The sequence below is a fragment of the Lacibacter sp. MH-610 genome, assembly GCF_045780045.1.
Classification (GTDB): Bacteria; Bacteroidota; Bacteroidia; order Chitinophagales; family Chitinophagaceae; genus Lacibacter.
Genome location: NZ_CP116002.1, coordinates 1670244 through 1727914 on the forward strand (window position 1 = coordinate 1670244; position 57671 = coordinate 1727914).

The 57671-nt window shown below is 40.9% G+C and carries 41 protein-coding genes (1 of these 41 only partly in view); 27 read left to right on the top strand and 14 right to left on the bottom strand.

The features are described 5' to 3' along the window. The 10 genes from ccoG to PDL71_RS07770 form a co-directional block, all read right to left on the bottom strand. On the bottom strand, nucleotides 1-1132 hold the 5' portion of the coding sequence (ccoG, locus tag PDL71_RS07725) for a cytochrome c oxidase accessory protein CcoG (protein ID WP_407527634.1). It extends 281 nt beyond the left edge of the window; 1132 of the gene's 1413 nt are visible here — the first part of the coding sequence; the start codon lies at nucleotides 1130-1132; its stop codon lies off the left edge, out of view. A gap of 8 nt (nucleotides 1133-1140) precedes the next feature. Then, a complete protein-coding gene (locus tag PDL71_RS07730) occupies nucleotides 1141-2295 on the bottom strand; it encodes a cbb3-type cytochrome c oxidase N-terminal domain-containing protein (RefSeq protein WP_407527637.1) in 1155 nt (384 codons plus the stop codon). A 47-nt stretch (nucleotides 2296-2342) separates the two neighbouring features. After that, nucleotides 2343-2501 carry a CcoQ/FixQ family Cbb3-type cytochrome c oxidase assembly chaperone gene (locus PDL71_RS07735; RefSeq protein ID WP_407527640.1) on the bottom strand — a complete coding sequence of 53 codons (159 nt, stop codon included), beginning with the start codon at nucleotides 2499-2501 and terminating at the stop codon, nucleotides 2343-2345. 17 nt (nucleotides 2502-2518) lie between these two features. Beyond that, the gene (gene ccoN, locus PDL71_RS07740; RefSeq protein ID WP_407527642.1) at nucleotides 2519-4660 is read right to left on the bottom strand and encodes a cytochrome-c oxidase, cbb3-type subunit I; all 2142 of its coding nucleotides are present in this window, start codon (nucleotides 4658-4660) and stop codon (nucleotides 2519-2521) included. Nucleotides 4661-4670: 10 nt separating this feature from the next. After that, nucleotides 4671-4829 (bottom strand): cbb3-type cytochrome oxidase assembly protein CcoS, encoded by a 159-nt coding sequence (ccoS, locus tag PDL71_RS07745; RefSeq protein ID WP_407527645.1) that lies wholly within the window; start codon nucleotides 4827-4829, stop codon nucleotides 4671-4673. Nucleotides 4830-4963: 134 nt separating this feature from the next. Then, a complete protein-coding gene (locus PDL71_RS07750) occupies nucleotides 4964-7351 on the bottom strand; it encodes a heavy metal translocating P-type ATPase (RefSeq protein ID WP_407527647.1) in 2388 nt (795 codons plus the stop codon). A 343-nt stretch (nucleotides 7352-7694) separates the two neighbouring features. Then, the gene (locus tag PDL71_RS07755) at nucleotides 7695-8141 is read right to left on the bottom strand and encodes an Hsp20/alpha crystallin family protein (RefSeq protein WP_407527650.1); all 447 of its coding nucleotides are present in this window, start codon (nucleotides 8139-8141) and stop codon (nucleotides 7695-7697) included. Between the two features lie 120 nt (nucleotides 8142-8261). Further along, a complete protein-coding gene (locus PDL71_RS07760) occupies nucleotides 8262-8549 on the bottom strand; it encodes a hypothetical protein (RefSeq protein ID WP_407527653.1) in 288 nt (95 codons plus the stop codon). Further along, nucleotides 8530-8910, bottom strand: a complete 381-nt coding sequence (locus PDL71_RS07765; RefSeq protein ID WP_407527655.1) for a hypothetical protein — start codon at nucleotides 8908-8910, stop codon at nucleotides 8530-8532. Before PDL71_RS07765 ends, PDL71_RS07760 begins: the two co-directional genes overlap by 20 nt. Before the next feature lie 15 nt (nucleotides 8911-8925). Beyond that, nucleotides 8926-9393, bottom strand: a complete 468-nt coding sequence (locus PDL71_RS07770) for a pyridoxamine 5'-phosphate oxidase family protein (protein WP_407527658.1) — start codon at nucleotides 9391-9393, stop codon at nucleotides 8926-8928. A 122-nt stretch (nucleotides 9394-9515) separates the two neighbouring features. Here PDL71_RS07770 and PDL71_RS07775 point away from each other — a divergent pair, with 122 nt between their 5' ends. Further along, nucleotides 9516-10688 carry a phospholipase D-like domain-containing protein gene (locus tag PDL71_RS07775; RefSeq protein WP_407527660.1) on the top strand — a complete coding sequence of 391 codons (1173 nt, stop codon included), beginning with the start codon at nucleotides 9516-9518 and terminating at the stop codon, nucleotides 10686-10688. A 64-nt stretch (nucleotides 10689-10752) separates the two neighbouring features. Here PDL71_RS07775 and PDL71_RS07780 read toward each other — a convergent pair whose 3' ends face one another. Then, nucleotides 10753-11577 (bottom strand): hypothetical protein, encoded by an 825-nt coding sequence (locus tag PDL71_RS07780; protein WP_407527663.1) that lies wholly within the window; start codon nucleotides 11575-11577, stop codon nucleotides 10753-10755. 206 nt (nucleotides 11578-11783) lie between these two features. On the opposite strand from PDL71_RS07780, the gene PDL71_RS07785 reads away from it, so the two are divergent. The 19 genes from PDL71_RS07785 (at nucleotide 11784) to bglX (ending at nucleotide 41436) form a co-directional block, all read left to right on the top strand. Further along, nucleotides 11784-12359, top strand: a complete 576-nt coding sequence (locus PDL71_RS07785) for an RNA polymerase sigma-70 factor (RefSeq protein ID WP_407527666.1) — start codon at nucleotides 11784-11786, stop codon at nucleotides 12357-12359. Nucleotides 12360-12411: 52 nt separating this feature from the next. Next, complete coding sequence (locus tag PDL71_RS07790) at nucleotides 12412-13539, top strand: FecR family protein (protein ID WP_407527669.1); 1128 nt, start codon at nucleotides 12412-12414, stop codon at nucleotides 13537-13539. 179 nt (nucleotides 13540-13718) lie between these two features. Continuing rightward, a complete protein-coding gene (locus tag PDL71_RS07795; protein ID WP_407527672.1) occupies nucleotides 13719-17042 on the top strand; it encodes a TonB-dependent receptor in 3324 nt (1107 codons plus the stop codon). Between the two features lie 42 nt (nucleotides 17043-17084). Beyond that, a complete protein-coding gene (locus PDL71_RS07800; protein WP_407527675.1) occupies nucleotides 17085-18593 on the top strand; it encodes a RagB/SusD family nutrient uptake outer membrane protein in 1509 nt (502 codons plus the stop codon). Nucleotides 18594-18638: 45 nt separating this feature from the next. Continuing rightward, nucleotides 18639-19538, top strand: a complete 900-nt coding sequence (locus PDL71_RS07805) for a LamG domain-containing protein (protein WP_407527678.1) — start codon at nucleotides 18639-18641, stop codon at nucleotides 19536-19538. A 125-nt stretch (nucleotides 19539-19663) separates the two neighbouring features. After that, nucleotides 19664-22918, top strand: a complete 3255-nt coding sequence (locus PDL71_RS07810) for a VCBS repeat-containing protein (protein WP_407527681.1) — start codon at nucleotides 19664-19666, stop codon at nucleotides 22916-22918. A 33-nt stretch (nucleotides 22919-22951) separates the two neighbouring features. After that, nucleotides 22952-24403 (top strand): glycoside hydrolase family 30 protein, encoded by a 1452-nt coding sequence (locus tag PDL71_RS07815; protein ID WP_407527684.1) that lies wholly within the window; start codon nucleotides 22952-22954, stop codon nucleotides 24401-24403. A gap of 16 nt (nucleotides 24404-24419) precedes the next feature. After that, nucleotides 24420-25889, top strand: a complete 1470-nt coding sequence (locus tag PDL71_RS07820; protein ID WP_407527687.1) for a glycoside hydrolase family 30 protein — start codon at nucleotides 24420-24422, stop codon at nucleotides 25887-25889. Further along, nucleotides 25889-27550 (top strand): glucoamylase family protein, encoded by a 1662-nt coding sequence (locus PDL71_RS07825; protein WP_407527689.1) that lies wholly within the window; start codon nucleotides 25889-25891, stop codon nucleotides 27548-27550. Before PDL71_RS07820 ends, PDL71_RS07825 begins: the two co-directional genes overlap by 1 nt. A gap of 3 nt (nucleotides 27551-27553) precedes the next feature. Next, the gene (locus tag PDL71_RS07830) at nucleotides 27554-28885 is read left to right on the top strand and encodes a glucoamylase family protein (protein ID WP_407527692.1); all 1332 of its coding nucleotides are present in this window, start codon (nucleotides 27554-27556) and stop codon (nucleotides 28883-28885) included. 152 nt (nucleotides 28886-29037) lie between these two features. Continuing rightward, nucleotides 29038-30468, top strand: a complete 1431-nt coding sequence (locus tag PDL71_RS07835; RefSeq protein WP_407527695.1) for a glucoamylase family protein — start codon at nucleotides 29038-29040, stop codon at nucleotides 30466-30468. A gap of 204 nt (nucleotides 30469-30672) precedes the next feature. Beyond that, the gene (locus tag PDL71_RS07840; RefSeq protein WP_407527697.1) at nucleotides 30673-31842 is read left to right on the top strand and encodes a Gfo/Idh/MocA family protein; all 1170 of its coding nucleotides are present in this window, start codon (nucleotides 30673-30675) and stop codon (nucleotides 31840-31842) included. A gap of 1 nt (nucleotide 31843) precedes the next feature. After that, nucleotides 31844-34333: a glycoside hydrolase family 31 protein gene (locus PDL71_RS07845; protein ID WP_407527700.1), complete on the top strand. Its 2490-nt coding sequence runs from the start codon at nucleotides 31844-31846 to the stop codon at nucleotides 34331-34333. Between the two features lie 39 nt (nucleotides 34334-34372). Next, on the top strand, nucleotides 34373-35200 hold the full coding sequence (locus PDL71_RS07850; protein ID WP_407527702.1) for a phytanoyl-CoA dioxygenase family protein: 828 nt from the start codon (nucleotides 34373-34375) through the stop codon (nucleotides 35198-35200). Between the two features lie 24 nt (nucleotides 35201-35224). Next, nucleotides 35225-35635: a DoxX family protein gene (locus PDL71_RS07855; RefSeq protein WP_407527705.1), complete on the top strand. Its 411-nt coding sequence runs from the start codon at nucleotides 35225-35227 to the stop codon at nucleotides 35633-35635. A gap of 9 nt (nucleotides 35636-35644) precedes the next feature. After that, on the top strand, nucleotides 35645-37405 hold the full coding sequence (locus tag PDL71_RS07860) for a family 43 glycosylhydrolase (RefSeq protein WP_407527708.1): 1761 nt from the start codon (nucleotides 35645-35647) through the stop codon (nucleotides 37403-37405). Continuing rightward, complete coding sequence (locus PDL71_RS07865) at nucleotides 37406-38056, top strand: GDSL-type esterase/lipase family protein (RefSeq protein ID WP_407527711.1); 651 nt, start codon at nucleotides 37406-37408, stop codon at nucleotides 38054-38056. 6 nt (nucleotides 38057-38062) lie between these two features. Beyond that, nucleotides 38063-39100, top strand: a complete 1038-nt coding sequence (locus PDL71_RS07870) for an alkaline phosphatase D family protein (RefSeq protein ID WP_407527714.1) — start codon at nucleotides 38063-38065, stop codon at nucleotides 39098-39100. Between the two features lie 38 nt (nucleotides 39101-39138). Continuing rightward, entirely contained in the window at nucleotides 39139-41436 is a 2298-nt protein-coding gene (gene bglX / locus PDL71_RS07875; protein ID WP_407527716.1) for a beta-glucosidase BglX, read from the top strand. Nucleotides 41437-41509: 73 nt separating this feature from the next. Here the strand turns inward: bglX and PDL71_RS07880 are convergent, their stop codons facing one another. From PDL71_RS07880 to PDL71_RS07890, 3 genes are read right to left on the bottom strand one after another with little or no spacing between them, the layout of a single operon-like run. Then, nucleotides 41510-41866: a hypothetical protein gene (locus PDL71_RS07880; RefSeq protein ID WP_407527718.1), complete on the bottom strand. Its 357-nt coding sequence runs from the start codon at nucleotides 41864-41866 to the stop codon at nucleotides 41510-41512. A gap of 24 nt (nucleotides 41867-41890) precedes the next feature. Continuing rightward, nucleotides 41891-42703, bottom strand: coding sequence for a sugar phosphate isomerase/epimerase family protein (locus PDL71_RS07885; protein WP_407527721.1), 813 nt, complete (start codon nucleotides 42701-42703; stop codon nucleotides 41891-41893). Between the two features lie 30 nt (nucleotides 42704-42733). After that, a complete protein-coding gene (locus PDL71_RS07890) occupies nucleotides 42734-45619 on the bottom strand; it encodes a triple tyrosine motif-containing protein (protein ID WP_407527724.1) in 2886 nt (961 codons plus the stop codon). Between the two features lie 199 nt (nucleotides 45620-45818). Here PDL71_RS07890 and PDL71_RS07895 point away from each other — a divergent pair, with 199 nt between their 5' ends. The 7 genes from PDL71_RS07895 to PDL71_RS07925 all read left to right on the top strand — a co-directional run bounded on the left by PDL71_RS07895 (nucleotide 45819) and on the right by PDL71_RS07925 (nucleotide 56666). Beyond that, complete coding sequence (locus PDL71_RS07895) at nucleotides 45819-48932, top strand: SusC/RagA family TonB-linked outer membrane protein (RefSeq protein WP_407527727.1); 3114 nt, start codon at nucleotides 45819-45821, stop codon at nucleotides 48930-48932. A 20-nt stretch (nucleotides 48933-48952) separates the two neighbouring features. Continuing rightward, a complete protein-coding gene (locus tag PDL71_RS07900) occupies nucleotides 48953-50455 on the top strand; it encodes a RagB/SusD family nutrient uptake outer membrane protein (RefSeq protein ID WP_407527729.1) in 1503 nt (500 codons plus the stop codon). Between the two features lie 25 nt (nucleotides 50456-50480). Continuing rightward, nucleotides 50481-52523: a hypothetical protein gene (locus PDL71_RS07905; RefSeq protein WP_407527731.1), complete on the top strand. Its 2043-nt coding sequence runs from the start codon at nucleotides 50481-50483 to the stop codon at nucleotides 52521-52523. A gap of 12 nt (nucleotides 52524-52535) precedes the next feature. Next, nucleotides 52536-53429 (top strand): PKD domain-containing protein, encoded by an 894-nt coding sequence (locus tag PDL71_RS07910; RefSeq protein WP_407527734.1) that lies wholly within the window; start codon nucleotides 52536-52538, stop codon nucleotides 53427-53429. 69 nt (nucleotides 53430-53498) lie between these two features. Beyond that, nucleotides 53499-54521 carry a family 16 glycosylhydrolase gene (locus PDL71_RS07915; RefSeq protein WP_407527736.1) on the top strand — a complete coding sequence of 341 codons (1023 nt, stop codon included), beginning with the start codon at nucleotides 53499-53501 and terminating at the stop codon, nucleotides 54519-54521. A 318-nt stretch (nucleotides 54522-54839) separates the two neighbouring features. Then, the gene (locus tag PDL71_RS07920) at nucleotides 54840-56060 is read left to right on the top strand and encodes a hypothetical protein (protein WP_407527739.1); all 1221 of its coding nucleotides are present in this window, start codon (nucleotides 54840-54842) and stop codon (nucleotides 56058-56060) included. 525 nt (nucleotides 56061-56585) lie between these two features. After that, nucleotides 56586-56666: a hypothetical protein gene (locus tag PDL71_RS07925; protein WP_407528401.1), complete on the top strand. Its 81-nt coding sequence runs from the start codon at nucleotides 56586-56588 to the stop codon at nucleotides 56664-56666. Nucleotides 56667-57671: the final 1005 nt, after the last annotated feature.

Genomic DNA, 57671 nt, shown 5'->3' on the forward strand with positions numbered 1-57671 from the left:
CTTTGCCCACTTCCTGGAAGAGCATGCCGGGTGTACGTATTACAGTAGCCTTCACATCTTTTAATGAAAAGATCATTACACCTAATAAACCCAACAAGCCAATGAGTAATACAGTGTACAACTTCATTCTTGTAGTGTAATGTTGTTTTTCACCACTGGCAATATTGTTTTCGCTGGCAAATCGTATAAGACCTTTTTTAAAACCTACACTTTCCATCATATGATCGCAGGCATCAATACAGGCAGTACAGTTAATACATTCCAATTGTGTGCCGTTGCGGATGTCAATACCGGTAGGGCATACTTTCACACACTGGTGGCAGTCAATACAATCGCCGGCTGCACGTTCTTCATTCTTTTTAAACTTTGCTCTTGTTTCACCCCGTTTGTAATCATATGCAACCACTACTGAGTTTTTATCCAGCAAAACACCCTGTAACCTTCCATAAGGACAAACTACTGTACAGGCCTGCTCCCGGAAGAAAGCATATACAGCGTAGAATACATAGGTAAAAACAATCAATCCTGCCAATGTTCCCAGGTTGGTAAAAGGGCTTTTCATCATCGCCCATAATTCTTCAACACCTATTATGTATGCTAAAAAATAATTGGCAATAACAAATGAAATCAAGTAAAACACAAAGTGCTTGAGTGCTTTCTTAACAATCTTTGTACTGTTCCATTCGCTTTTGGCCAATGCTTTTTGCTGCGGTGCATCACCTTCAATGGCATACTCAATCCTGCGGAAAAGCATTTCCATGAAATTGGTTTGCGGGCATACCCATCCGCAGAACAAACGGCCAAAGGCTGCTGTAAACAAAACAATGAACACCACAAAGGCCACCATGGTAATGCCGAAGATGAAAAAATCCTGCGGCCAGAATACTTTACCCAGAATGATGAACTTTGCTTTGGGAATATTAAAAAGAAACAAGGGTCTGCCGTTTACATAGATAAACGGCAGCGCCATAAAAATGCCAAAGAAAAAAAGACTTACAATAGTTCTGGCATTGTACAAACGGCCTTTTGGCTTTTGTGCATACACCCAGTTGCGTTTTCCTTTTGCATCAACAGTTGCAATACGATCACGAAACGATTCATTCACTTCTTTCTTTTTATCTATTGCCTGCATTTCCAAAATCAATTCATTTTAGCGGTTGAAGTACTATCCGGTGCTTTGGTAGAGTCAGCAGCAGGGGCTGTTGCATTTTCTTTATACAAATCACCTTGTGGTGCTTTGGGATTGGGCGGGTTACTGCCCTGTAATGATTTTACGTATGTTGCTAACTGTGCCATCTGTACCGGTGAGTACTGATCTTTCCAGCTTTGCATTCCTTTTTCAGGATAGCCGTATTTGATGGTTTTAAAAATGTCTTTGATGCTGCCGCCATGTATCCAGTATTCATCCGTAAGATTGGGGCCTACGGTATTTCCCTGTCCTTCAGGGCCATGACAGGCAGCGCAGGTTTGCTTAAATATGGCGCCACCGGCACTGATAGCAGCATCCTCTTTTTTATAGGTGATGGTGTTTTCATCTACCAGGTTGGCTGCTTTTGCAAGGAAGGCAGCTTTCTGTTCTTCACCTTTTACCATTGCAATTTTTAATTCCTCTTCACTCAATGGTGCGGTATGTGTTACATGATAACGCCATAAATAAATAGCGGAGAAAAGAATGGTAGCATAAAAGCCATACAACCACCAGCCCGGCAAACGGTTATTTAATTCACGGATGCCATCATAACTATGACCCATGTCAATTTTTGATTCTTCTGTAATGGGACGAAAACTGTTGAGTTTGTCCCACAATTGCTGCCAGTTGGTTTCTTTTTGCACAGCTGTTTCTACTGCCACTGCAAGCTTTGCTTTTTCTTTTGTAAGAAAGGAACGAACAAAAAATGCAAGCACGAGGATCACTACCAATTCCACACCAATTACTGCAAGCAATAAAAAGAAGGTGGTTGATGAAAGTCCGCCATAGCTTACAGGAGCCGCAACAGTTGTTGCCGTTTCCTGAGCAAAACTGAGCGCCGGTAATCCTAAGCTTATCAGCAGGGCAATTGCTTTAGTTGTTACACTGCCGGTTTCTTTTTTGAAATACCATTCTGCAGTTCCTAATACTACATTCGCCAGTAAGGCGATTACGAGCAGTAATACGAGAATGATTGCCAGCATAGCAAGTGCCAGCGGGTTACTCCAAACAGAAGGAGGAACAGCACTGCCGGCAGCGGAAGCAGTTTGTGCCATTACTGCTGCTGATAAGGGCAGCAACAACAGCATCAGCAGGAGATGCTTCATATATCTTGGGTTTTTTAAACTGAACATGTTGTTTATATTTTTATGAGTTAGTCTAATGGAATACGGCTGATTTTTTTCAGCTCTTTACTGTCACTCTTCCACACCCATGTTAACACGGCGCAGAAGAAGATGAAAAAGATCATAAAGGAGGTAAGACCATAAATGCTTACATCGCTTATTTTTTCGAGATAGTGAATGAATTTCATTTCTTACTGTTTGCGTGTTATTGAATAGATGCTGTTTTGTTTTTGCTTTCTGTTTGAATGTCCTTGCCCAGGCGTTGCAGGTAAGCAATCACAGCAATGATTTCTTTATTGGCAGGAGTTTCAATCTTGTCAATTTTTAAATTAATACGGATACCGTTGGCCTGTGTCATCAGATCTTTGTTGGCGATTTTATCATATCCTTCAGGGTAAGGAACGCCTAAAGTTTGCATCGCTCTTATTTTAGCAGGAGTGCTGGTAGTATCGAGGTCATTATCCAGCAACCAAACATAACGTGGCATTACAGAACCCGGGCTCATCAATGTTGGTTCCATTAGGTGATTATAATGCCAGGAATCTGATTTTTTCAATTTATCAGTTCCTTCTCTTGCTAAGTCCGGTCCTGTACGTTTACTGCCCCATTGGAACGGATGATCATACACAAACTCACCGGCTTTGGAATATTCACCATAACGTGCTACTTCATCACGGAACGGACGAACCATTTGTGAGTGACAGGTATAACATCCTTCTCTGATGTAAATATCTCTTCCCTGTAACTCCAGTGGTGTATATGGTTTTACGGCTGCAATGGTGGGTACATTCTCTTTCACCAGGAAGGTGGGAATCAATTCGAGCAGACCACCTATTGCTACGATGATTAAACTCAGTACCAGCATCATTACAGGTTTGCGTTCAATCACACGATGCCAGTATTCTTTTCCGTGAGAAGCTGCTTTTTCAAGAGCAGGAGCTTCTGCTTCTTCATTGGCAATAAAGGAACCGGATGCGGCTGTTTTATAAAGGTTGTACACCATCATAATGGCACCAATGATGTATAAAGTGCCACCTATACTCCTGGCAATGTACATGGGTATGATACTGTTCACAGTTTCAAGGAACTGGAATTTGATTAAACCTTCTTCTGTAAACTGTTTCCACATATCAGCCTGTGCAAAACCTGCCCAGTATAAAGGAATGGCATAGATAACAATACCGATTGTTCCTAACCAGAAGTGGTTGTTCGCAAGACGTGTAGAGTAAAGTTTGGTGCCCCACATTTTAGGGAATAACCAATACAAAATACCAAAGGCCATAAATCCGTTCCAGCCTAAGCCTCCGATATGTACGTGTGCAATAATCCAGTCAGTGAAGTGAGCAATGGCATTTACGTTTTTCAAACTCAGCATCGGGCCTTCAAACGTACTCATACCATAACAGGTAATGGCTACTACAAAGAATTTCAACATCGGTTCTTCACGTACTTTATCCCAGGCGCCACGCAGTGTAAACAAACCATTGAGCATACCGCCCCAGCTGGGTGCAATCAACATCACACTGAATACTGTGCCGAGTGATTGTGCCCAATCAGGCAATGCCGTATACAGCAAATGGTGCGGGCCTGCCCAGATGTACAAAAAGATCAATGCCCAGAAGTGTATGATGGAAAGACGATAAGAATATACGGGACGATTTGCTGCCTTCGGCAAGAAGTAATACATCAAACCTAAAATGGGAGTAGTTAAAAAGAAGGCAACCGCATTATGACCATACCACCACTGTACCAATGCATCCTGCACACCGGCATACCAGCTGTAACTCTTCATCCAACTGAACGGAAGTTCAATAGAGTTTACAATGTGCAGCATGGCAACGGTAATCCAGGTAGCGATGTAAAACCAGATAGCCACATACAAATGACTTTCTCTCCTCTTGATGATCGTACCAAACATGTTAATACCAAACACAACCCAGATGAGGGTGATGAGAATATCAATCGGCCACTCCAGCTCTGCATATTCTTTACCGGTGGTATAACCAGAAAATAAAGTAACAGCTGCCAATACAATAATCAACTGCCAGCCCCAGAAATGAATTTTACTGAGTACATCACTGAACATTCTTGCTTTACACAAGCGTTGCAGGGAGTAGTACACACCCATGAACATACTGTTGCCCACAAAAGCAAAAATCACTGCATTGGTGTGAATGGGGCGAAGACGTCCGAAAGTTGTACCCGGAAAGTTGAGGGATGTTTGTGGCAGGTAGAACTGAAGGGCTACCCATAAACCGACAATCATACCTACCAATCCCCAAATTGCAGTGGCGATGGCGAAGTTTTTTACGATCCGGTTGTCATAAGCGAATTTTTCCATTTGCATATGGTTCGTTTTAAGATTTAGGTTTTTGAATTGTATCGTCAAAGAGAATTCTGCGGGGAGGTGAGTAATCGTCATCCATCTGGCCATTACGGATGCTCCAGATGAACGCTACCAGGAACAGTGCGGCAACACTGATGCTGGCAATGAGAAGTATGATAATTACACTCATGTGGTGCGTTTTTAGTACGAGGCAAAACTATTTTCAGCAGGTGAGGGCTACAGTGATGGGTATCAAAGCCATCAATGATATTTATCAGCGCATGTGTGATTGCAAAGGTTTGCAGTGAACAGATGTTCAGTTATTTACGTCTTCATTGCGGGCAGTAACCATTTGCCTAACAAACTGCTGCTGCCGAAGGTGATGAGTAAAATACTGATGGAACTGGAGGGCATTAAGATGGCAGCAACCAGTGGTGATAACACGCCCTGCAAGGCAAAGAATAATCCCACAACATTATATACGATTGATAAAATGAAGGCTGCCAGGATGATTTGTTTATTGGCTTTGCAAAGTTTTATAAACGATGGCAGCAGGTGCAACTGCCGGGCATCCAGCACGGCATCACTGGCAGGCGTAAAATTATTGGTGTCTTCTGTTACGGCAATGCCCACATTGCTTTGCTGCAGGGCACCGGCATCATTGAGCCCATCGCCAATCATCAGCACTTTTTGATTTTTGCTTTGCAATTGATGAATATAGTTGAGCTTTTGATGCGGCTGTTGCTGAAACAGAAGTTTGGTTCCGGCGCCGAATAAATGCTGGAGATGCAGTTGTTCCGCATTGCTATCACCACTGATGATGGATAAGCGGAATTCTTTTCTCAACGAATCAATCATGGGTTCCAGTTGCTCCCGGTAGTGATTGCTGAATACAAAATATCCCAGGTAATCATCATTGATCACTGCATGCACTTTTGTGCGGTTATCCTGTTGGTCCGTAGTAACAGGAGAGGAGCCCAATACTACTTTCTCATTTCTAACAACACCTTCAATGCCTTTGCCCGGGGTTTCACGAAAATCAGAAACAGATGTAGTTCTGCTGCGCCCCAGGTGCTGCACTAATGCTTTACTCAACGGATGTGTAGATTGAGCTGCAAGAGCGCTGATTTGTTCCTTTTGTTCATTCGTCAACACTTCTCCCGAAAATTCAATATCCTGTTTGTTGGCACTGGTGAGGGTTCCTGTTTTATCAAATACAATATGATCAACAGCGGCCATATCTTCTATTACCTGTGCATTGCGCAGGTAGAGTTTTCTACGGCTTAACAGGCGAATGATATTACCATTGGTAAAACTGTTACTCAGCAATAAAGCACAGGGGCAGGCAACAATAAGTACTGTGGTGATTACATTCCATGCTTTGGTGCTGTCGTAAAAACTCCAGTAAAGCGCTCCTGCTGCTGCCAGTGCCAGCACAACCCAGGTAAACCAGCGGCTGAGTGCATGCACAAATGATTTTTGTTCTTCACCTGCTTTTTTATCACCTTCTTTGTTCCAGAGTTGGGTGAGATAGCTTTGAGTTACTTCTTTTATGGTAAGCAGTTCAATATTGCTGCCGGTTTGCCGGCCACCTGCATAAATAATTTCACCCATTTCTTTTACTACAGGTACACTTTCGCCGGTTACAAAACTGTAATCAATCAAGGCTTTACCACGGGTAAGAATACCATCAGCCGGAATAATTTCATCATGATGAATTAATAAAGTGTCATTCACTTTTACCTGTGGTAATGCTACCGGTGTTTCAAGATCATTTTTAATGACTGTAACTGCTAAAGGAAAATAAGAAGTGTAATCCCGTTCAAATGAAAGTTGCTGGTATGTTTTATTCTGAAGAATGCGGCCCACGAGCATGAAGAATACAATACCCGTCATACTGTCAAAATACCCGGCACTGATATCATTATAAACCTCATACAAACTGCGGAAAAAGGTGATCAGAATTGCTAAGGCGACGGGCGCATCAATGTTCAGGAATTTATTACGGAGCCCTTTCCACGCACTTTCAAAAAATGGCTGGGAACTGTAAAGTAATACAGGTAGTGCAAGAATGATATTCAGTATTCTGAAGGTGGATTGCAATGCCTGTTCGTCGCCTTCAAAACCTAAGTACTCTGGAAAACTGAGTAACATAATATTGGCAAATGCAAAACCTGCTACGCCCAATTGATAAATCATCGATTTGGGGAAGGCCGGTTTTTTATGTTCCAGGTCGTGCAGGCTGATGTAAGGTTCATAACCTACTGAACTGAGCAATGTAGCCAGTTTGCTCAATGCAAGTTCATTGTGATTAAAAACAACTGTTACTTCTTTGGCCGGGAAATTGACACGGGATGAAATGACATGCGGATTAATGCGGTGCAGGTTTTCCAACAGGTACAAACAACTGCTGCAATGCATTTGCGGCAGGTAAAAGGTGATATGTGTTTGTGATGCGTCCTGAAATTGAATGAGCTTTTGTTGAATGGTTTTGTCTTCCAGGAACAGGAATTTATCAGTTCTGATTTCTTTTTGAAGATTAGTGCCGGGTTGCTCGTTCAGGTTGTAATACTCACAAAGCCCGCTTTTATTAAGAATGGAGTAAACGGATTTACAGCCCTGGCAGCAAAACGTTTTTTCATCAAAACGAACAGCCGTCAACACTTCTTCGCCGCAGTGGTAGCATTGCACCTGGTTGGTAGTTGTATGCATAGCGGCTGCAAAATAGATTTTGAGGAAGCAGTGTATGCTGATGAAAGTCAATAGCGAAAATGACAATACTCACTATGGCATTGTAGCATTCATTAACCCTCACTTTTAAGACAGGGTTACAAGAGTTGGAAATTGGCTTTAGCCTTAAATTCTTAAGATGATTAGCTCTGATCATGTCAAGGCTAAAGTCAAACCTTTTTATTTTTTGCCCCTCACTTAAAAGTCAGGGTTATATTTTTTGAAGCGTATTTTTTTCCATGGTCTGACGGTTTATAACCGTGCCGACCAAGAAAAAGCCCCGCTTAAAAGCGGGGCCGTTCATCATCAATCACCAGCTTGTTCACTACTTCACAGGTATGTGTTTACCTGTTTCTGTGATTCTTGCTTTTTCTGTTTTGGGTAACATGAGTTTCAATTCGCCGTTTTCATATACCGCATCAATTTTTTCTTTCATCACTTCTTCCGGCAGGGTAAAGCTGCGGCTGAAAGATGAATAGTTGTACTCTTTGCGGTTGAATTCCATTTCTTTCTCTTCTTTGGTTTCTTCCTTCTCACAGCTGATGGTGAGCATGTTTCCGTCCATTCTGATGTCAAAATCCTCTTTCTTCATTCCCGGTACGGCCAGTGTTACCATAAAGTTTTCTTTGGTTTCGGTTACGTTTACTGCCGGTACAGTAAGCATACGGTTGAAAATAGTACTGCCATTATCAAACCATTCATTCCAGGGTTTGAAAAAATCATCAAAAAATACAGGCAGTTTTCCGGTTCTCTCGAGAGCTTTTGTTGCCATATACACCTCCTTTTTAGGATTGTTAAGAACCTAAATAATAACGGCTTAAAGCTACAGCTAGGCACAAAGGGAATCCTATGACAATTGTCACATGAATGATTGAGGAAAGTCAAAAGCAGCTTAATGCTTTTTATTCATTCGTTCAGCCAGCCATTCCTGCGCCTGTTCTACGGCTGCTTTAGTGGCGGCTGCCGCCAGTTGACTCAAGGCGTCTGCAATAGTGTTTTCATTACTGTCAGTATTTTTCTGAAAAGCTGCAGCAATAAATTCACCTGCAATATTTTTTGGTTTGAAGCTGTGTTTGAGTTCAATCCAATGGGCATGCATCAGCAACTCCAGCTCCTGCTGCCGTTTGCGGAGTTGCTTTTTTTTCTTTTGTAACTGCTTATCAGATTGAATCTTCTTCATCATTTTCCTCCTGTTCTTCTTCTGTAAATAAATGTTTGAGCAGCGCATTCATTAACGGGTATTGAATCATCTGTTTTCTGAAGATCCAAACGATCATACCCAACACTAAAATAACAGCGGCAGTAAATAAAAAGCCAAAGTAAAGCGCTCCAAAAATTTCACCCATGTACACAGAAAGAGCAATGGCAAGAAACAAAACTGCAAACACAAAAAATGCAGCGATGATCATGGCTGCCAGCAGCAGCGATACTAACACGGCTGTTTTTTCGGCGGCAGTAAGTTTTAACTGATCGGTGCGGTTGTTAATATACTCCCGGATGGTTTTGCCCAGTTCTTCTGCTTTGGTCCATGTTTGTTCCATACTCATTTTTTTACATCACATAGAATCGTTTCCTTCTTTTTCAAAGCGTCCTGTTTTTTCTGTTAAAAGGATGCGGTATATCACGGCTCTTACTGTTTGCTTTGTGGTTAAATGCCTTGCGGGTTTGTTTTCAGGTGGGTGAGCTGTTGTGCTTACTTTCAGTTTCATCATTCGCTCTACAAATAATTTCATTGCTTCATAGCGCTCCCGTTCATCTGTAATTTCATGATAGCTTCCCCAACTGATGACGGTTTTCCAGTTGCAGTTATCTTTTATCTGTTCTACTTCAAAACAAACCAGCGGGTTGTTACGCATTAAAAAAATCTTTTCACCTTCTACGGAATGAGCAATCACATATTTTCCATCATATACATAGTTGATGGGCACTACATAGGTTTTGCCCTCTTTGCAACAGCCGATGCGGCCTACTGTTGCCTGCAGCAGCACTTCTTCAATTTCTTCCGGTTTTAAAATACCCAGCATGGTTTTGTTTGAAAGTTAAAACTACACTGTACGGGAGTCTTTGGTTATGAGTGGGGTCAACAGGTAGCTTGATGCCTGTCAGTTAATGTGTAACTATCAAACTTCAAAGCGTAAATTAGCTGATGCTGCAAACGGCCCCACCATTCCTGCATCCGGTATATGCCTGCTCACAGGTACAACTTATACGTGGCGGTAAAGCGTATTTTGATTTACTGCAGCAATTAATTGATACGGCTGTTACCTCTATTCATTTGCAGACTTACATTTTTGAGGATGATGAAACAGGAATGGAAATAGGAGCAGCGCTTATCAATGCAGCACAGCGGGGAGTAACGGTACAATTAATGGTAGATGCTTATGCTTCCAAAGAACTTTCAGACGCCTTTGTAGAGCGGCTGCAACGAAAGGGAGTTGAGTTTAAAGAGTTTGAACCTTTTTTTAAAAACCGGAATTTTTATTTTGGCAGAAGGCTGCATCATAAAGTATTTGTAGCGGATGGTTTACGAAGTCTTGTGGGCGGCATCAACATCAGTAACCGTTACAATGATATGCCCGATGAGAAAGCTTGGCTGGATTGGGCTTTGTATGCAGAGGGTGAAGCCAGTGCTCAGTTGGAGCAGGTTTGTAAAGAAGTGTGGAATACGCCGCAACTTTTTAAGAAGAAAACTTCCGTTAAAACTTTTTCAACTAAGTCTGACACATCATCCTACCTGGTTCGTGTGCGACGTAACGACTGGGTGTATCGTAAAAATCAAATCAGCCGTACCTATCTTGAAATGTTCCGTCATGCAAAATCATCTATAACTATTCTCTCCAGTTATTTTTTGCCCGGCAGGGTATTTCGTAAACATATTGAACGGGCCCTTCAGCGTGGTGTGCAGATAGAAGTGATTACGGCAGGTAACAGTGATATTACTCTTTCAAAAAATGCAGAACGTTATCTGTACCGGTGGTTGCTCAAACGAGGTGTTCGAATTTATGAGTACCAGCCATCTGTGTTGCATGGAAAGCTGAGTTTGTGTGATGATGTATTGGTTACCGTAGGTTCTTACAATATCAATAACATCAGTGCCTATGCCAGCATTGAATTGAATCTTGATGTGCTGAGTAAACCATTTGCCATTGAAACAAAAGCTGTTTTAAAGCAGTTGATGGAAGAAGATTGTGTGCCGGTTACAACAGAGAGTTATGAAATGAAATTTAACCGATGGCAACGCATGGTGCAGTGGGGCAGTTATGTATTATTCCGTTTTATCTTTTTCCTGTTTACTTTTTATTTCAAACAAAAAGAGTAGTTGTTTTCGCCACCATCAATAAAAGGAAAAGCCCCGAAGAATCGGGGCTTTCTAACCAACCAAATCAAGACCTGTGTGCTATGAATACAGGTATTTTGTGTGCTCCGATAATGCTTTTGATAAAGCTCTTACGCAGCACTTGAGAAATTGTACTTCTTCCATAAGCGCCCGCCACAAGGATGGCTCCTTCTTTATTATTCATCCACGCAGCAAAATACTTAGTGGGGTTAATTTCCAGTTTCATCATGGTGAGATCCTGGAAATGACGGGCAGCTAATTCTTCAATATTGTTTTCATGGGGGAATTCAATTTTGTCGTCCTCATGTGCATACACTAACAGCGTGGGTTGCCGGCTCAACTCCGGAAACAGGTAAGCAAACTGTTTGATGGCATACACGGAAGATGCAGAGCCATCATAACTGAGTACGGTGGTGTTTGGGAATTCAAAAGTTTCGGGTACAACAATTACGGGGCATTCAACTTTTTGCAATACCTCCTGGAGGTATTCGTTGATGCCTTCTTCATGACTTTCATAAAAAGATTCACTGCCTATTACCAGCAGGTCGGCAAATCTTGATTCGGTGATCAGTTCAGGCAAGGCAAAATCGTACGCATCTTCATGAACCCTGTACTCAATACCACTCTTTTGACAGCGGGTTTCAAATTCTGTTTTACAGGCTGTAAGAACGGCGGGATCAGTTTCAGGAAGTACCGGCACCAGTACGGTTCCGGTCATGGCATCTGTATAGCTCCATAAAGAAGAAGCAATACTCTGCGGCAGAAATACACCGGTTACCAATACATGTTCCAGGTTATTCAACTGGCGTACAAAATCAAAAGCGCCCTTTGAAAAATGAGCACCATCAAACATCAGTAGCACCTTTTTCATAACCATATGTTTAGAAGTTAAAGTTCAACAATCAGTATGCCAGTGATGATGATGGCGGAGAGGAACGTGGGTGATCTTCATCAGTAGTACTTGTTTTTTGCGCTGCGTTTTATTGCCGATAAAACATTCGTTTTCACGCAGATGAACAGAAAGTTTTTTTTGGTTTCAAAAAAATACTGGTAATTTGAACCTGATTATTGATTGCATTGGCCCACGATTTATCATACGGACGGTTAGAAGAACTGCAGCGCCGGCTGGCAGTTTATGAAGATGAAGCAGCGTATAAAGAAATTTTTATGATGCTGTTTTCATCGCTCACCCGTTTTGCAGCCTCCATCGTTCAATCAAGGGAAACGGCTGAAGAAATTGTATCAGATGTTTTTATTCAACTCTGGAACCAGCGTTCCCGTATCGGCGAAATCAGCGATCTGCGTTTGTATCTTTTTATAGCGGTTAAAAACAACTCTGTACGAAAACTTAAGCAGCAACTGAAATCAACATCCATTTCCATTGATGAGTTGAATATTGAACTGGATTCCAGCTATCTCTCGCCGGAACATCAAATGCTTTCTGCTGAAGCTGTCCGTTCCATCGAATCGGCTATTCATCACTTGCCGCCCCGTGCCCGTTTGATTTTTAAACTGGCCAAGGAAGACAAAATGAAGTATAAGGATATTGCTTCCCTGCTCAATATCTCCGTAAAAACGGTAGATCATCAACTCTCCATTGCCCTTAAAAAAATAGGGGCTGCCATTGGCAGTACCATCCGCAAAAAAAAGTGAAATTATCTTTAGGGGATTTTTCTGTTTTTGTACTCCTGCACTTATAACGCTTATGACAAAGGATAAAATCTGGCATTTGGTTGCCCGTAAACTGAACGGTGAAGCAAGCCCCGAGGAGCTGAAGGAGTTAGAACTCCTGCAGCAGGAAGGTTCGCTGCTTCATTATGAACTGCAGCTCCTGGAGCAGTTCTGGCATACGGAACCTGAAGCCGACACCGACTACCTGGAAGCAACCTATTTACTGCATCATTCCAAAATGAAAAAGCTGGGCATTGAACCCGGCGCCGCAATTTCAGTAACAGAGGAAGCAGGTCTTCATCCATCAACCCGTTTCTCCGGCCGTAAACTTCTTGTGTTTTCATTACTGGCTTTATTAGTTATAACAACTGCTTACTTTGTTGTAAGGCAGCCGGCCCGCAAAACAGACCTGGTACAGGTGCCTGAAAAGAAAGCGGCAACACAGGGTGTAGTAGAAACCAAAAAAGCTTCCAAAACAAAACTGGTGTTGCCGGATGGTTCAACGGTTTGGCTTAACAGCGGCAGTAAATTATCCTACCAGAACATGATGAGTAAGGCTGATAAGCGGGAGGTTACTTTAACCGGTGAAGCTTATTTTGATGTAACTCGTAATCCCAAACGTCCTTTTATTATTCATACCTCAAGCATTGATGTAAAAGTGCTGGGTACAGAGTTTAATGTAAAAGCGTACCCTGATGACGCCACAGTAGAAACCAGTTTGATACATGGAAGCGTGCAGGTGTATCTTAAAAATGATCCTTCTAAATCATACCTGCTCAAGCCCAATGAAAAACTCATTCTTTATAAGCCGGGAGATGTGGTGAATACAACCAAGCGAAGCAGCAGCGATCTTAAATCTTTTGGCAGCATACCCAAGGTGGCGGTTGAAAAGCTCAATTATATCAATGGATCACCGGTGGCTACAGAAGCAGCATGGGTTAAAAACCAACTGAGTTTTAATGATGAATCATTTAAAGACATTGCCGTGAAACTGGAGCGTTGGTATGATGTGGAGTTTGAATTTAAAAACAACCAATTAGAGTTAGAGCGTCTTACGGGCTCTTTACCATCAGCGTCATTAAAACAGGCACTGGATGCATGGAAGTTTACAACCCCCGGATTTAATTACCGGATTGAAGATAAAAAGGTCATTATTTATTAAGTCACCCAAAACAACGATTGCGTATGAAACAAACTGATAATTCTTCATAACCGCTTTCTTATAAAAAAGGAGGATGCTGCAACATCCCCCTTGGAAAGTAGTACATTCTTTAACCAGGAAACCGCTGTCATTTGAGTTGAATAACGGCTTCCGCATTTATACTACCAAAACCCAAAAGTATGGAAAAAAGATTGTCGATTGCCGGGCTTACAAAAGCCTTACAAAAGCCACTATTGATTATGAAACTGACCTTGTTCCTGGCTGTTTTTTGTACCATACAGGCAACAGCTGGTCTTAATGCACAAAGCGTAACCCTCAATGCGAACAACTCTGAAATATCACAGGTGTTGAACAGTATTGAGAAACAAGGTTACTACCGGTTTTTGTTTAACAGCCGGTTAAAAGATTTAAAGCAAAAGGTATCTGTAACATTTACCAATGCTGATATTAAAGAAGTATTGCAGTTTTTATTTAACGGCACTACACTTACCTGGTTGCAATTAGATAATAACCTGGTAGCTATCCGCTCTAATAACCCGGGTGAAGCAGATATTCGTGTTACCGGGCGTGTTACCGGTGATAACGGGGAAGGAATCGCTTCTGCCTCTGTTACTGTAAAAGGAACATCCCGTGGTACCGTAACTGACCTCACCGGAAACTTTGCCATAACTGTTCCTGAAAATGCTACACTCGTTGTTTCTGCCATTGGCTATAACACTATTGAAGTGCAGGTGAATAACCAGCAGGTAATTAATGTAAAGCTGGAACAATCCACTAAAAAGATGGATGAAGTAGTGGTGATTGGTTATGGTGCTGCCAGTAAAAGAGATCTTACCGGTTCTATTACAAAAATTTCCGGTAAAGAAATTGCTGATAAGCCAAACGTAAACCCCATTGCTTCTTTGCAGGGTAGAGTAGCCGGTTTGTATATTGTGAATAACGGAACCCCCGGTGCTGCTCCTGATATTCGCTTACGTGGTACATCCAGTTTTGGACAAGTACGTCCTTTATTTATCATTGATGGAATCTTCAATGATAATATTGACTTTTTAAATCCCAACGACATTGAGTCTATTGAAGTATTGAAAGATCCTTCATCACTCGCCATCTTTGGTATCCGTGGTGCTACCGGTGCTATTGTTATCACTACTAAGAAAGCAAAGGCCGGTCAGATTAATATCAATTTCAGTTCTACAGTTGGTGCAAAGTACCTGGCTCAGCGGGACCGGATTGCTATGGTTGATGCCAATGGGTTTAAAACATTATGGGATGAAGAGCAAGCTAATAACGGCGTGCCGGTAAACCAGCGTTTTAACTACACCCCATGGACCGGTAATACTGATTGGGTAAATGAAATGCTCCGTACCGGTTTCTTTAACTCTAATAACCTTAGTGTTACTGCCAGCACCGAAAAGAATAAATTTTACATGGGGCTTGGTTATGTGATTGATGAAGGTGTGGTGAAAAATGAGCGTCTTACCCGTATGTTCATCAACATTAATGATGAATTGAAGCTGAATAAGTTTCTGAAAGTTGGATTTACATTGAACACTATGCGTCAGCGTCTTCCCTTCAGCCAGGCTAATGGTTTGTTGTTTGATGCAAGACGTGTGCTGCCCATCACCCCTGTAAAAAATGCAGATGGAGATTGGTATGACCTTGCGATCCAGGGCGGACAGATTGCCAACCCTATAATGAACCTCGAAGAAAAATGGGATAAAGAAAGAAGATATGAATTCCGTAATGTAGGAAGTGTGTATGCTGAAGTTAACTTTTTAAGAAGCTTCACTTTCCGTTCTACATTCTATGCAGATATGTCGAACCTGGAATCAAGAACCTATGCTCCATTGATCAATATTTATAATCCTGTACTTGATTCTACTTTCATTTCGGGTTTCAACTTTCTTACCAGTGTGAATCAGAACAACGAACGCTGGAGCAAGTTTCAACAAGACCATGTGTTAACGTTTAAAAAGAATTTTGGTGAACATGGGTTAACAGTAACAGGAGGTTTTACAACTTTCTTTGAAAGTTATCGTGGTTTGTTTGGCCGGGTGCAACAATCACCAACTACCGATCCTATACCTGATGATTCACGTTTCTGGTATGTATCAAGCGGATTTGGTGATCCTCAGTCTTTGAGAAGCAGCAGCAGCCAGTGGGAGCGTGCTAACGTAGCTTTCCTGGGCCGTGCCTTGTATAATTATAAGGGTAAGTACCTGTTGAATGCTTCTTACCGTCGTGATGGTTCTTCAGCCTTCCCTAACAACTACTGGAATAACTTTTTCTCAGTGGGCGCAGCATGGGAAATAACAAAAGAAGATTTCATGTCCAACCAGAAGTTCTTCAACTTCTTAAAGTTGAAAGCATCTATTGGTACTTTAGGTGTTCAAAACACTTTAGGTCTTGCATACCCTGCATTCCCTGCTATCCGTACAGCTAACTCTGCTGTATTCGGAAGCAATCTCATTCCTTCTTATACACGTTCTTACGAACCCGACAGAGATTTGAACTGGGAGCGTATTAAAGCAAAAGAAGTAGGAGTAGAATTTGTGGCATTGAATAACCGGTTTTCTTTTGAGGCTGCATGGTTTGACCGTTTAACAACAGATCTGCTTGCATTTCAATCATCACCTGTTACAGGCACAAGACTTGGAAATATTGGTGATGTGCGTAACCGTGGTATTGAAGCAACTGCCAGCTGGACACAGCAGTTCGGTAAAGATCAGTCTTTAACCATCAGTGGTAACATCACTACACTCAACAATAAAGTGGAATCACTTCCTTCTGATGGTAGACTTACTTCAGGCGAAGAGCGTCCGAGTGTGACTGAAATCGGTTTCCCCATTGGTTATTTTTATGGCTATGTTGTAGAAGGTGTTTACCAGAGCTATGCAGATAAACTTGCTTCGCCTACGGTAGTTGGTTATGATTACCAACCCGGGGATTTAAAATATAAAGACCTCAATGGCGATGGTAAGGTTGATGCCAATGACCGTCAATTAATCGGTAATCCTACACCTGACTTTATCTATGGAATTTCACTCAACTATAAGTACAAAAATTTTGATGCGGGGATAGACTTCCAGGGTGTTTACGGTAATGAAATTTACCGCTATTGGGGAAGTTCTGAATTACCTTTCACCCGTTTCAATTATCCGGAATTCCGTTTAGGAAGATGGACAGGCCCCGGTACCTCTAATTTTGAACCTGCCGTTTCTAACCGACCTATCAACCGCCTGCCTTCTACCTATGGTGTTGAAGATGGAAGTTTTTTCCGCATCAGAAATGTACAGATTGGTTATAACATCAGCCCCAATGTGCTGAAGAAAATCAATATTAAGAGCTTCCGCATTTTTGCCAATGCTCAAAACCTGATTACATGGAAACGCAACTCCGGTTACTCACCTGAGTTTGGAGGCAGCCCCACACAGTTTGGTATTGACAATGGTGATGGACCTATTCCTGTAATTATAACAGCAGGTATTAATGTGAACTTTTAATTGCCAGATATGTTAAAAACAAAAAAAATAAAACTGAAACCTATGCGTACAATCAAACAAACAATGCAGGTGCTTTTGCTAAGCGTCACTGCAATATTGATGTTCTCCGGGTGTTCAAAATTTCTGGATCGCAAGCCATTAGAGGCTACGCTTGATGATCTGAACCAGGGAGGTTTGGAAGGACAGATTTATGGTCTTTACGGAGCTATCCGTAATGGCGATGTAGCCGGCCAGGCATTTGGCGGTATTCCTTGGATGGCGCTTCATAATTTCCGTTCAGATGATTCTGAAAAAGGAAGTAGTCCTGCTGATGGTGCTGACTGGGAAGTGATTCATGATAATTTCCAGTATGTAAAAGATCACTGGAGTGCAACCATTTACTGGGATCAGCATTACACATTGATTGCATTGGCTAATACAGCTTTGCAAACTGCGGACTCATTAAAGCTTAATGACCCAGCCTCACAGGTAAATATAGGCGAAGCCAAGTTTTTCCGTGCGTTGGCTTATTTTGACCTGGTTCGTGTTTACGGACAAGTTCCAAAAATTGACTTCCGTGTTTATAATCCTTCTGAGGCAAGAAGACCCAAAGTATCAGAAGCTGAAATTTATGCATTGATTGATGCAGACCTGCAGGCTGCAATTACCGTGCTGCCACCTACATGGGCAACAGGTAGCGGTAACCGTTTCCCCGGCCGTTTAACCAATTTTGCAGCCAAAGCACTTCGTGCAAAAACTTTGTTGTACCGTCAGCGTTGGGCTGAAGCATTGGCTTTATGTAATGATATTATCGGGTCTAATCGTTATGCACTCACAGATGATTATTTTAAAGCCTTTAGCATAGAGGGTGAAAATAACAGCGAATCCATTTTTGAAATCCAGGCAGACCAGGGAACTCAATATGGTACGAATGAACCATTTTCATGGACAGGTATTTGCCAGGGTGTGCGTGGCTCTGCTGAGTGGGATTTAGGATGGGGCTGGAATGCACCTACAGCCAATCTTGTAAATGCTTATGCTGCCGGTGATAAACGTAAAGATGGTACCATTCTTTTCTCCGGTCAGTCAGATGGTGTGTACGGAAGAACAGTTCCTGCATTCCCTGCTGTAGTGCCCCGTGCTTACTGGAACAAAAAAGTGTATCCTAATCCTGCCACACAGGCCTCAAAAGGTCAGCGCCAGGCAGGCTGGTACAATCATAAAGTATTACGTTATGCAGATGTTTTGTTGATGGCGGCAGAAGCTGCTAATGAAGTGGGAGGTGCTGCTAACCAAACACTGGCAGTAAATCTTGTAAATCAAATAAGAACAAGAGCCGGTTTGGGCAACGTAACATTCACAACCCAGGCAGCAATGCGTACTATTATTCAAAATGAAAGAAGATTTGAAATGGCGCTGGATGGCGAACGTTTCTTTGATGTGGTACGTTGGGGTCTTGCTCCAACTGTGCTGGGGCCATTAGGTTATCAAGCCAGAAACAGATATTATCCTATTCCGCAGGCAGCGATTGATTTTGCAAATGGTGTGTTGGTTCAAAATCCTGATTATTAATCGTTGAATGTTATTTCATTCTTCTAATCAACAAAACATAAGAACATGCTTAAACGAAATATAATTACAAAAACCATGGCAGTTGCTGCTGCTGCGTTTGTGATGGTAGCCTGTCAAAAAATAGACAGACCTGAGTTAGGCGAATATATTAAGGATGCCAATCCTCCCGGTGGTCCTTTAAAATTTTATGTGGCATTTGATGGAACTACAACAGATCCATTACGTAATGCGGTGGATAGTATGCGTGCCAACTTTGCATCAAGCAATCCGCTCACTTTTGTTCCGGGTATATCCGGCAGGGCAATACAAGGTGCCGCTACAAAAGATAAAGCTGTAAAATATGCAAGCCCTAATGATTTTGCTGATGCGAGCAGCTTTACCGTTTCATACTGGCTCAAACATAGTCCTCAAACGGATGGAGAACCTGAATTCCATTTTTCATTGCCATCTAAAGATTATTGGCATTCAAGTGCTATGTTTTTACTGGTTGAAAAAGCCGGTCCTAACCCTGATAACAGTACACCTACACAAATGGCTTGTACGTTTGCCGTTCAGGATCGTTGGGTTGAGTTCAGAGGCCCTAACCGTTTGCCTAATGCACTGGATGGTAACTGGCACCACCTTGCATTTACATACGATCAAACTACTTCAAAGCTCACTGCTTATGTTGATGGTGTTGCTGTTCCTTATACCGGTACGGGTAACATTGTAGGTGGTGCTGCTACTCCTATGGGTCCTGCTAAATTCTGGAACAGCTCAAGGGATAACCTGAGCAGTTTTGTAATTGGCGGCTGGAACAAACATGTAGGTGGTATGGGTGATGCCTTCAAAGGTCCGCAGGATCCCTGGATTCATTCTTATTCCGGTGCTATGGATCAGTTCCGTTTGTATAATAAAGCTTTAACTGCATCAGAAGTAACTGCTTTGTTTAATTCAAAGCGTTAAACCAATGTGCAGTTGTTTTGGGTCATAATCAATAGTACGGGGCTGCATGTTTATGCAGCCCTTTTTAAAATAGTTATTCCTGTTTTTTTTGATTCTCGTTTGCCATGATTTGTAAAAAGTATTCCTTGTTTTTTCTTTGTTGTGCAGTGTTGTTGTCGGCTTGTAAAAAGAAAGAGCTTGCCCTCTTTGAAAAAATGAGCCCGGCGGCTACGGGTATAAGTTTTGAAAACAGGTTGACTGACAGGGAGCATTTCAATATCTTATACTACCTCTATTATTACAATGGCGGCGGAGTAGCCATAGGTGATATTAATAATGATGGATTGCCTGATCTTTATTTTACAGCAAACGCTAAAGGCAAAAACAAACTCTATCTTAACAAAGGAAATTTTCAGTTCGAAGATATTACAGATAAAGCCGGTGTGGCAGGCACAGCTGATTGGTGCAGCGGTGTTACCATGGCCGATGTAAATGCTGATGGCTATCTTGATATTTATGTATCAGCAGTTTCTCAGTTCCTTGGATTAAAAGGACACAATCTTTTGTACATCAATAAAGGGGATGGCACATTTAACGAGCAGTCAGAAAAATACGGGTTGAATTTTTCAGGCCTTTCCACTCAAGCTGCTTTTTTTGATTATGATCATGATGGCGACCTCGATTGCTACCTGCTCAATCATTCCAAGCAACCACATGCCAATATTGTTGATACCTTCAACCGGAGAAAACCTGATTCTATCAGTGGTGATCGTTTGTATCGGAATGAATTAAATACAGGCGTACAAATGTTTAGTGATGTAAGTGCTTCAGCCGGTATTTATCAAAGCAATCTTGGTTATGGATTGGGAATAAGTGTTGCTGATTTTAATAACGATGGTTGGGAAGATATTTATATCGGCAACGATTTTCATGAAAATGATTATTACTATGTAAATAATGGCAACGGCACATTTGCCGAAAGCGGCGCTCAGCATTTTGGTCATTACAGCCGCTTTAGTATGGGCAATGATGCCGCTGATTATAACAACGATGGTCAATTGGATATTGTAACTGTGGATATGCTGCCGCCCGATGAAAAAACATTAAAGACTTACGGCAGCGATGAAAATCCTGATATCTACAAAGTAAAACTGGAGCTGAACGGTTACCAGCAGCAGTTTTCAAGAAACTGCTTACAGCAGAATCTTGGTAACGGAAATGCATTCAGTGATGTGGCGTTGATGAATGAAGTATCAGCAACGGATTGGAGCTGGTGTCCCTTGTTTGCTGATTTTGATAATGACGGTAAAAAAGATTTGTTCATCAGCAGCGGTATAGTAAAACGACCGGTTGACCTGGATTATGTACGTTTTGTATCGGATCTGCAAATGAAAAAAGGTGCTAACAGTACAGATGCTTATGATGCTGAATCAATCAATGCTATGCCGGACGGTGCCAGTCATCCTTTCTTCTTCAAAAACAACGACACATCTTTTGCTGATGTAAGTAATGAATGGGGAACCGGTGAATTAAAAGGATATTTTAATGGAGCAGCTTATGCTGATTTGGATAACGATGGTGATATAGATATAGTCATCAACTCTATCAATGCACCTGCATCTGTTTTAAGAAATAACAGTACAGGTAAAAATCAATTGACAGTTTCCTTTAAAGGGGATTCATTAAATCAGAATGGCATCGGCACAAAAGTGTATCTCTTTACAAAAAAGGGAATGCAATACCAGCAACTCATGCTCACAAGAGGATTTCAATCATCTTCTGAAAGCAGGTTGCATTTTGGGTTGGATTCATTATACGGAGTGGATTCCGCTTTGATTATCTGGCCGAATCAAAAGTTTGAGGTAGTAAAAAATATTGCAGCAAATAAAGGAGTTATTGTTGATTATAAAAACGCAGGTGGTGAGTTTGTGTACGATCTATTTTTCAAAAAACCTGCTCCGGTACTCTTTAAAGATGTTACCAATTCTGTAGTGTGCAACTGGAAGCATATAGAAAATGATTTTGTGGATTTTAATGTGCAATATCTCATTCCGCATGCACAAAGTACACGTGGCCCTAAGATTGCTGTGGCTGATGTGAACGGAGATGGACTTGATGATTTCTATGCCTGTGGTGCTAAAGACCAGCCGGGTGCATTAATGATACAGCAGGCGAATGGTTCATTCATCGCCGGCAATCTTACTTTGTTTGCTGCTGATGCTAATTGTGAAGATGCGGATGCAGTATTCTTTGATGCTGACGGAAACGGTACGCAGGATTTGCTGGTGGTGAGCGGAGGTAACCAGATTCCCACTAAGAGCAGTGATTTTGCAGATCGTTTGTACATCAATGATGGCAAAGGCAATTTTGTAAAAAAGGGAAATCCCTTTACCATCCAGTATGAAAATAAATCCTGTGCAGCGGTAGCTGATGTTGACAAAGATGGAGATCTTGATTTTTTTCTTGGCAACCTTGCAAGTCCCACAGCATTTGGCTTGCCTAAAACATCTTATCTCTATCTGAATAACGGCGATGCAACATTTACACTGGCAGCGCCTGATAAAATTGATCTTAACAATATTGGCACCGTTACAACAGCCGCATTTGCTGATCTCAACAAAGATGGATGGCAGGATCTTGTTGTTACGGGTGAATGGATGTCTGTAAAAATTTATTTCAATCAAAAAGGAGTGTTTCAATTAACGGATATTCCTGCTTCCACCGGGTTGTGGCAAACAATTTATGTAACTGATGTCAATCAGGATGGAGCACCGGATTTGTTAGCAGGTAATTGGGGACAGAATTCCAAACTTTGGGAACGTAAAACAGGACCTCTTAAATTATACATAAGAGATTTTGATAATAATGGTAAAACGGAACAGATACTGGCTTATACTGTTAACGGAGAAGAATTTCCTTTCCTTCCAAAAGATGAACTGGAACGTCCGCTTCCGGTGTTGAAAAAAGCTTATGTAACTTATGGTGAAGTGGCAGGTAAAACAGTACAGTATATTTTGTATGATCTGTTTAAAAATTATACGGAACGTAAAGCAGAGGTTTTGAGTAATTCTGTTTTTGTAAATGATGGTAAAGGTGGATTTACACGGAAAGATCTTATAAAAGAACTGCAGTATGCGCCGGTGATGAGTTTTGCTGATGCAGGAAGTAACAGTTGGTTAGCAGGCGGAAATTTTTATGGTGTTACTCCTTATGAAGGAAGATATGATGCATTGTATCCAACCTTTTTTAACTGGAGTAAACAGGAAACTGCTGTACAAGCCTTGCTTCCCGGTATTAAAGGTGAAGTAAGGGATATCAAATCAATCAAAACAAAAAACGGGACAATATTAGTAGTGGCAAGAAATAATCAACCATTGTTATTTTTCCGGAAAGAAAGCTGATTTATTTAAATAATAATTTTTTAATAAAGTATGATGACACACAATAACCTTTTGAAAAGAAGTTCAGTACTTGTAGCATTTATTACCGTTGCATTTCTCTCATTGCACTTTAATTGCAAAAAGAAAGGGGGTGGAACTACACCTGGTCCCGAACCGCAGGGCGTTGCTATTAATTCGTGGTTAACAAGAGGCAATGCAACAGCCTTACTGCAAAAGCAAAACGTCTTTAATTTTTCAGGCGGAGCAGCTGCAACACCCTTAATTATTGATGTAGACAGTACGCAACGTTTTCAAACTGTTGATGGTTTTGGATTTACCTTAACAGAAGGCAGCGCTTATCTTATCAATCGTCTGTCTGCAGCACAACGTTCAGCTTTGCTGCAGGAATTATTTGGTAAAGGTGAAAATGATATCAGCATCAGTTACCTGCGCCTCGGAATTGGTGCTACTGATTTAAGTACCAAAGTATACAGTTATAATGATTTGCCTGCGGGGCAAACAGATATTACTTTATCTCAATTCAGTTTGTCGCAGGACACGGTTGATCTGATACCTGTTCTCAAACAAATACTGGCTATCAATCCTTCCATTAAGATAATGGGGAGCCCATGGAGTCCGCCCGTATGGATGAAAGATAATAATAACAGTGTAGGAGGAGGTCTGCTGCCGCAGTATTACAGTGTGTATGCACAATACTTTGTAAAGTATATTCAGCAAATGCAGGCGAGAGGAATTATCATAGATGCCATTACTCCGCAAAATGAACCCTTGCACGGTGGTAATAATCCCAGCCTGGTAATGACAGCAGCTCAACAAACTGATTTTATTAAGAACCATCTCGGTCCGGCTTTCCGTGCAGCGAATATCAACACCAAAATTATTGTGTATGATCACAACTGCGATCGTCCTGATTATCCGATTGCAGTTTTGAATGATGCAGCTGCCAAACAATTTATTGATGGATCAGCATTTCATTTGTATGCAGGAGATGTTGCAGCGCTTTCTACCGTTAGAGATGCACATCCTGATAAGAATATTTATTTCACGGAACAATGGACCGGTGCCGGTGGAAGTTTTGATGGTGATTTAAAATGGCATCTGCGTAACGTGATCATCGGCTCAATGCGTAACTGGAGTAAAGTAGCATTAAACTGGAACCTTGCAAATGATGGAGGCTATCGTCCTTTCACACCGGGTGGGTGTAATCAATGTAAAGGTGCTGTTACATTAGACGGAGCGGTGAACAGGAATGTGGGCTATTACATTATTGCACATGCATCCAAGTTTGTTCCTGCCGGTTCTGTACGTATTGCCAGCAATACTGTTGGCAATCTGTATTCAGTTGCTTTTCTTACACCCACAGGAAACAAAGTATTGGTATTGCTGAATGATGGTACTAATAATGTCAACTTCAGCATCAGGTTTAAAGGTCAGTCGGCTGCAACCTCTATTACAGCAGGCTCCGTTATAACCTATGTTTGGTAACATTTAAATTGTTTTTATGAAATACTTTTTAACCCTTAGCCTTTTAGGTTTACTCTATGCCTGCAGTGAACCATCCGGCAAAACAAAAACCAATTCGGTAACCACCTCTTTTAATGCGGCAGGTAAGAAAGTTGTTGTGTACACCACTGCTGATAGCAGTGATTGGCGCTTGTCGGCAACTGATACACTTTCGTTTACACAAAAAGAACAGCCTTTTGAAAACGAAGTACTGGTATTTGTTGACCCTGGAAAGAGTTTTCAAACTTATATGGGTGTAGGAGCTGCTTTAACAGATGCTTCGGCTGAAGTGTTTGCCAAACTTTCCAAAGAAAAGCAGCAGGAATTTCTAGCTGCACACTTTGATAAAGAAAAAGGGTTGGGTTATACCATTGCACGTACCAATATCAACAGTTGTGATTTCAGCAGTGATATGTACACGTACGTGGCGGATGGTGATAAAGAATTAAAATCATTTAACATTGAACACGATCGTAAGTTCAAAATACCTTTAATCAAAGCTGCTATGAATGCAGCCGGCGGCAAATTGAATTTGTTTGCAAGCCCGTGGAGTCCTCCGGCCTGGATGAAAACCAACAATGACATGCTCCATGGCGGCAAACTCAAACCGGAGTTTTATAACAGTTGGGCTTTGTATTATACAAAGTTTATCAAGGAGTATGAAAAAGAAGGTATTCCGGTGTGGGGCATCAGTATTCAGAATGAACCAATGGCTACTCAAATCTGGGAAAGTTGTTTGTACACGGCTGATGAAGAAAAAGATTTTCTGAAGAATCATCTGGGTCCTACCATGGAAAAAGAAGGACTAAAGGAAAAGAAAATCATTCTGTGGGATCATAACCGGGATTTGATTTACCAGCGGGCTACTACTTATCTCAATGATCCGGAAGTAGCAAAGTATGCATGGGGAATTGGATTTCATTGGTATGAAGACTGGAGTGGCGGCGACCAGATGTTTGACAATGTGCGTCGTGTACATGAAGCATTTCCGGATAAACCTTTGTTGTTTACAGAAGGTTGTAATGGTCCATACAAATACGACCAGATGAAATTATGGAAATGGGGTGAGCGGTATGGTCGCAGTATGATCAACGATTTCAATAACGGAATGACAGGGTTTACTGATTGGAATATTTTGCTCGATGAAACAGGTGGTCCCAATCATGTAAAAAATTTCTGTTTTGCGCCGGTGCATGCAGATACCAGAACAGGTGAACTGATTTATACCAATGCTTATTATTACATTGGTCATTTTTCCAAATTCATTCAACCCGGTGCTAAACGCATCAGTGCTGCTGCCAGCAGGAGTCAGTTGCTCACCACTGCTTTTCAAAACCCAGATGGAAGCATTGCTGTAGTAGTAATGAACCAGACAGCGAAGGCAACACCTTTCTTTTTGTGGATTAACGGGGAAGCCGTTCAATCTGTTTCGCAAGCTCATTCCATTAACACTTATATGATTCAATAATGAAATCGCTGTTGTACATATTGGTGGGATTGCTATTGGTGCAGGGCTGTAAAAAGAAAGATCCCCCTTCGCCACCGGCGCCACCTTCACAATTAACAGTTAGCAGTGTGCAATTGAATGGTGCTGCTATGGCAGACAATGCGATTAATATAAGCAGGCAACCATTGATAAGGGTTCAGTTTTCAGAAGCAATAAACCGATCAACACTTCCTGCTGCTGTAAAGCTTACTGCAGCAGTTGGGTCACCGGCTTTGAGTATCAGCTATGAAAATAATGATGCGGTGGTATTGATTCAGCCAACAGCTCCGCTCAATGCATTAACCCGTTATAATTTTTCGATTGATAACACGGTGAAGTCGGCTAAGGGTGGTTTGTTTATTTCAACAGTAAATTACAATTTCACCACGCAGATTGATTCCTCAAGGAAATTTCCTGTCATAAGTGAGGATGCATTATTAACATTGGTGCAGCAGCAAACATTCAAATATTTCTGGGACTTTGCACATCCTGTGAGTGGTTTGGCCCGAGAGCGAAATACTTCCGGTGATGTGGTAACGATGGGCGGAAGTGGTTTTGGTGTAATGGCGATTGTTACCGGAATCAATCGTGGTTTCATTACACGTCAGCAGGGATTAACAAGAATGCAAACCATCGTATCATTCCTAAAAAACAATGCTCAGAAATTCAAAGGTGCTTTTCCGCATTGGATGAATGGAGTAACAGGAGCCGTTGTTCCATTCAGTACAAAAGATAATGGTGCAGACCTTGTAGAAACATCCTTCCTCATGATGGGTTTGCTAACGGCACGACAATATTTTGACGGCGCCGATGCTGCGGAAACAAATCTTCGCAATGATATTACTGCACTATACAATGGTGTAGAATGGAACTGGTTCCGTAAAAGCAATGAAAATGTGCTGTACTGGCACTGGAGTCCCAACTTTAACTGGGATATGAATCTGCAGATAAGAGGTTGGAATGAATGCCTGGTAACTTATGTGCTGGCAGCCTCTTCATCAACTTTCGGTATACCGGCATCTGTTTATACAAACGGGTTTACTAATAACGGAAATGCTCCTTTTAAAAATGGCAACAGTTATTATGGCTACCAGCTACCCTTAGGTGAAGCAAATGGCGGTCCTTTATTCTTTGCACATTATTCTTTCCTTGGTATTAATCCCAATGGATTGAATGATGTGAATGCAAACTATCTAACACAGAATAAAAATCATTCTCTTATCAATTACAATTACTGCAGAACGAACCCAAGGGGTTATTTCGGGTATAGTGATTCTGTATGGGGTTTAACAGCAAGTGATATCCCGAATGGTTATACGGCTTCATCGCCCGCAAATGATGTAGGTGTTATTGCACCAACAGCAGCCTTGTCTTCTTTTCCTTATACACCCACAGAAAGTATGAAGGCGTTGAAGTTTTTCTACTATGTACTGGGTGATAAGCTCTGGAAGGAATATGGTTTTGTAGATGCTTTTTCATTAAAAGATAACTGGTTTGCCAGTTCGTTCCTGGCCATTGACCAGGGGCCGATTATTGTAATGATCGAAAATCACCGGAGCGGATTGTTATGGAATTTATTTACCAGTTGTCCCGAAGTAAAAAACGGAATGCGTGCTTTGGGATTTACAGCACCATATTTATAAAGAATGAAGAAACTGTTTTTCATAATCATTATTTGTGCAACTGCTCATCAGTTAGTTGCTCAAAAAGCATTTGACGCAAAGAACCGCCCAAAAAATTTATCTGATACAGCATTGCTGGAATTAGTGCAGCAACAAACCTTTCGATATTTCTGGGATTTTGCACACCCGGTAAGCGGCATGAGCAGGGAGCGTAGTAACAATAGTTTTGGTTATGGCGATGAAGTGGTAACTACAGGCGGTACGGGATTTGGAATTATGAGTGTGATTGTGGCAACAGAGCGTAAATGGATTGGAAGAGATACAGCCGCAAAATTTTTATTGAAGATGGTGAAGTTTCTGCTTAAAGCAGATTCGTATCATGGTGTGTTCCCGCATTGGTTACATGGTGCCACGGGTAAAACCATTCCCTTTAGTCGTAAAGATGATGGAGCCGATCTGGTAGAGACCTCTTATTTATTCCAGGGATTGTTATGTGCCCGTCAATACTTTAACAGCAATAATCAAATTGAAAGAGAGCTTCGCAATCGTATCGGTTGGTTGTGGAATGATATTGAATGGAACTGGTTTACCAAGGGTGGGGAAGATGTGCTGTACTGGCACTGGAGCCCTAACAACGGCTGGGCGATGAACTTCCCGGTGCGTGGTTTTAATGAATGCCTCATCATGTATGTGCTGGCAGCTTCCTGTCCCAATGAACGTTACACTGTTCCTTCGTCTGTGTATCACCGTGGTTGGGCCCAAAGTGATTTCTTTAAAAACGGAAAAGAATTTTACGGCATCAAATTGCCATTAGGTTTTGATTATGGTGGCCCTTTGTTTTTTTCACATTACTCGTTTCTCGGATTGAATCCAAAAGGTTTAAAAGACCGCTATGCAGATTACTGGGAACAAAACCGGAATCATACGCTCATTAACAGAGAACATTGTGTTCGTAATCCCAAAAATTATAAAGGATATGGAGCTGATTGCTGGGGTTTAACCGCCAGTGATACATACAATGGTTATGCGGCCCATTCACCAACAGAAGATCTGGGAACCATTTCACCTACAGCTGCCTTGAGTGCATTCCCCTACACACCTGAATACAGTATGCAGGCGTTGAAACATTTTTATTACAAGCTGGGCGATAAAATCTGGAGTGAATATGGTTTTGTGGATGCGTTTAACGAAACAAAAAACTGGTATGCTCAAAGTCACTTGGCTATTGACCAGGGACCCATCATTGTAATGATTGAAAATTACAGAACAGGATTGCTCTGGAATTTATTCATGAGTTGTGAAGAGGTAAAGATGGGATTGAAGAAGCTAAATTTTGATACACCATATTTAAAATAGCAAACTGTTTATCCCCTCCCGGGAGGGGAAGCGGAGTGTTGAACATAGAAGATGATTGATTAGGGTGGGTTGTTGAATAGAATTACAGAACGACGCAGTGAGTGACACAACACAAGCTTAATAGAAGTACAAAACCCTGCAACAAAACAATTATGATAAAGTATTTTCTTTTTTTCTGTTTCCTTTCATCGGCAGCATTTGCACAACCGCTCACCAAAGGAAAATATGGAGATGGTCCTGATAGTATTGCACCTGTTGGAATCATCAAAGGACTGAGTGATGAACAATTACTGGAAGTGGTGCAGAAACAAACTTTCCGTTTCTTCTGGCATGGCGCCCATCCATACAGTGGCTTGGCTTTGGAGCGAAGTAACTCAGTGCTGGCTGAACATTACTGGGATTACATCAATGAAGCATGGGATGAACCTAATTTCAGTAAAACAGAATTCGGAAAAGATGCAGGCGCTATTGGTGGTACCGGATTCGGTATTATGAGTACGGTAATTGCAGTAGACCGTAAATGGATTGGAAGAGATACAGCAGTACGACGGTTAATTAAGATGGTGGATTTTTTAATCAATGCGGATTGTTTTCATGGTATCTACCCGCATTTCATGAATGCACGAACAGGCAAGACCATTAAGTTTGACCGCTTGGATGATGGTGCTGATATTGTTGAAACGAGTTATTTGCTGATGGGTTTGCTTTGTGCCCGGGAATATTTCAATAAGGATACTCCGAGAGAAGTTTATTTACGCAAGCGTATCAATCAAATGTGGGGCGCTGCCAACTGGAAATGGCACACCAATGGAGAAAAGAAATTGTACTGGCACTGGAGTCCTAACAATGGTTTTGATATGAACTTTCCGGTGTGGGGTTATAATGAATGTTTGATCACCTACATCATGGCCGCATCTGCACCCAATGCATCAAAAGCAATTCCAAAGGAAGCCTATGATGGTACCTGGGTAGGAAGTTTAGGATTTAAAAATGGTAAAACTTACTATGGTTACGTATTGCCGCTTGGTAATTATGATGAAGATAAAGGCGGTCCTTTGTTTTTTGAACAATACACGTTTCAGGGAATTGATCCGAATGGACTAACGGATTCATTAGGGAATGATTATTTTATCCAGGGCAAACATCATACACTCATCAATCGTGCTTATTGTATCGAGAATCCAAAGAAGTTCAAAGGTTATAGTGATAAAGTTTGGGGATTAACTGCCGGTGATTCATACAAAGGTTATGTGGCACATAGTCCGCAAAATGATCGTGGTGTGATTCAACCTACGGCTGCTATTTCTTCGATGCCTTATACACCAAAGGAAAGTATGGAGGCATTACGGTATTTCTATTATGAGTTGGGGAATAAAATCTGGAGTAAGTATGGTTTTGTAGATGGTTTCAGCATTCATCACAATTGGTATGCAAAAAGCCATTTAGCGATTGATCAGGGACCGATTATTGTGATGATTGAAAATTACCGATCAGGATTGTTGTGGAAATTATTTATGAACATACCTGACGTGCAGAATGGGTTGAAACGATTGGGATTTCGTTCGCCGTATTTTAAAAACTGATTATTATGTATTTTATAAAACCCCATGGGGGTGGCGATGTTAGTAGAAACAAAAATCAGTTGGAGGTAGAGCTCCGTAGGAGCGACATGTTTGTATTTACATTAATTCAACATATCGCCCCGCTGGGGCTCGAGTAAAATAGTTTTATGTTAGTTACTAACATATCGCCTCTCTGAGGCTTTCTTTCGAATAAAAAATTAAGCAATGGATACCTTTCTTTCAAGAGAAGAATTTTTAAAAACAACAGCTCTTGCTGCTGCAGGTGCATTAGTTTCTTCATTGGAAAGTTTTGCATTGTCTGCCGAAAAAAAATTACGTGTTGCCGTGATCGGTTGCGGCAGTGTGAGCAACCGTTACATTCCGCAACTGCTTTCTTCAAAGTTGATTGAAGTGGTGAGTTTGTGTGATATTAAATATGAAAGAGCTGTAGAGCAAAACAAACAATACAACGTAAATGCACAAACCTATCCCCATATTGATGCCATGCTCAAAGGTGTTCCGTTTGATATGATGGTCACCCTGACAGACATGCAGAACCATGGCGAACTGAATAAAAAAGCATTACTGGCCGGTAAACATGTGTGGAGCGAAAAGCCAATGGCCAATACCTACGCTGAAGGAAAGGCATTGCTGGATCTTGCAAAGTCAAAGAAGTTGAAGCTATGGGGAGCGCCGGCTGTGGTCAACAGTCCGCAGTTTGCATTTATGAGTAAACAGATTCAGCAAGGCGCATTGGGAAGAATTGCAGCAGCACATGGGCAGTACGGACATACAGGTCCAACATGGAGTGCGTTCTTTTATGAAAAAGACGGAGGCTCCATGCCTGACCTCGGCGTTTATAATATGGCAACACTTACAGGATTACTCGGCCCTGCCAGAAGTGTGATGGCGATGACGAGTATTGTAAATCCGGCACGCACAGTTGATGATAAAGGAAAAATAAAAGTAGAAGCAGAAGATAATGCCCATGTATTACTGGAACATGATAAAGGCGTGATCAGTCATGTGATGTGTGGTTTCAATTATTTTGACCCGCACGGGCATGAAGCTGGCAATCAAACACTGCACTCAATTCAGATCTATGGTGATAAAGGGAATATGCGCCTGATCGGTTATGATTGGGAAACCAATGGTGTGATGCTGGATACGCATTGGGATAAACCTGCCGAGCTCATGAGCACAGACAAAGGTGGTTATGAATGGCAGGAAGGTGCAAGAGTTACAGGTGAAAGTATCATAACAGGTGTTGAGCCAAAGATCAATGTAGAACATGCATTGCATGTATTGGAAATTATAGAAGCAGCACGAAAATCATCAGCTACAGGAATGAAAGTGAAATTGAAAAGTACATTTCCATGGCCTGTTGTAAAGTAAAATGAATCGGAATCCTTTTATACTTATCTTATTGTTCTGCCATTTTATGGCAGGTACTACTGCTGCGCAAATAAGTGCAGGCAAAATACTTGCTTATAAAAAAAGCAGCAGCGGCATAAGTGGTACAACATTAAATGGCATTTTTGAAATAAAAGCATATTCACAACATGTCATCCGGGTACGATTTACAACTAAAAAAGAGTTTCAGCCATTGCCTTATGCCTTGCTTGCATCCTTACCTGTTTACGACCAGGTGAAGCTAATGGAGCAAGGGAATGTGATTAAAATTTCAACCGGACTACTCAATGCCGTAGTTGACAGACAGCCGTTCTTCAGCATTACATTTAAAGATGCAAATGGAATAGTTCTGAATGAAGATGTACGGGGAGCAGGGTTTGGAACTTCTTTTATTGGTGATCGCTGGACAGTTTATAAAAAACTGCAGGAGGGTGAGCGTTTTGTGGGTATGGGCGAGGCTTTAGGAAATCTTGACCGGAGAGGAACGGGTATTACACTCAATAATACAGATACTTATAAGTACGGTGACCCAAGGTTGAATATGTACAGTTCCATTCCGTTCTTTATGGGATTTCATCACGGGCAGCAATACGGTATCTTTTATAATAACAGCTATTCATCGTTCTTTAATTTCGGTTTGTCTACTCATGAAATTACTTCAGCCACATTTGCAGGCGGGGATGTTGATTACTTCTTTATCTACGATTCATCGCCGGCAAAAATTATTGAGCATTATACTTCATTAACCGGGCGCATGCAATTGCCTCCTGTTTGGAGTATCGGTTATCATCAGAGTCGTTGCAGTTACTATCTACAGGAAAGAGTAGAATGGATTGCATCCTCTTTCCGTTCCAAAAAGATCCCGATTGATTGTATTGTGCTGGATGCGGATTATCAGTTCAACTATCAGCCTTTTCGGGTGAATAAAGATCGTTTTCCTGATATGCCGGCAATGGCAAAGAAGCTGGCAGATATGAAAATTGAGTTGACAGCGTCTGTTTATCCCGGTGTGGCCATTGACAGTACCTATCATTCTTACAAAGATGGATTAGCAAAGAATGTGTTTTTGAAATATGGCAATGGCACAAATTTCAATACAGAAATTGCACCGGTTAAATGCGTTTTGCCGGATTATACCAATCCATCTGCAAGACAGTGGTGGAAAGATAAAATGATTTGGTTGCCTCAAAATGGTATCCATGGTTACTGGAATGACATGAATGAACCTGCTTTAGGTGGCAGCTATGTTCCGGATAATGTACTGTTTGATTTTGATGGAAGAAAAACAAATGCACTGGAAGCAAAGAATGTGTACGGTTTTCAAATGGCCAGAAGCAGTTATGAAGCAGCTTTGCAAAACGCATCAGGCAGGAGACCTTTTATATTAACACGCTCCGGTTTTGCAGGTGTGCAGCGGTATGCAGCCTTGTGGAGCGGCGATAATACAGCAACGGATGAGGGCTTGCTCAGCAGTGTATTACTCAATAATCAACTCGGTTTAAGCGGTCTTGCTTTCAGCGGACATGATATTGGTGGCTTTATCGGCGATGGCAATAAGGAATTATATCAGCGATGGATACAGGTAGGAGTGTTCTCTCCCTTTTGCCGTAATCATAAAGGATGTGGCGGTGCCGCAGGCGAACCCTGGGCTTATGGAGATGAAGCGGAAGCGATCTCAAAATCATTTATTGGTTTACGCTATCGTTTGTTGCCGTATTTATATGCTGCTTTTTATGAAGCATCACAAACAGGAATGCCAATCGTAAGAAGTTTGTGTTTGAGTGATCCCTTTGACGATAAAGTGTATGACCCATTGTACCAGTACCAGTTTTTGTTTGGCAATCATTTATTGGTAGTTCCTGTAACAACTGCTGAAAAGCAAAAACGTTTGTATTTGCCAAAAGGCGATTGGTTTAATTTATATACAGATGAAAGGATGTCCGGCAATAAAGAGTTACAATTGGATATCCCCGCTTATCAATTGCCGCTTTTCATTAAGGGTTCTTCTATAATTCCTGTACAGAGCTTGGTTCAGTCAACCAAGGAATCACCTTCTGATACATTGGTATTACATATTTATAACGGAACAGCAACAAACAATTTTACCTATTACGAAGACGGAGGTGATGGATGGAGTTATCAGAACGGGGATTATTGTAAGCGATTGATGCATCTGAATCCTTTACAAAGTCAACTTCGAATAAGTAAGCAGGAGGGTAGTTTCCAATCGAAGTACAGGAAAATTCAGCTGGTGTTACATGGGTTTGAAACACATCAATCAGTTACGGTGAATCGGCGTGTTTTCTCGTTGACTACAACAAAGGAAAGCAGGCTGTTTAATCCTCTGGAATATTTAAAATCAGTTTACGACGAAACTTATTATAAATTTTTATTGCAGTCAGCTTCAATAAAAGAGCAACAGGTAGCAGTTATTGATTTTGATAGTAATGAAATGCTGATTGAATGGAAGTAACAGGCATGAAGTAGATCATTCATCATATAAAATTAGTTTATGGCAACATTTCAGTTAACAGCACAGCAGGTGGCTGAGTACCATCAAAAAGGATACCTTATTGTGCGTAATTTTTTAACGCAGGATGAAGTGCAGAAATTACACGGCATTGCCATTGAAGATGATGCTATGCGTAAGCACTCCTTTGATCTCAATGATCAATCAGGCAAAAAAACAAAACTGGCATTATGGTATAAGCCCGGTAATGATGCGTATGGGTTACTTACGAAAAGCAATCGTATGATTAACTCCGTGCATCATCTGCTGGATGGCGAGGCGCCTGTTTGTCATTTTCACAGCAAACTCATGCAGAAAGAGCCAAAAGTGGGAGGAGCCTGGGAATGGCACCAGGATTATGGTTACTGGTATAAGAATGAATTTTTATTTCCGGAGCAAATGATGAGTGTGATGATTGCGATTACCGATGCCAATAAGGAAAATGGCTGTTTGCAGGTAATTGAAGGTACGCACAAAATGGGCCGTGTTGAACATGGTTTTGCCGGCGAACAGGTGGGGGCATCACAACATTATGTAGACCTTGCATTAAAAACAATGCCGCTGGTATATGTGGAACTGAAAGCAGGTGATGCTTTGTTTTTTCATTCCAATATTTTACATAGGAGTGAGGCCAATACTTCTGAACATTCAAGGTGGAGTTTAATTTCTGTTTATAACCGCAGCAGTAATGTGCCGTATAACGAACCATCCGGTCACAGTATAATACCAGTAGAAGCGGTGCCTGATGAAGCATTGCTGCAATGGCAAACAACCGGACTTGGAGATAACGCTGATTTTCTGGAAAAAGAAAAAGATGAAGCATTGAAATAATTCCCTGCATCAAACAACGTGAATATGATTAAATATTTTTCAGCAAAACCATTATGGCCGCAAACTGGTTTGGCGATTGTTCGCATCATTACCGGGTTGTTTCTTATCTATCACGGGTTGGAGCTTTTTTCTGCTGCAAAAATGAATGCGTATTTACAGTGGGATCAATTTAAAAGTGATTTTGGAAAAGCCATCACATATGCAGGAAAGACAGCAGAACTAATAGCAGGAATTTTATTAGTACTTGGTTTGTTCACACGAATTGCCTGTATACTTACTGCCGGTGTGATGTTATTCATTTCATTCAAATTGGGTAATGGTATAGTTTGGTATAATGATCAGCATCCGTTTTTATTTGTACTGATTGCTTTGGTGTTCTTTTGTGCCGGACCGGGCAACTGGAGTCTGGATGCTAAATTGTTCGATAAGAAATAAATGTTTATCATGAAGGCTGTTGCTTTATTCATTTCGTTACTGATTACTGTTGCTGCTACAGCACAACAGAAAACATACTGTAATCCCATTAATCTTGATTATGGCTATACGCCCATTCCCAACTTCAGTGAATGGGGGCGTCATCGTGCTACTGCTGACCCTGTGGTTGTAAACTATAAGGGTGATTATTATTTGTTCAGCACCAATCAATGGGGGTATTGGTGGAGCAATGATATGCTTAACTGGAAATTTGTGTCCAGAAAATTTTTACGTCCATGGAATGAAGGCTATGATGAACTCTGTGCACCTGCTGTTGGTATTATTGGTGATACCATGATTGTGTTTGGCTCTACCTATACAAGACAGTTTACGATTTGGATGAGTACAAACCCTAAAGCCAATGAATGGAAACCGTTGGTTGATAGTTTTGATATCGGCGGTTGGGATCCTTCGTTCTTTACAGATGATGACGGTCGCCTTTACATGTACAATGGCAGTAGCAATAAGTTTCCCATGTATGGAGTGGAATTGAATCGTACAAACATGCAACCTATCGGTACAAGAAAAGAAATGTATGTGCTGGAACCCTGGCGTTTTGGATGGCAAAGGTTTGGTGAGCATATGGATAATACGTTTTTGGATCCGTTTATTGAAGGAAGTCATATGACTAAGTATAATGGTAAATATTACTTACAATATGGAGCGCCGGGTACAGAGTTCAGTGGCTATGCTGATGGTTTATTGGTAGGTACTTCACCATTAGGTCCGTTTGAACCGCAGAGCGACCCGTTGAGTATAAAGCTTGGCGGTTATGTACGTGGTGCAGGACATGGTGCTACCTTCAAAGATAATTTCGGGAATTACTGGCATATTTCTACAACTGTTGTTTCGGTAAAAAATACATTTGAACGAAGGCTGGGAATATGGCCCACCGGTTTTGATAAAGACGGAACGATGTTCTGCAACACCACTTTTGGTGATTATCCGCATTACATTCCGGCTGCAGGTATCAATGGTAATGAATATGGGAAAGACGGCAAGTCGCCCTACTTCACCGGATGGATGCTGCTCAACTATAACAAACCGGTACAAGTATCATCAACATTGGGTGGATATGTAGCCAATCATGCAGTAGATGAAATTACCAAAACATACTGGAGTGCTGTAACAGGTAATAAAGGTGAATGGATTCAAACAGATTTGGGAAACCTATCAACTGTCAATGCCATTCAAATCAATTATGCTGACCAGGATGTAGAACAAGACCGCTTGGGTAAACGCACAGACCAATATCATCAGTACAAACTCTATTACTCTCTTGATGGAAAAAAATGGAATGTATTGGTTGATAAAAGTCAGAATAATACAGATGTGTCGCATGAGTATGTGGAGTTGAATAAACCTGTTGAGGCCCGTTATATAAAACTGGAAAACATACATATGCCCACCGGTAAATTTGCTATCAGTGGTCTGCGTGTGTTTGGCAACGGTAACGGAGCAAAGCCAGGCAAAGTAGATGGGTTTATTGTGTTACGTACGGAAAAAGATAAGCGTAGTGCTTTCATAAAATGGAGACCGGTAGATAATGCGTTTGCTTATAATATTTATTACGGCACCCATCCTGATAAGTTATACACCAGCATTATGGTGCATGCAAATAATGAATACTGGATGAAGGCGATGGATTCGCAGAAAAACTATTATTACTGTATTGAATCAGTAAATGAAAATGGTGTAAGTGAGCGTAGCAAAGTTATAAAAGTGGAATAAATGATGAAGTATTGTTTTAGCCTTTTATTGGTTTGTTTTATAAATGCAGTATCAGCACAACCTTATGCTGATGAAATTGCTGCATTCAAAAAAATGGACAGTATTTCTTTTCCGGTTCGAAATCAAATTTTATTCATTGGCAGTTCATCGTTCCGTTTGTTGCGGGATACCAGTACTATTTTTCCCGGCTATGCTATTTTAAACAGGGCATTTGGCGGCTCTACATTGGAAGATGTAATTCGCTGGAGATATGAAACCATCTATCCCTATCAACCCAAGCAAATAGTCATGTATTGCGGTGAAAATGATCTTGCCTCTTCTGATACGGTTACTGTACAAGTAGTGGTGAAGCGTTTCAAAACTTTGTTTCAACTCATCAGAGCAAAATATCCGGCTGTTCCTTTTGTATTTGTTTCCATCAAGCCGAGTCCTTCAAGGATTCATTTGATCAATAAAGTAAAGGAAGTCAATCAAATTATACAAGCTTATTTAAAATCAAAACCAAACACAAAATTTGTGAATGTGTTTGATGCCATGCTGAATGCAGATGGAACACCTGATGAAACCTTGTTCAAAGAAGACAGGTTGCATATGAATCCAAAAGGATATGCTATCTGGAAGCAAAAATTAATGCCGGTATTACTGAAATAAAATAATATGAGAAAATATGTATGGTTATTGCTAGTTGTTTTCACACAATATTCCTGTAAACAGGAAGTAACAACAACTTCAATTGCATTTGGTTCCTGTGGTCATGAAGACGAAGAGCAGCCCGTTTTGTCGTTAGCTGCTGATTATAAACCGGATGCTTTTGTTTTCCTGGGCGATAATATTTATGGTGATACGGACAATATGGATACGATGCAGCATAAGTACAATAAACTCGGCAGTAAGCCGGAGTTTCAAAAAATACGTGCTGCTGCAAAACTGTATGCCATCTGGGATGATCATGATTTTGGTCGTAACGATGCAGGCAAATGGTATCCGTTCAAAAAAGAGTCAAAAGAAATCTTTCTTAACTTTTTTAACGAGCCTGCAGCGAGTGAACGCAGAAAACATGAAGGGATCTATCACACGGAGTATCTTACAAAGAATGGGAAAACCATTCAATTGATCTTATTGGATGTTCGTACATTCCGCAGTGATTTGTTATTGTTTGATAAAAAGAACAGCGAGTTACAGCAACGTTATTTTTATCCGTTGGATTACCAGCCACATGCTTCAGCAGACAGTACCTTACTTGGTGCTGAGCAATGGAAATGGCTGGAAGGCGAATTAAAGAAGCCGGCTGATTTACGTTTCATCTGCAGCGGTTCCCAATTTGCCATTGAATTTAATGGATACGAAGCATGGGCCAATTTTCCACATGAGCAAAAGAAGATGACTGATTTGATTAAAAATACAAAAGCAAACGGTGTTGTTTTCTTAACAGGTGATGTGCATTATGCAGAGATATCAAAATTGCAGGAGCCTGGTTTGTATCCTTTGTATGATATTACTTCCAGCGGCATTACTTCTACCTGGAGTTTTGCTACGCCTAATAAAAACCGTATCGAAGGACCGGTGATGGATAATCATTTCGGGTTGATAACGGTAGAATGGAAAGCAGATCCTGTTATCAAAATGCAGATTATTGATAAAAATAAGAATGAGCGGATTGAGTATACTTTAAAGAAAAGTGATATCAGTTTCTAATAGATCATTTATTGCAATCAACATAAAAATTAACCACGATGAAACAGTTAATAATTGCCTTTTTTCTGCTTACTGCAGGTGCAGTTCGGGCACAGCAACCGGCTGATATGAAAATGAAAGCTTTCATTGATGCTTTAATGAAGAAGATGACGCTGGAAGAAAAAATTGGCCAGTTGAATTTACCGGGCAGCGGTGATGTTGTAACGGGGCAGGCTTCTAATTCTGATATCGGCAAAAAAATCAAAGAAGGGAAAGTAGGCGGATTGTTCAATATCAAATCAGTAGCTAAAATTAAAGCCGTTCAAAAAGTAGCAGTAGAAGAAACACGTTTAAAAATTCCGTTGATCTTCGGAATGGATGTAATACATGGTTATGAAACGGTGTTTCCTATTCCTTTGGGATTGAGTTGCAGTTGGGATATGCAGTTGATAGAACAGACTGCACGCATTGCAGCAATAGAAGCAAGTGCCGATGGTATTTGCTGGACATTTTCTCCCATGACAGATTTATGCCGTGATCCCCGCTGGGGACGTATTGCGGAAGGCAGTGGTGAAGATCCTTATCTCGGTGCACAGATTGGTGCAGCGATGGTGCGTGGTTACCAGGGAAAAAATCTGGCAGCCAATAATACTATATTAAGTTGTGTTAAACATTTTGCATTGTACGGTGCATCAGAAGCAGGAAGAGATTACAACACTACAGACATGAGTCGTTACAGAATGTACAATGAATATTTTCCTCCTTACAAAGGTGCAATAGATGCAGGTGCAGGCAGTGTAATGGCATCGTTCAACGAAATTGATGGCGTGCCTGCAACAGCCAATCGCTGGCTCATGACAAACGTATTGCGTAATCAATGGGGCTTTAAAGGTTTTGTTGTTACAGATTATACAGGTATTGGTGAGATGACCAGTCATGGAATAGGAGATACCCCTGCTGTATCAAGAGCAGCAATAAATGCAGGCATTGATATGGATATGGTGAGTGAAGCATTTCTTACAACATTAATGCAATCAGTAAAACAAGGAAAAGTTACTGTTGCACAAATTGATGCTGCTTGCAGAAGAATACTGGAAGCAAAATATAAGCTCGGTTTGTTTGATGATCCGTATCGGTATTGTGACGAGAACCGTGCAAAGACAGAAGTGTTTACTCCTGCACACAGAAAAACTGCAAGAGAAACTGCTGCACAAAGTTTTGTGTTGTTAAAAAACAATCCCCTCCCTGGAGGGGTAGGGGTGGGTATTCTGCCTTTAAAGAAATCAGGTACAATTGCATTGATTGGACCATTGGCTGATAATAAAGAAAACATGCCCGGTACATGGGCTGTAGCAGCAAGATTCAATGAAGCTATCACTGTATTGCAGGGAATGAAAGAAGTAGCAGGTAGTAACGTAAAAATATTGCATGCAAGAGGAAGTAATCTGGATGCAGATAGTTTGTTTGAAGAACGGGCAGGTATGTTTGGCAAATCATTGCGGAGGGATAGTCGCCCTGCTGATGTAATGATTAAAGAAGCAGTGGATATCGCCAATCAAAGCGATGTGGTAGTAGTAGCTGCTGGTGAAAGTGCAGAAATGAGCGGTGAAAGCAGTAGCATAACGGGTATTGAAATACCACAGGTACAAAAAGATTTAATTCATGCGCTGTTAAAAACAGGAAAGCCTGTAGTGTTGGTATTGTTTACGGGCCGGCCATTGGCTATTAAATGGGAAAGTGAAAACGTACCTGCAATACTTAATGTGTGGTTTGGTGGTAGTGAAGCAGGTTATGCTATAGCTGATGTGTTGTTTGGAGCTGTAAATCCATCCGGTAAGTTAACCACAACATGGCCGCAGAATATTGGCCAGGTGCCTCTGTTTTACAATCATAAGAACACAGGTCGTCCTTTAACGGGAGAGTGGTTTCAAAAATTCAAAACAAATTACCTGGATGTGACCAATGATCCAGTATATCCATTTGGTTATGGTTTGAGTTATACATCATTTTCTTATGGTGATGTAAAACTCAGCAGCACTTCTTTAAAAGGCAATCAGGTACTGAAAGCATCTGTTACAGTAACCAATACCGGAGCTTATACAGGTAAAGAAGTGGTACAGTTGTATATACGTGATTTAGTGGGCAGCGTAACAAGACCTGTGAAAGAATTAAAAGCATTTGAGAAAATAGAGCTCAAAGCAGGCGAATCCAGAACAATTACGTTCAACATTACCCCTGCCGATTTAAAGTTTTATAACTATGATTTAAAATATGATTGGGAAGCAGGTGAGTTCGAAATAATGATCGGTACTAATTCACGAGATTTGAAAAAAGGCAAAGTGAACTGGGTCAAGTAGGTAAAGTATCAGATGCATAAGAACGATATCTTTTATAATTAACAAATGATAGGTTTAGTTCGACAGCAAGTGGTTATTTGATTAAGGTTCTTGCTCCTGCAGGAACTAAAAAATCCTGGTCATTTGCTTCACGAATAATACTATCTTTTAAGCTCTTTACGTATAATATTTTTGAGTTGGTATTTTTGAATATAGAATCGCCAATCTCAATGTCAAAATTATTTTGAAAACTATAATAAAAAGCAAATTCAGTTTTTTCTTCTCGTATTGTTATTAAATAGCCTGCTTCTCGTTTTTGTTTTGCTATCGAAATGACTCTTCCTGAAAAAGAAGAGCTTTTAGTAGTGATCCAAGGTCTGATGAACATAAAATAGCAAATAGCAATAAATAAGCTTAAGCCTAAAATACTTAATACTGTTTTGTACGTCATATTATTTTTTAACAAGATTAAGTGTTATAATAATTCTTTTTTCAGATAATTCATCATCCACACATTGATAGCCCATTGATCTGCTAATGGTTCTTTGGTTGATGGATGATGCATCATATATGGAGCCGGGCCAAACTCCGGTGTAATTGTAAGAACCTCCTTATTGTTTTGTATATGATGCGTTGCAATAGATTTCCACCATTGGAGATGTGTTTGCAGCGCATCATTCCATTCCGGTAGGGCTGGATCAATCACCTGCGCAGCTTGTGTATGCCCTACACGTGCATGTATATGAACGGTATGTTTGATGGCAAGTGAAACAGCTTCCTGCTGATCTTCTAAAAAACTTTCGGCCACATTACACCAATGCGAAAAATCAGCCGTAATGTTGAGTGATGGAATTTGTTCTAAATATTGTTTGGTAACATGTGCAGCAAACAAAGCTTTATTGCGGTGGGTTTCATGTGCTACAGCAATTCCTGTTTCTTTTGTAAAGGCGGCAGCAACATCAAACAACTCCTTGTTTTGTTCAAATGAAAAATAGTCCTTTCCTGTTTGTGCATCTATCTTAACAGGGTTCAGTTTTGCAAGATGATGCAGGTGAAACAGGTAAGCCTCCTTATGTGCGGTGAAATCTTTTTCAAATGATTGCCAGTATTGACCGGTGAACAGAAGTTGATGTTGGTGCAAAGCTGTTTGCATCGCTTGCCTTTCACTCTCATCAAATGGCACACCGGCTTCTACGCCATCAAAGCCTGCTTGTTTTACTTTGCTGCAAAAAGCATCACAGCTTAATGATTCACTTCCCCAGCGGGGACAAAAGAATTGAAGGTTCATGCAATTTTAATTCAATAAAAGAAAATGAAATCAACTGTTCAAGGTAAGTAAATAATCAAACAGGTTCACTTCAGATCCAATACCCAGTTTTTTACGCAGCCGGTAACGGCTGATTTCTACTCCACGTACAGAAATATTCATCAATTGTGCAATTTCCTTGGTAGAAAGATTCATGCGCAGGTACGTACACAACTTTAATTCATTACCGGTAAGATTGGGGTGTACCTGTTTTATCCGAACCACAAAATCACTGTTTACTTTATCAAAGTGTTTGGTAAAGTTTTCCCACTCTTCATCCATATGCTCCTCTTCGCTGAGGGATTTGATCATTTTTTTAATTTCAGAAACAGCCTGCTCGTTTTCAATACGCTTCATCATCTGCGCAAGGTCGGCTTTGATCTTGGTGAGCAATTCTCCTTTTTTAACGAGGTGCATAGCTGCAGAAGCTACTTCTGAGTTTTTAAAGTTGATTTCTGCTTCCAGTTTCTCATTTCTCAATGTTACCAGTTCACTTTCTGTTTTGCTGCGTTCCAGTTCATGAATGTATTTGAGCTTTTGTTGCTCTGCTTCAAATTTTTCCTGTTGCTCTATAAATTTTTTCAATTGCCAGCGGTAAAGCGCATAAAACAACCCGATCAGTAATAAGGCATAAAACAATTTAGCCCACCAGGTGGCATACCACGGTGGTAACACCTTAAAAGTATACGCAGCAGGAACAGATTCATTACCAAGACTATTTCTCACTTTTACCTCAAAGATGTATGTGCCTGCAGAGAGGTTGGTATATTCTTTTTCTGTTCGGGCGCTCCACTCACTCCATTCATCAGAAAAACCTTTAAGCCGGTAACTGTATTCCAGGTTGGTTTGTACACCAAAAACGGGGGAGGCATATTCAAACTGTATTGTTGTCCATTTATGGTTTAAAACCTTTACCTGTTCTTTTGGTTGAAGACTGGTGTCATTAGCAGCTGTATAATAGCCACCAAACAGTAAACTGTCTCTCTGTTGTGTAATGGTTACTTTTCTTACCTGCACACTTAACGAAGGCAGTGTGCGTTTGTATTTATTATAGTTGATGTGATAAAACCCCTGTCCTGCACCTAAAAAAATATTCTGTTCATCCAGCGGATAGATCAACTCAAAACCACTCAGCATTTTTGTTTTGAGTTCCGGCAGGTAAATCACACGGGGCTGTTGTTCTGCAAAATCAATAACACCGAGCGTTTTTTCATGAATGAACCAAACGTTTCCGTTTTTATCTTCCTTTAAATAGCGGATGCTGAGTGTGCCCAGTAGTTTATTGTAAAAAGCGGATGGTTCAAACAGATCTTTTGCACTATTGTAAATGTAAACTCCTTTTTCAGTGCCTACTACGATTTCATTTTTAATTGTAAACACATGATTGTTCAGTACAGAGGGTAATCCTTTTTTGTCAGTATAAGTAACAATAGCATTGCTGTTGTTTTCCGTTTGAATGCGAAACACACCATGAAACGGGTGTGATATCCACAGTTGATTATTTTTATCAAGAGTTGCATAGCGGGAGGATTCATCAAATCCTGTCATTCCGCCGGATGCTGTAAACTGATTGCCGTTATAGTCAAAAAACCGGATGCCTTTGTAATTACCAGCAGCTATCCGGGGTGAAGGAAATACAGGCGAAAGGGGAATGAAATTCCAGAAGCCTGGTTCATTGCTGATAGCTTTGGCATTATTGTTCTCAATCGTAAACGCTCCTTCATGATGGCCCATTAAAACGCTGTTATTTACTTCACTCAGGTTCCATACCTGTCCTTTAGTATTATTCACAGCAGAAAAACTGCCTTTACTGAAACTCAGATCTTCAACATCCTGCAACCGCACGGAAAATAAACCGGAAGAAGTACCGGCCAATAATTGTTTCCCCCGTATCAACATGGCATAGCCTGATGCTTCCTGCAATAACGGTTTTATATGTTTGATGGCGCTGTTGTAAGCAATAAAATCAATACCATTATCAAGACCCAGCCACAGGTTGCTTTGCCGGTCGCTGAAAATGCTCAGTACATTATTATTCTGCAGTTGTTCTGTTTTTGAAAAACTTTGGATGATGTGGCCCGTACTGTCAATAATAAAAACACCCCGGTTACTGGTTGCTAATGCAATGCGGTTGGCATCAATAGTGGCAGTGGCATAAATGCGGGCATCAGCAAAAAGCTGGTTGTTAGGGGATGGTAATAGCCTTGCGCCATTACTGTTGAGCAAAAGCAGCCCATTCTTTAGTGTAGTTAATAAAGAGGTTCCGGGTTGTAAGGCATGAATGCCGGTAATAAAATCTGCAAATGGCAATTGATTGTTTTCAGCAACCGGTTGCCAGCTGTTATTTTTAAAGACCAATAACCCGCTTTTAATATCCTGGGCGTACACCTGACCGTTAGCGCTTCCCATAAATACCCATTTTCCAGGTGCTTTTACTGAAAGGATGGAGCCTTGGTTATAGCTGAATATATAATCCTCACTTCTGAAAAAAATGGTTTGCCCCTGGGGAATAATTTCCCATATATCACCAAAAAGCTTTTCAGCAGGCTTGAGTAAGTTGGTTAAAGAAATGAATTGCAGTTGCCCGTTTTTGGCAGGAATGAAATAACCAAGTTCATCCTGCCCCCCGGCGTAAATATGATTATCCGGACCGATGGCTATTGAACGCACAATGGTTTTGTTAGGCAGAGGGTAAAGATTCCAGAAATGCCCGTCAAAGCTTAACATCCCTTCGTTGTTGGCTATATAAATAATACCATTTCGGTCCTGCTTAATGTCCCAGTTCTGAAGTCCGCCTTTATAAAGAAGCTTAGTATAATTCACAACTTCGGGCAGGCCAATGGTATTTTGGCCAAGAATTGTAATTGGCAGGCAAAGCAATAGCAGGATCTTGAACATTCCTATTCCCGGTTTGGATTGTGAAAGTATAAAAAAAAGGCGTGATGTAGTAATGATGTAGTGATTTCAGCCTAAAAATCAGCAATTTGGAAACAGTGATGTAGTGTTGAAGAGCTGTTTTTTTTGACTTCTGTAGGGTTAGGGATATAATTTTAGAGCAGGAATTTTTTCCTAAAAAACTTCCCAAAACTATTCGATTATGAAATTAAAAAACGCATTGCTGAGCCTTGTGCTCCTATTGGGGGCATTTGCTCAACTTTCCATGGCCCAGAGCCTGACCGTGGCGGGCAAACTGTCCAACAAAACAAACGGAGAAGCCCTTGCAGGTGCTACGGTTGTAGTGGAAAGTACAAAAGTATCTGCCATTTCTGACGGCAACGGTCAATTTACCATCAGTGCTCCCAAAGGAGCTGTTTTGGTCATCACGTATGCAGGTTTTCAAACATTACGGTACACGGTTACGGGTGCCGGAAATGTAGATCTCCAGATGGAACCCGGTGCTAATAACCTCAACGAGGTAGTAGTAATTGGTTACGGAACTCAGAAAATCACAAAGATTTCTGGTTCCATTGCTACTGTAAAAGGGGCCGACATAGAAAAACTCAAACCGGTACGTACGGAGGAAGCCCTCCAGGGACGTGCAGCTGGTGTAAACGTGATCCAGGGTGGTACCCCCGGTTCAAAACCTACGGTGCTCATCCGTGGTATCCCTTCTTTCTCCGGTACTGACCCCATCGTTATTATTGATGGTGTGCCGCAAACACTCACTGACTTTAACTCCATCAACCCGGCTGATATTGAATCTATCAACGTTTTGAAAGATGCGGCCACTACAGCTATTTATGGTGTAAAAGGGGGTAATGGTGTTATTGTAGTTACTACCAAGAGCGGCCGTAAAAATCAAAAAGTAGATATTACGTTCAATGCCAACTATGGACAGCAGGAAGTGATCAATACCATCGGGGTATTGAACGCAACTGAATATGCAGCTATGATTAATGAAGGAAGCACAGTTGCCGGCGGTCCGGTAATCTTCCCTAATCTTTCAACACTCGGTGCAGGTACTAACTGGCAAAAACAAATTTTTGAGCGGGCTACCTTCCAAACCCATAGCATTGCTGCAAGAGGTGGTTCCGATAAGATGTCTTATTTCCTTTCTGCAGGTTTTGTAAACCAGGGAGGTGTTGTTGGTGGTGATGATAAGTCCCGTTTCAACCGTGGCAACTTTACCGCAAACCTCAATTTTGACATCACTAAGAAATTCAAATTCATTTTGAATACTACAGCAGTAATCCTGGAAGGAAAAGGTATCCAGGAAAACTCATTCAACAGTGTGTTGGGTAGTGCTATCAACTTTGATCCCACTGTTCCTGTATTAAATAACGTACCTAATACAGTTGGTAAATATGGTTTCAGTAACCTTATCTTATCTGAAATCTTCAATCCTTTAACCAAACTGGAAAATACCTATAACAAAAACGTAGGTAATAAACTCTATGGTAAGTTTGAAGCACAGTATGATGTACTCAAGAATTTAAAACTTACCTCCCGTTTTGGTTATACCAAATATGATGGAAATGCAAGATCATTTAACCCGCTTGTTTTCTACGGTCCGTTTAACGTAGATAACTCCATGAATGCAGATGGCTCCACTGTAACCGGCAGGTTCAACAGTGTGGCGCATGAAAAAACAAGCAATTTTAATTACACATGGGAAACTTTCGGCAACTATAATTTCAATATTAAGGATGACCATACGTTTGAAACTGTTGCAGGTTTTGCATTGTCAAGAACAGCAGGAAATGCAGCCGGTGCCACCCGCCAGGATGTGCCTTTCAACTCCTGGGAGTTTGCTGATTTTACAGCAGCAACCGGAAACAATACTGCTACCAACACTAATGCAATTACAGGCTATTATTACCAGTATTTCAGAAGAAACATTTCTTACTTCGCTCGTGTTAACTACGATTATAAGGATAAGTACCTGGCTTCGTTTACCATTCGTCGTGATGGTTCTTATGCGTTCGGTAGCGAAAATAAATTTGCCAACTTCCTTTCCGGTTCTGCCGGCTGGGTGGTTTCCAATGAAAATTTCTTTACCTCCAAAACCATCAATCTCTTAAAAATCAGAGGTAGCTATGGTTCGATCGGTAACGAAAATGTAAATCCACAATTTGTAGGAATTGAAACAGGTGGTTCCAGCTACGGACCTACAGCAAACAGTAATGGTTATACGTTTGGTGATGTATTTTATCCCGGTTCTACAGTTGCTTCTGCAGCTAACAATGCGTTGCGTTGGGAAAAACAAATTCAGGCAAATATTGGTTTTGATATCACACTCTTCAACAGAATTAACCTGAGTGCAGATTATTTCCAGAAAGAAGTAGATGGTTTGTTATTTACACCTTCAGCTTCTCTGTACCTTGGTACAGTTCCTATTCCTACAGCTAATATCGGTTCTACCAAAAGTGCCGGTTTTGATATTACGTTGGGATACAATGGTAATATTGGTAAGAAATTCAAGCTTAACACAACTGTTACTTTCACTACTGCCCGCAATGAAGTAACAGCTACCAATGATGACGGTACGGCCCGTATTCTCGGCGGTTACTATTTCAATGGTCAATCACAAAGTGTAACTGTATTTGAAAAAGGACAAACACCTGGTTATTTCTACGGCTATAAAACCATGGGATTATTTCAAAGTGCAGATGAAATCACTAAAGCTCCTTCACAGAACGGTGCACAACCCGGTGATATCCGTTTTGTGGATGTAAATGGTGATGGCGTGATTAACGCACAGGATCAAACAAAAATTGGCGATCCCTTCCCTGATTTTACCATGGGTTGGAATGTAACATTAGAGTATAAAGGTTTTGATTTTAATGCTTTCACTTATGCTTCTGTTGGTAACGATGTGTACAGAGCTTATGAGCGTAATGCCAACTATACAAATAAAGCACGTGATGTACTGGCACGCTGGACCGGACCAGGCTCTACCAATGATGCAAGGTACCCCCGTTATTCATTTACAGATGGTAACAGTAACATCCGTGTATCAGACAGATATGTGGAAGATGGTTCCTTTATTAAATTAAAGAACCTGCAGTTAGGATATACATTGCCTGCTTCTGCTACCGGAAAAGTATTCAGCAGAGTGAGAGTTTATGTGCAGGTACGTAATGCCTTCATCTTTACCAAATACACCGGCTTTGATCCTGAAATACCCGGCGGTATCCTGGATACAGGTGTTGACCGTGGCGCTTATCCTCAACCAAGAACTTACTCCATTGGTCTTGATATTAAACTTTAATGACAGCAAAACTCATGACTATGAATAAGAAAATAATTATATACTCAACGCTTCTTCTCACACTCTTTTCTTCCTGTAAGAAATGGGTAGACTATAATCCAAGAGAAGATTTCAGAATTACTGAACTGGATTATTTAAAATCAGAATCGGATTACCGCACCATGGCCATCAGTACCTATACGCCCATTCAGTGGATGACGTACATGACCATGATTGGTGATATTGCTACCAATAACTCAGTAAGTGGTGGCGAAAATGCATCAGACGTTTTATCTTTCCAGCAGATTGATGATTATACACATACGCCTATCAATGCTAACTTAACTGAAGTATGGCAGGCGGCTTATGAAGGGATTAACCGTTGCAATTACCTGCATCAATATAAAGATGCCAATCCTGCCGGTGAAACAATCAATTTTGCAGGTAAAGATGCCTTGTATGGTGAAGTGTATTTCCTGCGTGCTTTTTATTATTTCTCTTTGGCTAAAATGTTTGGTGATGTGCCTTTGTTTGTAGACAAGCGTTTAAGCCTGAGTGATTCCAGAAAACTGCAACGTGCTCCCAAGGCAGAAGTGTATCGCCAGGTAGAAGCTGATTTGCAGCGTGCAATAAATACTTTGCCTGCCATCCAGGTGCAAAAGGGACGCATCACCAAATATGCTGCACAGGCATTGATGGGTAAAGTGTTGTTGTATCAAAATAAGTATACAGAAGCAATTACTTTCCTTCAGCCAATTATTGATGCCAATGCGTTTTCATTAGTAAGCAACTTTGGTTCTATCTTTTTAGCCAGTGGTGAAAACGGACCTGAGTCTGTATTTGAAATTCAGTATTCCAATACTTCACCTTATTATAACTGGGGCGGTGTTACAAGAGGTCAGGGTAACCTGGCTGTACAAATGTGCGGCATCAGGGGCCTGAATGGTTCTTCAGCCATGCCTTATGCATCCGGTTGGAGTTTTAACCTTCCTACGCAGCAACTGGCCAACGCTTATACAGCAGGTGATCAACGTAGAGCAGTAACCATCCTGGATATTGAAGCGTATAAGAATGCGAATCCTTCTTTCAATATTACCTACCAGGTAGCGCCTTATAAGAACACAGGATTCTACAATCAAAAGTATCATCCACGCAAAGGTGAAACTTCAGGACAGGTAGAGTTGAATTATCTTAACAATTACAGAACCATCCGTTACGCAGATGTTTTGTTGATGGCAGCCGAAGCTTATACCAAAGCAACGACTCCCAACTTTACAAGAGCACAAACTTATCTGAACCTGGTTCGTCGCCGTGCATTTGGTAATAATAACAATGATATTACTGCTACCGGTGATGCATTGTACCAGGCAATTTTAGATGAACGCAGATTAGAGTTTGCAATGGAAGGTGAATACTTTTTTGACCTGGTGCGAACCAATCAAACGAATAAGATCACCGGTTTTGTAAGAGGTAAACATGAAGTATTTCCTATTCCTCAAGTAGAAGTGGATATTTCAGGTTTAAAACAAAACCCAGGTTATTGATTCATCACACCAAAACTGAACAATCATGAACGCAATAAAATCATTCTTCGCTATCACACTCCTGTTTATTACGGTAACAGGGTGTAAGAAAATGGACACAGATGACGTGTCGTTTATTGAAAGTGCTAAAAGTCCTGAGCAGCTTTCGGCTTTATTTGAAATTACACAGGACAATACCGGTAATGTTACCATTACGCCTAACGGAACAGGTGCTGTTTCATATGATGTTTTCTTTGGAGATGGTACAACAGCCCCTGCTAAGGTAGCTGCCGGTAAAAGTGTAACACGTAAGTATGCAGAAGGTAACTATAATGTAAAACTGGTAGCTTACAATGTTACCGGTAAAACAACCGAAGTAACAAGACCGCTTACTGTTACCTTCCGTGCACCGGAAAATTTAGAAGTAACAGCAGTTGTTGATCCTTCTAATAATTACAAACTGGATGTTTCTGCAAAAGCGCAATATGAAACATTCTTCAGAGTATATTTTGGTGATGTGCCCAATGAAATACCAAAATCTTTCAATGAAGGTGAAACTGTCAGTCATATCTATGCAGCAACGGGTACTTATACAGTAAGAGTAGTTGCCTTGAGTGGTGGTGCAGCAACTACAGAGGTTACCAAAACCATAACCATTGTAGATCCGGTATTATTGCCGATGACTTTTGAATCCTTAACGGTAAACTATGATTTCATAAACTTTGGAGGCGGACAGGTAACTGTTCTCAACAACCCACAGAAGTCTGGAATTAATACCAGTAACAGGGTTGGCCGTATGGTGAAAAATGCACCGGAGCCATGGGGTGGCAGCGTAATTACATTAGGTGCGCCTATCAATTTCTCTTCCAATAAAATCTTTACAATGAAAGTATATTCTCCACGTGTAGGTGCACGTGTACTTTTAAAAGTGGAGAATCTTACTGATGGTGGAGTGTTCTTTGAAAGAGAAGCAACCTCAACAGTTGCCAATGCATGGGAAGAGCTGGGCTTTGATTTCAGTGCTATTAATACCTCCAATAGTTATCAGAAAGTAGTGTTGATTTTTGATTTGGGAACACCCGGCGATGGTTCTGCTAATTTTACATGGTTGTTTGATGATATCAGGTTAACCAATTCACTTCCAGATAATCAGTTGAAACTGCCGGTTACGTTTGAAAGCGCAACTATCAATTATGCATTTACCAATTTCGGAAATGCTACCAGTACGGTGGTGAATAATCCACAGGTGAATGCAGGCAATGCCAGTGCAAAAGTGGGACGCCTCAATAAAGCCAATGGTGCAGAAGTATGGGCAGGTTCGTTCCTGGAACTGGCAACACCCATCAATTTCGCCACTTTGCAAAAAATCAAAATGAAGACATGGTCACCCAAGTCTGGTATTACAGTTAAAATGAAACTGGAAAACCTTGCCAATCCCGGTATTAATATTGAACGGGATGTGGTGAACACAACTGCCAATGCATGGGAAGAACTCGTATTTGATTTTACAAGCATCAATAATGCCAATAATTATCAACGTCTCGTAGTGTTCTTCGACTTTGGAAATGGTGGTGATAACTCCAACTATTATTTTGATGATATTAATTTAACGGATGCTGTTGAGCAATTAGTGTTGCCTATAACATTCCAGTCTGCAACATTGCCTTATGCGTTTACCAATTTTGGTAATGCCAGCTCAACTGTTGTTACCAATCCTGATCAGAGTGGAATCAATACTTCAACAAAAGTGGGTGCTTTAACAAAAGCCAATGGAGCTGAAGTGTGGGCCGGCTCTTTCCTTGAATTAGCTACGCCTATTGATTTTTCAGTATTGAAGACCATTAAAATGAAAGTATGGTCGCCAAAGGCAGGTGCAGTTGTAAAAATGAAACTGGAAAAATTGTCTGATCCCAATGTAAATATTGAAAGAGATGTAACTGTTACCACAGCTAATGGCTGGCAGGAACTCACTTTTGATTTTACCGGCATCAACAATGCGAATCAATACCAGCGCCTGGTAGTGTTCTTTGATTTTGGAAATCCGGGTGATGGTGCCATCTATTACTTCGATGATATTCGATTAAACTAAAAACTAAAAGTCATGCTTAAACATATCAGAACAACAATCTTTTTATCAGCTGCAGTACTTTTAGTTACTGCCTGTAAAAAAACAGAGTATAAGTTTGGTGATATTAAGGCGCCTGAAAATCTTGCATTAACCACAACGGTTGTAGGTGTAGATGCCTCCAATCCTAATGGTAACGGAAGCGGACAGGTAGTGATCAATGCCACTTCACAAAACGCCCTTACCTACAATATTGATTTTGGTGATGGCAGAACGCAGGTGGTACCATCCGGAAGCCTTACTTATAAATATGCTACACCGGGTACCAATGATTACACGATCACAGTAAATGCAGTAGGAACCGGCGGTGCTATTTCTACCATCAGTAAAAGAGTGAAAGTGTTTGTAGCTTTTGAAATTCCTACGGTTATTTTAAATGCATTGACCGGTGGTACTTCTAAAGTTTGGGTAACAGATAAAGATGCTCCGGGGCATTTTGGAGTAGGGCCGGCAGCTTTGTTTGAACCAATCTGGTATTCAGCTCCACCTAATACAAGAGAAGCCTGTGCTTACGATGATGAAATCACGTTTTCAAAAGATGCCAATAACAATGTATTTATGGCTATTGATAACAAAGGTCAATCATTCTCTATTGGAGCTGCAACAGGATTCTATGGTTTTGGCGGTGGAGATGCCTGCCTGGGCATAAACCCAGGTACCAACAAAAAGCTGGTATTTATGAATGCTACTTCGGGTTCTACACCGGCTGTGTCAACCGGTATCCAGTTTGATGTGCCGGGTAATGGTATCATCAATTTCGGCACGGGTGGTACAACCTATGAAATTCTTTCAATTACGCCCACGCAAATACATCTGCGTAATATTGGAATTGATGGAAATTCATGGTATCAGAAATTGAAAGTGAAGTAACCGGGTATGGTCATTCATTCGCCAAGAATGAATGACCGTATTTTTATATCATTCATCAAATAAGCTTGTATGAAAAATTGCATTCTATTGTTTTTTGTGGTGCTCATCAGCTTTTCCTGTAAAAAGAAAAGTTCGGGTGTTACAGATACAGCACCATCTAACCTCAATTTATCAGCTGTTGTGAGTACGGATAACAGTGGGAATGTAGAATTTACTGCCACTGCCACTAATGCTGTGAATTATGAATATGATTTTGGGAACGGCGTGTTTCAGAATGTGCCCTCCGGTAAAGTAACTTACAAATATCCTGCATCAGGAAATTATACTGTGAAGGTTACTGCAAAAAGTTCCGGTGGTCAATCTGTTTCAAAAACTATCAACATAAGTGTAGCAGTTGCATTAACATTGGTATGGGCAGATGAGTTTAATACACCCGGTGCACCGGATGCAGGACGTTGGAATTATGATATTGGTACCGGTTCTAACGGTTGGGGTAACAATGAATCCCAGTATTATACCAATCGACCGGAAAATGTAGTGGTATCAAACGGTACTTTAAAAATTACGGCACGCAGAGAGTCTTTCAGCGGTAGTAATTTTACATCTGCCAGGATCATAACAAAAGATAAATTTTCATTCAAGTACGGTAAAGTAGAAGCAAGAGCTAAACTACCTGTTGGTATTGGTACATGGCCTGCTATCTGGATGCTGGGAAATAATATTTCAACGGTAGGCTGGCCCGCCTGTGGTGAAATTGATATTATGGAGCATGTAGGCGCTCAGTTAAATAAGATTTACGGTACTGTACACTATCCCGGTTTTTCAGGTGGTAATGCAGTAGGCGGAACAGTGAATGTAAGTAATGTAACTACAGAGTTTCATGTGTACGCTGTGGAGTGGACTTCTGCCGCCATTAAGTTTATGGTAGACGGAACTACATTTTTTACATTTAACAATACTGCAGCCCTGCCGTTCAATCAAAACTTTTTTATGATCTTAAATGTGGCCATGGGAGGGAATTTTGGTGGTACGATTGATCCGGCCTTCAACAGTTCAGCAATGGAAATTGATTATATACGAGTGTATCAATAGTCAGTTTCGTTTTTACTCATAATCAATAGAAAGAGTGAGTCGTGTTTCTTTTTCTAATTAAGCATCTCTCACTCCTTTATTAGTTCTTATAAGGAAGTATGTAATAAAGAACTGGTAGGAATCTGGCCGGATACAGAACAAAAATATAGTCATGGCCTTTGAGGTAATTACAACAGATTATATGAACCTGTAAGCAAAAAATGATTGTGTTTGTGTTTAAAGTCCTCCTGTAGAATGGCCGCTCTTTAAACCTTTCATCTGTTTCTGTTTAAAATCACTGCATAACTTATTATAAAATATAACATCAATTACTGTTATATGTTGAAACGATTTATTGACTTGCTGATGATAGTGCTGTTGTTTTCATTTACCGTAGATGCACAAAACAAAGCTGTTGCTGTTAAAGCAACGGGCGAGGGCTTTAAGCTTAAATGTAATGGCAGTGATTATTTTATTAATGGTATGAACTGGGATTACTATCCCATAGGAACCAATTATACCTATAGCCTTTGGAACCAGCCGGAAGATGTAATTAAAGCAGCACTTGATTATGAAATGCCAATGCTTAAAAATATGGGTGTAAATACCATCCGGCAGTATACAGGTGTGCCTGCCAAATGGATTGAATACATTTATAAAACTTATGGTATCAGTACAGTACTCAATCATGCATTCGGCCGGTATGGATTAACACTCAATAATCAATGGGTGCCCAATACAGATTATTCCAATCCGCTCGTGCGGGAGCTTTTAGTGAAGGAGGTGAAAGCGTTAGCTGTTCAATTTAAACACACACCCGGTTTATTAATGTATTTACTGGGTAATGAAAATAACTACGGACTTTTCTGGCGTGGTGCTGAAACTGAAAATATGCCTATGGAAGACCGCCAATCAACCAAAGACGCACACCATCTATACAGGTTATTCAATGATGCGGCAAAAGAAATAAAAGCCATCGACACAAATCACCCGGTTGCTATCTGTAATGGTGATTTGATGTTTCTTGATATCATTACCAAAGAGTGTGCAGATATTGATGTGTTAGGTATCAATGTATACAGGGGTATTTCATTTGGTGATTTATTTATACGGATACAAAAGGAATATAACAAACCCGTTGTACTTACAGAGTTTGGTGCAGATGCCTTCAATATGCAAACCAATGCAGAAGACCAGGATTATCAATCAAAAATACTGGCAGCAAACTGGAAAGAAATTTATGCCAATGCCAGCGGCTCAGGTTTAGCAGGCAATAGTATTGGTGGCTTCACCTTCCAGTTCAGTGATGGTTGGTGGAAGGCGGGGCAAACAACCGGGTTAGATGTACATGATAAAACTGCATCCTGGTCTAATGGCGGCTATTCAAATGATTATACAAAAGGTGTAAATAATATGAACGAGGAGTGGTTTGGAATTTGCGCCAAAGGAAAGACCAATGCAAAAGGTGTTTATGAATTAATACCACGTGCTGCGTATTACACGCTTAAAGAAATACACAAGCATAAGCCATACGGTAAACAGGGAACCAAAAAACAGTAACTCACCCTAATTGCACTGCTATGAGTGAAAAAAAAATTACATTAGAAGAAGTTAAAAAAGGCAATGATGTTTTTTACAAGATCTCCAATGCAGATCAGATGGCGCCTTTTTTTATGACCATTGTGAGCGACTCCAATCACTGGATGTTTATTTCAAGTAACGGTGGTCTTTCAGCCGGGCGTAAGAATTCTGAATTCGCTTTGTTTCCCTATTACACGGATGATAAGATTACAGAATCTACAGAAACAACCGGCAGCAAAACCATTCTTCGTGTGCATGAAAACGGGGAACAAAAAGTATGGGAGCCTTTTTCTGTGCGAAGTGAAATGACGTTTCAATGTGAGCGTAATGTTTATAAAAGCCGTTATGGCAATAAGATCATCTTTGAAGAAATCAATCATGAGTTGGGTCTATCCTTTCAGTATGAGTGGAACAGCAGTAATCAGTACGGCTTTGTAAGAAAAGCAACACTCACCAATCTTACATCACAGGAAATACATGTATCACTTATTGATGGGGTGCAAAATGTACTGCCTTACGGTATTGGTAGTGATCTGCAAAATGGAACCAGTAACCTGGCCGATGCTTATAAACGTACAGAACTGATACCTGCTGCAGGTGTTGGTATTTTTGCATTAAGTGCCATTATAGTTGATAAAGCTGAACCCAGTGAAGCACTGAAGGCCAATACAATCTGGTCGGCCGGGTTATCAAATCCTGTTTTTTTATTGTCATCTGCACAATTACAAAACTTCCGTAACGGAGGAGCCGTGCAGCAGGAAGAAGATGTGAAAGGTATAAAAGGGGCCTATTTCCTTTGCAGTGAAATAAAGCTGGCTCCGGATGCATCAAAGCAATGGTTCTTTGTTGCCAATGTTAACCAAAGTCAATCCGCCATTATTCAGTTAATCGAAAGCATTACTAATAAAACAGATTTAATAAGTGATGTTTTGAAAGATGTTGAACGTGGTACAAAACAGCTGGAGGCTTTAGCTGCTGCAGCTGATGGTTTGCAATACAGTTCAGACGGATTGGGGAATACCCGTCATTTCTCCAATGTATTATTTAATATCATGAGAGGGGGCATCTTTGATGACAACTATGTGGTATCAAAAAATGATTTTGTAAAATACCTCCGCAATGCAAGTGCAGTTGTAATGGAAAAGAATCAATCATTCATTACATCTTTACCTGAGCAGTTCACATATTTTGATTTAAAGAATTTAGCTGCCAATTCAGGTGATGCTGACTTCAACCGTTTGGCTATTGAATACCTGCCGTTGAAATTCAGTCGCCGGCATGGTGATCCCAGTCGTCCGTGGAATAAATTCAGCATCAACACGCAAAGTGAATTGGATGGTTCTAAAATTCTGGATTACCAAGGGAACTGGCGTGATATTTTTCAAAACTGGGAAACCCTTGCACACTCATATCCTGCCTTCATTGAAGGAATGATCTATAAATTTTTAAATACGTCCACCTTTGATGGATATAATCCGTATCGTGTTACCAAAGATGGGTTTGATTGGGAAACAATTGAGCCGGATAATCCCTGGTCCTACATCGGTTACTGGGGTGATCACCAGGTAATCTATCTGCTGAAGTTTTTGG

Coding starts and splice junctions, on each gene's coding strand:
- PDL71_RS07730 (WP_407527637.1), bottom strand. CDS start 2,295: ATGAAGCATCTCCTGCTGATGCTGTTGTTGCTGCCCTTATCAGCAGCA.
- PDL71_RS07735 (WP_407527640.1), bottom strand. CDS start 2,501: ATGAAATTCATTCACTATCTCGAAAAAATAAGCGATGTAAGCATTTAT.
- ccoN (WP_407527642.1), bottom strand. CDS start 4,660: ATGCAAATGGAAAAATTCGCTTATGACAACCGGATCGTAAAAAACTTC.
- ccoS (WP_407527645.1), bottom strand. CDS start 4,829: ATGAGTGTAATTATCATACTTCTCATTGCCAGCATCAGTGTTGCCGCA.
- PDL71_RS07750 (WP_407527647.1), bottom strand. CDS start 7,351: ATGCATACAACTACCAACCAGGTGCAATGCTACCACTGCGGCGAAGAA.
- PDL71_RS07755 (WP_407527650.1), bottom strand. CDS start 8,141: ATGGCAACAAAAGCTCTCGAGAGAACCGGAAAACTGCCTGTATTTTTT.
- PDL71_RS07760 (WP_407527653.1), bottom strand. CDS start 8,549: ATGAAGAAGATTCAATCTGATAAGCAGTTACAAAAGAAAAAAAAGCAA.
- PDL71_RS07765 (WP_407527655.1), bottom strand. CDS start 8,910: ATGGAACAAACATGGACCAAAGCAGAAGAACTGGGCAAAACCATCCGG.
- PDL71_RS07770 (WP_407527658.1), bottom strand. CDS start 9,393: ATGCTGGGTATTTTAAAACCGGAAGAAATTGAAGAAGTGCTGCTGCAG.
- PDL71_RS07775 (WP_407527660.1), top strand. CDS start 9,516: ATGCTGCAAACGGCCCCACCATTCCTGCATCCGGTATATGCCTGCTCA.
- PDL71_RS07780 (WP_407527663.1), bottom strand. CDS start 11,577: ATGAAAAAGGTGCTACTGATGTTTGATGGTGCTCATTTTTCAAAGGGC.
- PDL71_RS07790 (WP_407527669.1), top strand. CDS start 12,412: ATGACAAAGGATAAAATCTGGCATTTGGTTGCCCGTAAACTGAACGGT.
- PDL71_RS07795 (WP_407527672.1), top strand. CDS start 13,719: ATGGAAAAAAGATTGTCGATTGCCGGGCTTACAAAAGCCTTACAAAAG.
- PDL71_RS07800 (WP_407527675.1), top strand. CDS start 17,085: ATGCGTACAATCAAACAAACAATGCAGGTGCTTTTGCTAAGCGTCACT.
- PDL71_RS07805 (WP_407527678.1), top strand. CDS start 18,639: ATGCTTAAACGAAATATAATTACAAAAACCATGGCAGTTGCTGCTGCT.
- PDL71_RS07815 (WP_407527684.1), top strand. CDS start 22,952: ATGACACACAATAACCTTTTGAAAAGAAGTTCAGTACTTGTAGCATTT.
- PDL71_RS07820 (WP_407527687.1), top strand. CDS start 24,420: ATGAAATACTTTTTAACCCTTAGCCTTTTAGGTTTACTCTATGCCTGC.
- PDL71_RS07825 (WP_407527689.1), top strand. CDS start 25,889: ATGAAATCGCTGTTGTACATATTGGTGGGATTGCTATTGGTGCAGGGC.
- PDL71_RS07830 (WP_407527692.1), top strand. CDS start 27,554: ATGAAGAAACTGTTTTTCATAATCATTATTTGTGCAACTGCTCATCAG.
- PDL71_RS07835 (WP_407527695.1), top strand. CDS start 29,038: ATGATAAAGTATTTTCTTTTTTTCTGTTTCCTTTCATCGGCAGCATTT.
- PDL71_RS07840 (WP_407527697.1), top strand. CDS start 30,673: ATGGATACCTTTCTTTCAAGAGAAGAATTTTTAAAAACAACAGCTCTT.
- PDL71_RS07845 (WP_407527700.1), top strand. CDS start 31,844: ATGAATCGGAATCCTTTTATACTTATCTTATTGTTCTGCCATTTTATG.
- PDL71_RS07850 (WP_407527702.1), top strand. CDS start 34,373: ATGGCAACATTTCAGTTAACAGCACAGCAGGTGGCTGAGTACCATCAA.
- PDL71_RS07855 (WP_407527705.1), top strand. CDS start 35,225: ATGATTAAATATTTTTCAGCAAAACCATTATGGCCGCAAACTGGTTTG.
- PDL71_RS07860 (WP_407527708.1), top strand. CDS start 35,645: ATGAAGGCTGTTGCTTTATTCATTTCGTTACTGATTACTGTTGCTGCT.
- PDL71_RS07865 (WP_407527711.1), top strand. CDS start 37,406: ATGATGAAGTATTGTTTTAGCCTTTTATTGGTTTGTTTTATAAATGCA.
- PDL71_RS07870 (WP_407527714.1), top strand. CDS start 38,063: ATGAGAAAATATGTATGGTTATTGCTAGTTGTTTTCACACAATATTCC.
- bglX (WP_407527716.1), top strand. CDS start 39,139: ATGAAACAGTTAATAATTGCCTTTTTTCTGCTTACTGCAGGTGCAGTT.
- PDL71_RS07880 (WP_407527718.1), bottom strand. CDS start 41,866: ATGACGTACAAAACAGTATTAAGTATTTTAGGCTTAAGCTTATTTATT.
- PDL71_RS07885 (WP_407527721.1), bottom strand. CDS start 42,703: ATGAACCTTCAATTCTTTTGTCCCCGCTGGGGAAGTGAATCATTAAGC.
- PDL71_RS07890 (WP_407527724.1), bottom strand. CDS start 45,619: ATGTTCAAGATCCTGCTATTGCTTTGCCTGCCAATTACAATTCTTGGC.
- PDL71_RS07895 (WP_407527727.1), top strand. CDS start 45,819: ATGAAATTAAAAAACGCATTGCTGAGCCTTGTGCTCCTATTGGGGGCA.
- PDL71_RS07900 (WP_407527729.1), top strand. CDS start 48,953: ATGAATAAGAAAATAATTATATACTCAACGCTTCTTCTCACACTCTTT.
- PDL71_RS07905 (WP_407527731.1), top strand. CDS start 50,481: ATGAACGCAATAAAATCATTCTTCGCTATCACACTCCTGTTTATTACG.
- PDL71_RS07910 (WP_407527734.1), top strand. CDS start 52,536: ATGCTTAAACATATCAGAACAACAATCTTTTTATCAGCTGCAGTACTT.
- PDL71_RS07915 (WP_407527736.1), top strand. CDS start 53,499: ATGAAAAATTGCATTCTATTGTTTTTTGTGGTGCTCATCAGCTTTTCC.
- PDL71_RS07920 (WP_407527739.1), top strand. CDS start 54,840: ATGTTGAAACGATTTATTGACTTGCTGATGATAGTGCTGTTGTTTTCA.
- PDL71_RS07925 (WP_407528401.1), top strand. CDS start 56,586: ATGTACTGCCTTACGGTATTGGTAGTGATCTGCAAAATGGAACCAGTA.